This is a genomic window from Bradyrhizobium sp. HKCCYLRH1034 (genome assembly GCF_051168375.1).
Classification (GTDB): domain Bacteria; phylum Pseudomonadota; class Alphaproteobacteria; order Rhizobiales; family Xanthobacteraceae; genus Bradyrhizobium.
The window spans coordinates 282,787-340,457 of record NZ_JBNPUW010000003.1; the positions used below are offsets into that span (position 1 = coordinate 282,787).

Sequence of the window (57,671 nt, forward strand, 5' to 3'; positions counted from 1 at the left end):
GGCCCCGCTTGCAAGCGAAGCGCGCATCAGTCTCGCCAGTCGCCCTGTGCAGGAAAATCGCCAGGTCTATGCGCGCAGCAGCCGCTATCGGCGCTGAGCTTTTGGAGGACGACACCCTTCGACCCAACGTATGAGCCATCACGGGCTGCCGCCGAAAGCGGCCTTGACCCAGGCCGAGCCTGCACACTATCAGTTGCAGGCAACAGCCGCCAGTAGCTGGGAGGAAGGCTCGTGAAGACGTCACATATTCTCAAAGGTATTGTTTCATCATTGACCGCCGCCCTGCTGGCGACCGCCGCCCAGGCCGATGATCTGAAAATCGCTCTCATCTACGGCAAGACCGGCCCGCTCGAGGCCTATGCCAAGCAGACCGAAGCCGGTCTCCGCCTCGGCTTCGAATATGCCACCAAGGGCACCAACATGATCGACGGTCGCAAGATCGTCATCATCACCAAGGACGACCAGGGCAAGCCCGACCTGTCGAAGGCCGCGCTCTCCGAAGCCTATCAGGACGATGGCGCCGACATCGCGATCGGCACGACCTCCTCGGCCGCAGCGCTGGCCGATCTGCCGGTCGCCGAGGAGAACAAGAAGATCCTCATCGTCGAGCCTGCGGTCGCCGACCAGATCACGGGCGAGAAGTGGAACCGCTACATCTTCCGCACCGGCCGCAACTCCTCACAGGACGCGATCTCCAACGCGGTCGCGATCGGCAAGCCCGGCGTCACGGTCGCCACCCTTGCGCAGGACTATGCCTTCGGCCGCGACGGCGTCGCTGCCTTCAAGGAGGCGCTGGCCAAGACCGGCGCGACGCTGGGCGCCGAGGAATATGTGCCGACCAGCACCACCGACTTCACCGCCGTCGGCCAGCGCCTGTTCGACGCGCTGAAGGACAAGCCCGGCAAGAAGATCATCTGGGTGATCTGGGCCGGCGCCGGCGATCCACTGACGAAGCTGCAGGACATGGATCCGAAGCGCTACGGCATAGAGCTGTCGACCGGCGGCAACATCCTGCCGGCGCTTGCCGCCTACAAGCGTCTGCCCGGCATGGAAGGCGCCACCTACTACTATTATGACATTCCCAAGAACCCGGTGAACGACTGGCTGGTGGCCGAGCACCAGAAGCGCTTCAACGCGCCGCCGGACTTCTTCACCGCCGGCGGCTTCTCGGCCGCGATGGCCGTCGTCACCGCCGTAACCAAGGCCAAGTCGACCGACACCGAGAAGCTGATCGCGGCGATGGAGGGCATGGAGTTCGACACGCCGAAGGGCAAGATGATCTTCCGGAAAGAGGATCACCAGGCGCTGCAAAGCATGTATCACTTCCGCGTCAAGGTCGATCCGAACCTTGCCTGGGCCGTCAACGAGCCGGTGCGCGAGATCAAGATCGACGAGATGGCGGTGCCGATCCGCAACAAGCGGTGAGATAATGGATCGCGTGCCCGGCCCTCGCGCCGGGCACATTCTTACTGGCAGTGACAAGCTGGCGACATGGCCCTTACCCTCGAAACCCGCGACCTCACCATCCGTTTCGGCGGTCATGTCGCGGTCAACAGCGTCAGTTGCAGCTTCAGGCCCGGTGAGCTGACCGCCATCGTCGGCCCCAACGGCGCCGGCAAGACCACCTATTTCAACCTGATCTCCGGCCAGCTGACGGCCTCCTCGGGCTCCATCCTGTTCGACGGTCGCGACATCACCGGTCTCTCGGCGCCGCTGCGCACCCGCGCCGGCTTGGGACGCGCGTTCCAGCTCACCAACCTGTTTCCCAATCTCAGCGTCGAGGAGAACGTGCGGCTCGCTGTGCAGGCGCAGAGCGGCGTGCACTATGACCTGCTCCGCCCCTGGATGGCGCGGCGCGACCTGATTGCGCGCGCGGACGCGATCCTCGACCAGGTCGCGCTTGGCGGCCGCCGCAGCGTCACCGCGACGACGCTGTCGCATGGCGACCAGCGCAAGCTCGAAGTCGCGCTGATGATGGCGCTGGAGCCGAAGGTCTTCATGTTCGACGAGCCCACCGCCGGCATGAGCATCGACGAGGTGCCGGTCGTGCTCGACCTCATCGGCAGGCTCAAGCAGGACACGAGCAAGATCATCCTGCTGGTCGAGCACAAGATGGACGTCGTGCGCTCGCTCGCCGACCGCATCATCGTGCTGCACAACGGACAGCTGGTCGCCGACGGTCCGCCCGCGGAGGTCATCGCCTCGCCAATCGTGCAGGAAGCCTACCTTGGCGTGGCGCCGCGGAGCGCGGCATGAGCACGCTACTGAAGCTTGCGGGCGTCGAGACCTATATCGGACGCTATCACATTCTGCAGCGCGTCGACTTCGAGGTGCCCGAGGGCCAAACCACGATGCTGCTCGGCCGCAACGGCGCCGGCAAGACCACGACCTTGCGCACCATCATGGGCCTCTGGCAGGCCAGGAACGGCACCATCTCACTCGCCGGCGAGCCGATCGAGAGGTTGGCAACGCCCGACATCGCGCAGCGCGGCGTCGGCTACGTGCCCGAGAGCATGGCCGTGTTCTCCGACCTCACGGTCAAGGAGAACCTGATCCTGGCGGCGCGCAATGGGCCGCTCGACGATGCCCAGCTCGCCTGGATCTTCGGCTTCTTTCCCGCCTTGAAGAAGTTCTGGCTGTCGCGCGCCGGCAGCCTGTCCGGCGGCCAGAAGCAGATGCTGTCGATCGCCCGCGCGATCGTCGAGCCGCGCAAGCTGCTCCTCATCGACGAGCCCACCAAGGGCCTGGCGCCGGCGATCGTGGTGTCGCTGATCGAATGCCTCAAGGAGATCAAGCGCCGTGGCGCAACCATTCTCCTCGTTGAACAGAATTTCCACGCCGCGCGCGAGCTCGGCGACCAGGTGCTTGTGATGGACAACGGCACCATCGTCCATCGCGGCGAGATGGCCGCGCTCGCGGCCGACGTGCCGTTGCAGGAGCACCTGCTCGGCCTCAGCCTGGAGGCGCATCAATGAGCGAGATCGCTGCGACCGAGGCACTGCCGAAACCGAAGCGCGACATCGCGCCGCTGCTGCTGCCGGTCGTGCTGGCGCTCCTGATGATCCCGCTGGTCGGGTCAGCGAGCTCCTGGGTGACCCTGACGGTCGCGAGCCTCGCGATGGGCATGATGATCTTCATTATGGCCTCGGGCCTAACGCTCGTCTTCGGCCTGATGGACGTGCTCAATTTCGGCCACGGTGCCTTCATCGCCGTCGGCGCCTACGTTGCGACGCTGGTGCTGCTGCCACTGGCGGGCTGGGCCCAGTCCGACTCGCTGCTGACCAACCTTGCCGTCCTCGTTCCGGCGGCGCTGCTGTCGATGGGCGTGACCGGCGCACTCGGCCTCGTGGTCGAGCGCGTGCTGGTGCTGCCGGTCTACGGCCAGCACCTCAAGCAGATCCTGATGACCACCGGCGGACTCATCGTCGCCGAGCAGACGCTGTATGCGCTGTTCGGTCCGCAGATCATTCCCATGCCGCTGCCCACGGCGTTGCGCGGGTCTTTCATCATCGGCGACGTCGCGATCTCGAAATACCGGCTGCTGGCCATGCTCGTCGGCTTCGCGATCTTCGTCGCCATCGAGCTGGTGCTGAACCGGACCAAGATCGGCCTGTTGATCCGCGCCGGTGTCGAAAACCGCGAGATGGTCGAGGCGCTCGGCTATCGCATCCGCCGGCTGTTCCTCGGCGTGTTCATGACCGGCTCGGCGCTGGCCGGCCTCGGCGGCGTGATGTGGGGGCTGTATCGCGAGCAGGTGCATGCCTCGATCGGCGACGAGCTCACCGTGCTGGTGTTCATCGTCGTGATCATCGGCGGGCTCGGCTCGATCACCGGCTGCTTCATCGGCGCGGTCCTGGTTGCGATGGTCGCCAACTATGGCGGCTTCCTGGTGCCCAAGCTCGCCCTCGTCTCCAACATCCTGCTGATGGTCGCCGTGCTGATGTGGCGGCCGCGCGGTCTCTATGCGGTGACCAGCCGATGATGATCCTGTCCGGCGATCCGCCCCGCAGCCGCGCGCTGTCCATCCTGCTCACCGTCATCGTCGTGGCGCTGCTGGCGACGCCCTTCATCTTCCCCGGCGCCAAGGCGCTCAACGTCGCCGCCAAGATCTGCATCTTTGCCGCGCTGGTCGCCTCCTACGATCTGCTGCTCGGCTATACCGGCTCGGTGTCGTTCGCGCATACGATGTTCTACGGCATCGGCTCCTACGCGGTCGCGATCGCGCTCTATGGCCTCGGCCCCAACTGGACCTCGGTCGCGGTCGCCGTCGCGGCCGGGTTGCCGCTCGCTTTGCTGCTGGCGCTCGCGATCGGCCTGTTCTCGCTACGTGTCGAGGCGATCTTCTTTGCGATGATCACGCTCGCGGTCGCCTCGGCCTTCCTGGTGCTGGCATCGCAATTGTCCTGGCTGACCGGTGGCGAGGACGGCCGCAGCTTCCAGCTGCCCGAGCTGTTGCGCCCGGGCACCGTGTTCATCGGCAAGGACTGGTTCGGCTTCCCGATCAACGGCCGCATCCTGACCTATTACCTGGTGCTATCGGCCTGCGCGCTGATGATCCTGGCCCTGCTGCGCGTCGTCAACTCGCCGTTCGGCCGCGTGCTGCAGGCGATCCGCGAGAACCGCTTCCGCGCCGAGGCGCTCGGCTATCGCACGGTCTTTCATCTCACCTATGCCAACTGCATCGCAGCCATGATCGCGGCCTGCGCGGGGATGCTGAACGCACTCTGGCTGCGCTATGCCGGCCCCGACACGTCGCTCAGCTTCTCGATCATGCTCGACATCCTGCTGATGGTCGTGATCGGCGGCATGGGCACGATCTACGGCGCCATCATTGGGGCTGCCATCTTCATCCTGGCGCAGAATTATCTGCAGGCCCTGATGGGGATCGCTTCGACCGCGGCGGCGGACGCCGGACTGCCGCTGCTGCCCGGCCTGCTGCACCCCGACCGCTGGCTGCTGTGGCTCGGCCTCCTGTTCATCGCCAGCGTCTATTTCTTTCCGACCGGCGTCGTCGGCCGCCTTCGCAACAAGCCGGGCGCGGCGCGCTGAGCTGCAAGTACCCCCGAAATTCTGCGCGGCGGCGCCGGAGCAGCCTAGGCCGCACGGTATCCACATGCGGAAATTATCGTTTGCCGCGAAGTTTCGACGCGCGCTTAAGCGACGGCTAACCGCATTTCCTAACCGGACCGGCACCAGTGCCTTGTTATCAAGCGGGCTTGCAACAAGTCATTTCCTCCCGGGTCGATCAAGGCATGCAAGGCGCAGCAGACACGTCAGGGACCGGCGGTAGCGAGCCGGAATGGATTGGCACGTCCCTCTGGCGCGGTCCGGTGCCATGGCTGATCGCGTGCGGAGCGCTTCTGATCGCAGCCATCGTCATCGGGACGATCGTCATGGCCAGCGGTTTTCGGGCGCGTGCGATCGCCAACAACGAGCGCGAACTCGAAAACACCGTGCTGCTGTTGAGCCGGCATTTCGCGCAGCAGTTCGAAGACGCCGAGACCGCGGTGTCGCATGCGATCCGCCGCATGCAGCTCGAGTCGATCGGTTCGCCGGAGACGTTCCGGTCCGAGATGGCAAGACCCGAGATCAGCGAGATGCTGCGCTCTCAGGTCAGCGGCCTGTCCTATATGGGAGACCTCACGATCGTCGACGTCGACGGCAATTTCGTGAACTGGTCGTCCAGCGACCCACTGCCGCCCATCAACGTCGCGGACCGCTCCTACTTCAAGGACCTGCAATCGGCATCGCGGCCGGACAGCTTCGTGATCCTGCCGGTCATGAGCCGCGTCACCGGCGGCTGGGCGACCATCGTCGCGCATCGCCTGAACGGCGCCAACGGGGAATTCCTCGGCTTGCTGACCCGCCGGGTGGATCCGCACACCTACGAGACGTTCCTGGAATCGATGGCTCTCGGGAAGGGCTCGTCGATCATGCTGGTCCATTCCGACGGCGCCGTGCTGGCGCGCTACCCGCACGCCGAATCCCTGATGGGCGCCAGGATAGGGAACGACGAGTTGCTGAAGGGGGTCGCCGAGAGCGGCCTGCGCACGACCCTGCTCACGAGCTCCGTCGACAACCTGGAGAAGATCGCGTCGGCTTCCAGGATCGGGCGCTTCCCGCTCGTCATCTCGGCCAATAGGCCGGTCGACGATGCGCTCGCGGACTGGCGATCGCAGATGGTGCTGATCGTGGGTGCGGCGGTGCTTGCGATCGCGGTCATCGCCGTGACGTTCAGCCTGATGATCCGGCAGATCGTGCGACAGGGGCGTGCGGCAACGCGTCAGCTGGAGACCGAGAAGCAAAGGGTCGAGACTGCGCTGGACAACATGACGCAGGGGCTGATCTCGTTCGACGCGAACGCATGCGTCGTGATGTTCAATCAGCGCTTCATCGACCTGCTCGGCCTGTCCACGGACGTGATCAGGCCCGGCGCCCACCTCAGCGAGGTCATCGCGCACTGCAAGGCGCGCGGATCCTTCAACGGCGACGTGACCGACTTCTGCGCCGACATCATCGACAGAGCCGCGGCAGGCGGCACGTCGCAGATGATCGCGGAGGGCGGAGCCGGCCGCTTCTTCAACATCATCGACAAGCCGCTGGCCTCGGGCGGATGGGTCACGACGATCGAGGACATCAGCGAGCATCGCAGGCTCGAGCAGGAGCGCGACCGCAACTACGCATTCCTGCGCGAGATCATCGACCACATCCCGTCGCACATCATGGTCAAGGACGTCCGCGACCGGCGCTATGTACTGGTCAACCAGTCGACCGAGCAGCGCTTCGGCGTGCCGCGCGAGGAGATCGTCGGCAAGACGGCGTTCGACCTGCTGCCGCGACCGGTCGCGGAAAAGGTGACCGCGGACGACGACCGGGCTCTGGAGCAGTCGGACGGGCTGTTTCTCGCCGAACATCCCTGGCAGAGTCCGGGGCTGGGATTGCGTTACATCACGTCGCGGCGCATCGCCATCGCGGATGATGCGCAGCGGCCGCGCTATCTGATCAACGTGATCGAGGACACCACGGAGCGGCGGCTGGCCGACGAGAAGATCGCCCATCTCGCGCATTTCGACGCGTTGACCGAGCTGCCGAACCGCGTGCTGTTCCAGGAGCGCATCGACGAGGAGCTGGAACGCGCGCGCCACGGCACCTTCTTCGCGCTGCTCTATATCGATGTCGACGAGTTCAAGGGCATCAACGATTCGCTCGGCCATCATGTCGGCGACGAGCTGTTGAAGACGATCGCGCGGCGCATCGAGGGCTGTCTCGCGCCGGAGGATATGGTGGCCCGGCTCGGCGGCGACGAATTCGCGGTGCTGCTGACCACCGTTGCGGACCGGGACGAGGTCATCGTGGCCGTGAAGGAGATCCTCGACGCGATCCGCAAGCCCTATAAATGCCTGGGCCACCAATTGTCGACCGATGCCAGCATCGGCATCGCGCTGGCGCCCCATGACGGCGTCGAGCGCGACCAGCTGACCAAGAATGCCGACCTCGCAATGTATGCCGCCAAGGCCGGCGGCCGCCGCACTTTCCGTTTCTTCGAGCCCGCGATGGATGAAACCGCGCGCGCGCGGCTGCAGTTGCAGCAGGACCTGCGCCGGGCGATCACCGAAGGCCAGTTCGAGCTGCATTACCAGCCGCTGCTCGGCTTCAGCGAGAACGTCATGACCGGCTGCGAGGCGCTGTTGCGCTGGCGTCATCCGGAGCGAGGGATGGTGCCGCCGCTCGACTTCATTCCGCTCGCCGAGGACACCGGGCTCATCAACGAGATCGGCGACTGGGTGTTGCGCACCGCCTGCGCCGAGGCCGCGCATTGGCCCGCCGGCATCCGCATCGCCGTGAACGTCTCGCCGGTGCAGCTCAAATCGCCGACCCTGGCGCTGCGGATCGCAGGCGCGCTGTCGGCGGCCGGTCTTGCGCCCGAACGGCTCGAGGTCGAGATCACCGAGGCGGTGCTGATCAGCGACGACGACGTCGCGCTCGGCATCCTGCACCAGTTGCACGACATGGGCGTGCGTATCGCACTCGACGATTTCGGCACCGGCTATTCGTCGCTGAGTTATCTGAAGCGATTTCCGTTCGACAAGATCAAGATCGACCGCTGCTTCGTCAGCGACATCGGCGCCGGCAGCTCGTCGGCGATCGTCCAGGCGGTGGTGAGCATCGCCACCGCCAGCAACATGACGACCACGGCCGAGGGCGTCGAGACCGGGGCGCAGCAGACGGCGCTGCGCCAGCTCGGCTGCACGGAGATGCAGGGCTACCTGTTCAGCGCCCCGAAGCCGGCGGCCGAGCTGCGCAAGCTGTTCGGTCCAGAAGCGGCGGCAGGGAGCTTGCAGGCCGCCGGCTGAGCCGGCTTTGCGGCGCCGTCAACGCCTGGCCGCCCCGGCCGAGCCTGCGGCGCGAGGCCACGCAGATTTCGACGACCGGCCCGCTACCGGCCTTGGCGCCGCGTTCCTATATCCGGAGCGGCAACAACGGAGTTGGCAGGTCGTCATGCAGCCGGTTTCCATGCTTCTAAACATCCTCTGGATCCTGTGCGGCGGCGCCTACATGGCGTTCGGCTGGCTGGTCGCCGCGGTCGTCATGGCGATCACGATCGTCGGGCTGCCCTGGTCCCGCGCCGCATTCAACATCGCCGCCTATACGCTGCTGCCGTTCGGCTCGCGCGCCGTCCGCCGCGACCAGCTCACCGGCATGGAAGACGTCGGAACCGGCGTTCTCGGGCTGCTCGGCAACATCATCTGGTTCGTACTGGCCGGCTGGTGGCTGGCGCTCGGCCACCTCCTGACCGCAATCGTGCTCGCGGTAAGCATCGTCGGCCTGCCCTTCGCCTGGGCCCATCTGAAGCTCGCCGGGCTGGCGCTGTGGCCGATCGGCAAGACCATCGTGCCGGCGTAAGGCGGGTCGGCGGGAGCGGTCCGGCCGCGCACCCCGCCGAACTGCCCCCGCGCCTCGCGGCGCGAGCGGCCCGTCCGCCTGGTCCGGGGAGCATCCAAGGCCGTTGCCGTCGCCCAGGCAATCGGCTAAACGATTTGCCGTACGCACCCGTAGCTCAGCTGGATAGAGCGTTGCCCTCCGAAGGCAGATGTCAAGCTGATTTCCGGGAGCGTGAGACCAAAAAGAGACTTATATTTCAGAAACTTAAGAAATCGGCGCGGATCGCTTCACAGCCTCGAAGTTTCCGCGTAAGCACTGCGTAAGCAGCGCAGGCACCCGTAGCTCAGCTGGATAGAGCGTCGCCCTCCGAAGGCGAAGGCCACACGTTCGAATCGTGTCGGGTGCGCCACCCAATAGATAGCTCTCTCGCAAGCCGGCATGAGCTAGCGGCGCTTCCGCCAGCCGCTTGGTAGCAATTGCGTTCAGCGCGAAAGGCGCCATCTCGCGATTGCGTTTGGTCGTTACGAGCCAATTCATTTACTTGAATTGCGAACCTCCGCCCTGACGCCGTCGATTGAGGCGAGTGGGGCCCATAGATTTGGGGCTGGTTAAGCCTTGGGGCTCTTGAGCCTCACGCCCTCGCCTTTCTGATCGGCATCGAGAAATTCTACGCCGGCTTTGACCAAAGCGTCCTGAACAGCTTGCACGGTGCTGATCCGAGAATCCACAACACCGCCTTCCAGCCTCGCAACCGCGTTCAGCGACACGATCGCCTTGTCCGCGAGTTGCTGCTGGGACCAGCCAAGCAACGCTCTAGCAGCCCGAATTTGTCGAGAGGTGATCATGAGATCACCATCGACACCCCTAGCAAAAGCGCCACTATAAGGTTATAAATACACCTCTTAAGGGTATTATCTACCCGTCTCTGGATGAAATCTCATGTGGATAGCCTTGGGAGCTCCGAGCTGAGCCGTCTGCGCTAATTTTCGCTGCATGTCGTTGTCTATTGAGGATGTCTGAGGAATGAAGACCCCCTCGTCTCAACCGTCTTTTAAGTCTCAGGCCAGAGTTGCCTCTGGGCGCCGCGGCGCCGACAATCCCAACATAGCTTCTCGACGCGCGACTTCAGACCTCGCCAACTTAGGGTTCAAGGCCACCGACGACGATTCAGGTCTGATCGTATTGGGCAAGCAACTCGAAGAGGCTATTGCCAAGATACGAGCCTTATACGATCCAGCATCACCAGATCATCTCGAGCGAATTGAAACCATGCTCGCCAGTCTATTGCCCGTAGAACAGGCCATTATCGCCACGCCGGCACGAACTATAGCCGGTCTGGGCGTAAAAGCTCGCCATGCAGCCTACGTCATTTCCGAACATTGGGATGCGCCGATTGATCAGATCGACTGGGATGCCCGGGCCGTTCGTTCCTTAATTGAAGCGGTGTACGACGTGGCCTCGATGAACTCAAAGGAAAAGAGATAGTCGCGCCGTAGAGATGTTGCAGCTTTCATCTTCGATGGAGGGATTAGAGCGAATGAACATCGTGTCAATCATGGCCGCGATCCTCGAACAGGAATTGCGAGAACATGGCATCCGCGGACTGACCCAACGCGACCGTGAGACGATCGTCCACAGCATGATCGAACGCACTGCTGAACTCGAAATAGATATCAAGCAGCGTCATTTGGGATCACACCTTGATGATCAGACATGAGAAACTATTGAGGTGTTGCGGACCGCCAGCTTTCGAGAATGGAGGATAGGGAGAAAATTCTCCGGGCCGGCTCCATGGGCCTCGAAACCGGCAGTAAAACAACGTTTCCGGACAACCGCAGTGTTGCTTCAACTCAAGCAGAAAATCGGCTCGTTGAGTAACACTTCCCCCATCCCGATGCTCAGCAAGAGACCCGAACGCCTCTCCATCGTGGTATGATCGGGATCCTTCTGGTTCACGGAACTCGTCTTGGACGATCCGGGTCCGTGTGGGCGCGGCGTCAGTTGCTTGAGGAGCAGGTCGCAGCCACACCCATCGTCCCGCTCTACCACTACACGCGCGAAGGCAGCTTTCGGGGCATCCTTTCGAGTCAACAATTCTGGTGCTTCAGTCGCGAGCGGCAGTCCGATCCAAATAATTCAAGTATAGCCTCGGCATCGCCCGGGAGACGATCCGGAGGTCGGCAGGAGCGGAGATCCCATCGTTCGGCATTTCCGTGCCTGTCTGGACGATTTGCTCGAAGCCAACGAACTCTCGTGACGCTTCGAATTCTATCTCGCCAGCTTTAGTTGTCATCGTGACCACCCGAGGCGACCCGGCGACGTCGTCGCAAGGTGATCGCCAAGGCTGCGAAGATCACCAGTTTAGTGGACGACAAACCGGGGCTTGGTGCGAAGTGCCGGGCCGGCCCGCCTTCTCGTCGCGATTTCGCGTGAAGTTGTGGCGCAGCAACTGGTGTGAAACTGCCTCACGGCGAGCGCGAAGTGCGCGGCCTCATCATGAACGTGAGGGCCAATTTCGATGCTGACGCCGAGGATGAAGTCAGGGAGCTCCTTCGCATCCAGGGCTATCGGCTCGGCATTCCGACTCTTCGTTCAACAAGCGCCATTTGATCTTGGTCACTGGCGTGGAGAGCGCCCCATCCAATGCCGATTCTCGTCGGCGCCACGCCGTCCGGCAGTTTGCTCCCCTCACTTCCTGCGGTTCGCTTGACATGTGGTGATTTAGAACAACCCCAATATCCACTACTGGTATCAAAGCACCACAACGGCAACCGCGCGCCATCACTGACATATTAACTGACATTATTCTTGACATTACGGTCATCGCTGACGTATTTTTATGGCAAGAATCAAGTCGAGGTTTCTCGTCATGGATCTGCTAAGCCATAAGCGACCCCAGCTAAGAGTTGCGCTCAACAGCCGGTGCGGCAGAGCGTGCTTTTACTGCCGTCCTTCGGGTGAGGCGGTCGCCACTCATTCCGGCGTCGAGATTGCGCCGGATGACCTGGTTTTCTTCACCGGCGTCGCGGCCGAGTTCGGGATGCGCGACATCAAGTTTACTGGCGGCGACCCGGCCCTTTACTCGCACCTGACGCGGGTCGTCAGGGAAATCAAGCAGACGACGGCCGTCGAAACAATCGAGATCATTTCTCGACACCCCCGCATCGGACAACTTGCGCCGCAGTTGAAGGCGGCCGGAGCCGATCGATTCAACGTCAGCCTCGATACCCTCGACCGCGCACTGCACAAACGCATCTGCGGGGTCGACGACTTGGATCAGCTGATCGCCGCCGTCACGGACCTAGTGCGCACGGGCCTACCGCTCAAGGTGAACATGGTGGTGATGAATGGGATCAACGAGAACGAGATCTACGAACTGATCGCGTTTTGTCAGAAGAAGGGCGTCCACAGCCTGAAGCTTTTGGACGTTATCGGAGACCTCGACGGGAGTGAAGAGTTCAACAGCCGGCGCCTTCGACGCCAGACCGATGCCACCAGTCTGGCGCAACTCTACGCACCCTTGCCCGCCGTCGTGCAGTCGCTGAAGGACGAAGCGGTAAGTTGGGAGATCCAGCATCAGGGAGACCTTGGTCATCCAATGACCGTCCTCACGATGCCGGGAGGCCTGCGGGTGATCGTCAAGGATTCGACGGAGGGCGCTTGGTACGGAAACGTCTGCACGGGATGCAAATTTTATCCCTGCCACGACGCTCTCATGGCCCTACGGTTGACGGCCGATCTCAGAGCCCAAATCTGCCTGCTGCGTGAAGATATCGCGATCGATCTGGCGCCGCTGATCAGGACACGGAACGCGATCATGCTGAGAAACATGCTGAGCGGCATCTGTCGCACTTATGACAGCGCGAAGTTCGTCTCGAATGCAGCACCTCGCGCAACTGACGCAGTAGCATAGGGCCCAGTCATGATAAATACCAAGTCACTGCTGATCCTGGCGTACCCGAAGATCGATCACGAGAAGGACTACGTCTATTTCTGGATGCCGTTCTCGCTCCTCACCGTCGCGAAGGAATTGGTGGACCAGGGCCAGATAGACGTAATGATCTTCGACGGGAACCAGCGCTCTGCCGACGATTGGATGGGCCTGCTCCGCTCTGAGCGTGATCGCCTCCTTTTCATCGGCTTCAGCATCATGACGGGTGGCGGTCAGATCGGACATGCCCTCGATCTCGCTCGCCTCGCCCGCGTCCACTGCGGGAACGTGCCGCTCGTGTTCGGCGGCCCGCACGTCAGTGTGCTACCGGAGCAAACGATCGAGCACGAATTGGTCGACATCGCCATCGCGGGCCCCGGGCAGAACTCGATAGCGTCGCTGGTCGATGCCCTACAAGGCAGGAGGGATCTCGCGACTGTGCCGGGGTTGATCGCAAAGACCGCGTCGGGCGGACTCATTCGCGGCCCGGGCAATCCTCCGAAAACGGGAGTACTCGGTCAGTACCCTTGGCACCTTCTTGATGTGCAGTCGTATATCCGTGATGATCCAACCGTCGCGACGCGCACACTGAACTACGTGTCGTCTCAAGGGTGCGCCTACAGATGCCGTTTCTGTTACGAGCAGATGTACAATAGAAAATGGAGCGCTCAGGAGGCGGACGCCCTGATGTGCGACGTGGAGACTCTCGTCAAGCGATATCAGTTGAACGGGATGAAATTCTATGACGCTGATTGGTTCATCAACTTGCGGCGAGTCGACGAAATATGTCTGCGCCTTATGACGATGGATACTCCAATACGTTGGGCGGCATCGATCAATCCGAACGACGTTCTCCGAGCGCGCAAGCAGAGCCCGCAGCTACTCCATAACGTCGCGCGTAGCGGCTGCAGCAGGCTTCTGATGGGCGTCGAATCCGGTTCTGATCGCGTGCTTCGGGACATCGTAAAGAAGGATGTGACCCGTGACGCCATCATGAGCGTCGCCAAGGAAATTGCCGATCACGGCATACTCGGAAGCTACACCTTCATCGTCGGCTTTCCCGGAGAGACCGACGCCGAGGTAGACGAGACTTATCGGCTTTTGGACTGGCTTCGCACGCTCTCGCCGGTTCCGGAAACCCGTGTCCACTTGTTCGCACCTTACCCAGGCACGCCGTTGTTCGACGATGCCGTGAAGTCCGGATTTGAGCCTCCACGAACGCTCCAAGCGTGGTCGAACTACGACTACTACGACAATCAGACGCCGTGGACGTCCAAGTCTACAGTCGAGCGAGCCCGGTCGAATACTCACATGACCAAGCCTCGAGCCAGCGGGAAAGCCGCATAAGGCGAGGTCACGCCGAAGCAATATTGGAAACCGGAGGATAGATACGATGTTGTGGCCTACCGTTAAGGACTTCGGATCACGTCGAGTCACAGCAGGCCTCGTCACTCTTGGTGCACCGGAGGCAGCGAAGAATCCCGAGAACGTTGACAGAGCCATAGCGTGGTTGAAAGAGAAGCACGTGGATGTGCGGTGGGCACCGAATGCGTTGGGAGACGGCACGTTCCTGGCGGCTGCTCCGTCCTCCTTGGCGAACGATCTTCACACCATGCTCGGTGACCCGGCCATAGACCTGATTATCACGACGGGAGGCGGAACGAACGCCAACGGACTGCTCGAATTCCTGGATCCGCGGGCACTAGCATCGTCACCCAAGCCGATCATCGGGCTCTCGAATTCGACCGTGGTTCTGAATGCGCTTACCGCCGCCTCGAATGTGATGACGTTCCACGGGCCCGTGCTCGTTTGGAATTTCGGAAGCGAGGACGGAATTGACGAATATACCTTCGACCATCTCGTACGCGCGGTGGGTGGCCCTCCTCCCGTGGCAATCACTCCCGAGCCATCCTGGCGCTGGCTCAGATCGGGCGTAGCTACCGGCCCCACCTGGGGCGGCAATCTCTGGTCCTTTCAACAGTTGCTGGGTACGCGATACCTGCCACCGATGAAGGGAAGCGTCCTATTCATCGAGGAGTGCTTCACCGAATTGCACAACGTGGAGGCCATGCTTACCCATCTGAAGACTGCGAACGTGTTAACGGATCTAGCTGGCCTGATCGTCGGCGTACCGCTTGAGTGCACCGAGTCCGAGATGCCCGATGGTCGTGACTTCGACGACATCGTGGCCGGCGTGTGCGACGGCCTGGGCTTCCCGATCGTCGCGGGTGTCAATTTGGGTCATACGGACAGAAAGACCACTATTCCGATCGGAGCCGTAGCCCACCTGAATTCATCCGCCAATCGTCTCTCATTCGAGGTAACGTGATGAGCTGCACAGCCATCTCCAGCAAGGCGGCCGTCCGTAGAGCGAGGGCACTCGCCGCCCTTCGCCGCCGGCTTGACGACGAGGGATTCATCGAAATCACGACACCGCTTCTGCAGGTCGTGCGACCGTTCGGACCTGCACCCCGCCATTCCTTTCGAGTCGGCGATCAGGAATTCCACCTGCGGCAATCGATTGAGTTGCTCTTGCGGACAGCCCTCACTGCCACTCCGAGAGTCTACGATATCGGTTCCGCCATACGGTTCGAAGACGCCGGCCGCGGACCGAAAAGCGTGGTCGAGTTTACGCTGATGGAACTCTACGCCCAGAATTTGGAGTACGATCCGCTGATGACGTTGGCCGAGCAGTTGATCCGAGCTACGGTGAACGTTCCTCTTCCCGAAAGACGCCTAGTGAACGTGACGCAATGGTTTCACGAGGCCGGGATCGACTTCTCCGAAGATAGCGTAGCGACGTGCCGAAGAAAAATGCTTACGCTGCTTGGCGTCAAGGAAGATGATCGGCCATTTTGGCAGCTCATAAATTCATGCATCGAGACCTTCGTCGAGCCCAAATTGGAAGGCTTTACGTTTCTGCATGATTATCCGCTGCAGACTGTCTGCCTTGCACGTCGCTCCCCAGCGAGGAGGCACGTCATCGAGCGGTTCGAGGTCTTCATCAACGGAACCGAAGTCGGCCACGGCTTCGTTGATGAGACTAACCCGAACGACGTCCTGGCGCGTATGGAAGAGAACGGGCCGGAGTTTGTGGACCGCGCGTTTATTGATCGTTTATCTTCGGGCGAATTCCCCTCGAGCGGCGGCTTCGGAATCGGCATCGAGCGCCTACTTGCGATGACCGACGACAGTCATTCTGACGTTCGCCAGTTCTTGCACGAATACCAGCACGGCTGATCTGCGTAGGTGACGGTGCCATCTCCGGGCGATAGAGGGGAGTTTTCATGATCCGATTGATCGCGATTCTGGAGAGCTTCGGCGAGCCGATACCTTTGGCGATCGCCGACAAGCAGATGAAACGCTTCGATGCGCAACTGCAGCACGGAGAGACGATTACGGTGATCGAATGTCAACTCGACGAAGCTGATGTTGCTGGCGTCATCGAGTGGACGTCGACCCACCTGCTACCCGACCGCTATTACGCTCATCTGGTGATGCGCGACCGTCTCATCGTGATGTTCCGACACTGCGTCTTTCGGATCGACCGAGGAGACGCGCGCACCGCAGGCTTGTGCCGCGCTGTCGGAGAACGTATCGGGATTCCGCATCAAGAGATGCAGTTCGAACGCATGTTCGATCAAGATCATCCGGACCTAAGACATGAATGATGCTGTTCCAATCGCATGCGACGTACATACTCATACGGTCCATAGCGGGCATGCCTTCTCGACCGTTAACGAGCTTGCAAATGCTGCTGCGGAAGCCGGGCTGAACCTGATCGCGATCACCGATCACGGCCCGAGCATGGACGGAGCGGCACATGCGGGCTATTTCGACATGGTTGGTCGGCTGCCGGCGAACATATCCGGCGTACGCCTTCTGATGGGAATCGAAGCGAACATTATAACGAGCGACGGGGGTGTCGATCTGGATGCGGAGATGCTGAGTACGCAGCAAATCGTTTTGGCCGGCCTCCATGAAAGGACTCCCTTCGCCTGCGGGTCCGTCATCGAGAACACTCGTGCCATTCGGGCAGCGATGGAGAGCGGAACCGTTCACGTCATTACCCATCCTTATCGCCCAAGCTTCCCGGTCGATGTCGAAGAACTCGCGCGGACCGCGGGAGATACGGGCGTATGTCTGGAGATCAACGTATCGCTTCTCAGGCGAGCGATCCGGCCCGATCGAAGTCCGGCCAGGCTTGAAGTTTTGAATCAAACACGCCGCATGCTTGACGAGATGGTGCGAGTGGGAGCCTTCTGCACAGTGGCATCAGACGCGCACCATTCATCCGAGGTGTACGAATTTCCGACGAATTCGCGGGAGGTGATCGAAGCTTTGGACGTCCCCGTCTCGATGGTCGTAAACAGATCGCAGACCACGTTGTTCGCACACCTAAAGGCCATAGGATGAGCTTCGAGGCGCGAGGGTCAATTGTTCTGGGCGCGACGAGCGGCATCGGACAGCGCATCGCGCATCGATTAGCAAGGGCAGGAAGCGCCCTTCTTCTCACTTATTTCAGATCTGAGGATCGAGCGATCGAACTTGGAAAGAGCATCGATGGTCCCACAGAACTCATCCAAGCAGACGTGACGAAAAAGGATCAGCTCGAGACGGTCTTGTCGAGGGCGAAGGAGCACCTACCGGCGTTGGATCTCGTCGTGAATGTCGTAGGAGAGAGCCATGGGCTATCTCTGGAGCGCACAACTTACGAAAAGTGGCGAGAGACCATCGACCTCAACCTATATGGCACATTCCTTTCAGCCCAGATATTTGGCCTTCACATGAAGCAGTCCGGGGGCGGCGCGCTCGTCAATATTTCGTCAGTAGCAGGAATTAGGCCAAGTGCCCGTGGTCATGATTACGTGGCAGCAAAGGCAGGAATTTTCGGCCTCACCAGATCGCTCGCGTTGGAGCTGGCTCCCGAAGTGACGGTCAACTCGATCGCTCCGGGTTGGATTAGCACCGACCGGAGGCCGCGGTCGATGGAAGGACATGAAGAAATCCTGAGCCGCATCCCATTGTCGCGGTTCGGCACTCCCGACGACCTGGTCGATGCTGCCCTACTTCTAGGCAAACCTCGCGGATACATTACCGGTCAGACTATAATCATTGATGGCGGTTATACGCTGTAGAAGGAGCTGCAGAATTGCAGGATTCGCATCATGCACGCAATCGTACTTGTTCAGGGCTTGCGGCAAGGCAAGCTACCCGAAGCGTTGAGTAAGCTCGTCGAACGACACTACCGACACTTTCTCGGAGGAACTCATGGAACCGTGGACATTTGCCGTCTGAAGGTGGACCCTTCCATTGCGCCTTCGGTGGCGTTTGAGCTTTCGAGCGCGCTAATGCCGGCGGGGTACTACGCACGCATCAACGATGAGACTCGCATGTTTGTGTCGTTTCCAACTTCGGTCTCATACGTCTTGCGGTCCGATCCTCAAACGGCAATCGTCGCGCGCAAGGTTGGTCAGCTCTACGGCGTAAAAGGAGAGCACATGCGGTTTGAGGAAATGTTCGAATTGGATCATCCTGAGATGCACGACCTCATCGGTGGCGGAGGTAGCGCAGGATCGGACGATGATTGATAGACGTACTCAGCGTCAGTTCAAGTTGTTGGGCCTCTTGCGTTCGGAAGCTCTGGTGTCAGCGCGGGAATTGGCAGAGCGGTGTGAAGTCAACGTTCGAACAGTGTATCGGGACATCGAGGAACTCTTGCAAACCGGCCTTCCGATCGAAGGCGTGCCGGGACCGGACGGCGGGTATCGACTGATACCCGGCACCGCGGTCCCCGGGGCAATCTTCGAAGACGAGTCGTCCTTCAAGGCGTATGTGCTCAGATTCTCCGACGACACGACTGCTTCGAGTGGCGAGCCTCCGACTTGGACAAAGAACGCCGATTGGGCGAATCTGCTCCGCGCGGGCAAGCTTTACTTCGAAGGCGACGATCGAGTTTGGTCGGAGGTCCGCCGAGCAATTCTCGGTTCTGAAGCATTGATGATCGTTCGGCAACGCGCGGCTGGCGACGATAATGCACATGCCAAGGAAGAGGTTGTCGTTCCTCTCGGACTTGTTGCGCAAAGGGAGAATTGGTACTTGATTGCGCGTGACCTTAATAGCGAAGTATTCGCGGAGAGGATGGGAAACGTCGAGAACGCGCGGTTAGTCGGACTCTCGTTCCGTCCTTCAGAAGCGTTCGACATCGAAGCGTGGTGGAAAGCTCACTCAAAGGAATTTCCGAAGGGCCGCGGGCATGAGTTGGAGAAGCGATGAGTGCGGGCTTACTGGAAGTTTCCGGTCCATGACGTCGAATGACGAGCACCAGGACGCTGCGGTCGCTTGGGAGCATCCGGTCAGAACGTCTTCACGACTTGACGAGCTACTAGCGAGGCCTTGGCGCTTTGCGAGTGTCGTACCCAATCGGCGGGGACTCGATGGGCATGATGTGATGCCCGAATCTTGGACTAAGGAGGACTACGCGCTTGCTGCTCTGAGGCGCCCCAAGGTCCTCTTGCCTCCGATTTAAGTTGACGTTCAGTCGGAGGATTGCCCGGACGATCGGAGTAAGAACTGTTATCCGGCGGGAAATGCTTTCTGCGCGACGCACCGTAATCTTCATTATTCGCCCCAGCGTGGAAGAGCTTCGTCAGCATAGTATCACATCGCGCTGGTTTTGAGTCATTGAAACGTTGCCGTTTCCGAACGCGGGAGATCCAAAAAACTCCCACGAGGGTTATGATTGTTTCGATCCGGCACTCGAAGATCGCCCTCGCGCCTTCCGGGGAAGCAGCCGAAGCTGATCTCCGCGAGGGGGCGCGCGGCAATGCTCAAATTGAAGAAGCTGTGAAACTGTTAGGATTCTTCCGTGCACCCAACGAACGCCCCGTCGGCTCCCAAGCACAACCGGAGTATGGGCCGGATATTTGAACGCATTTGAACATGAGCCGGCGGCAAGGGGGATTCTCTTCATAACATCGGTGGGCCACGCTCGTCGGCCAATTATCAGGGGCAATAGCTACCAACTTGCGTCCATACGGCGGTCCCGAACCCGGTTGCTTCTATACGTTGGCAACATCTTGCTCGGATTTCCAACGCTGACAACGCTGATCACCGCGGCTGCCAGCCGATAAGGTCAAGTAGTCTCTGTCAATGAAAACTCTGAATGCAAGAGGGATGTCACTAGTTCTGGCGTATTGAAGCCATTACGTACAAGAATATCGGTGATGTCCCCGCCGCTAAAAAAGATGATCGGATGGCGGTCTTCGCGGACCTCTTCGTAGGCTTGGCGTGCGACCACCGAAGTGGTCACCAGAACTCCAAACTGCCGATGGCGAATTCTGGAGATCAAACGCGAAACTTCCCGAACTCCAACAGTATTCGGCGGAGTTCCGTCGAAGCCCGGTTGATAGCATTTCGCTTCGAGCGAAAACTCCGCGTAGACTGGATCGTCTGGAAGGCCGAGGAGATAGCGGCCGATCGCATCCCGCCCCCCATCGACGCTACCTCGCGTGATTGTGTCGACAATCACGCGCGGATCGTGCATCTGAAAGACCCTTGCTGCGAACGCCTCGAAAGCAATCGGTGCTCGCTCGAAATGTCTGAAGATTTCGCGCAAAATTGCAGTCTTGGTCGGAGTATCAGGTCGCTGCTCTTCTGTGCTTCTGATTAACGTGGTATTTTCCGAAGCCAAGGCCCTTGCGCGACCAGATTGCACCCAATCCTGCCATGCAGCGGGCGCCGAACCAACTGCACCTGCACTAGGTCCGACTGCTAACTCATGCAGCCACGAACGCGCGATAACAGGAGCGTCCAAGACTGAAAAAATTGCGCGATAATTCTGAAACCGTTGCCCTTCTGTCGTTTTCCATATAGCGACCAGATCGACTGTTGACGGCAAGCCGGCGAACCCGGGTACCGCCAATCCTTTGAACTGGACGGACCGACTGCTTACGGGAGTTGGATATCTTTTGAAGATGAAGAACGGCGGCACCATTTCCCGTACTGGCGGTGAGGCGTGCAAGAACTGGAATGCGCGCCGTAAAATTTCGTTACCGCCTCGCGGCGTCTCGTGCAGCTGGTGTCCTGGGATCTTGTTGTCGCCAAAGTAGATGAATTGCCCGGTGCTCAAGTCCAATGAGTCGGGCCAGTCTTTGTCCTCTCCGCTCGTGTAGAGGACAACGTACTTCTTGTCCGGACCTCGCCCGGCGGCCCGAAATCCCCCCTGGTTTCCAACTCCCTCAAGAATTTTAGAGATTGGATCGTCGGCTGCGTTTCCCAGCCTCCCGCCTTCATAGACGGCATCGATGACGAGGTCCGATGATGACAAGACGTTTGAACGAATGATCCGCACGAGAGGTTTCGCTTCCCAGATACACGGCTTAGCCCTACAGTTTTTAGCCGCTGCGGTCGATCGGCGAAACTCGCAACCCGTAGAACTGTACCCACTTTGTCAAGGCGTTCCGACAGGCTGGAGACTTGCCGAACAAGTGCGAACCGCCGGACAAATGTCCGGGTTTGAGTTCCAAAGCAAGCGGGGAAGGCCAGCAAATCAACGGTCCAAGAACTCGTTTCGGAAAAAAAGATGGCTGGTTGCCTTGCAAGGCCTTGCCGGCACCAAAAAAGGTGCTTGACGACGAACGGCTAACACAGCCGGCGCGGCTTCCAACAACATGAACGCTTTGACCGAAAGGGAGCGCGCAGGGGGGGACTTGCAAAAACTCTGAGTATGAAAGCGGTTTCGGCGGTACGACCTGTTTTCCCAGATGATTCGCCGAGCGGGCGTACCTCATTCTGGCGGAACGTGAAGCCGGCGCGCGAAGCGCCCTCGCAGCCGCCAACGGTCTTCCTATACTGATCAGCCGCTTCTGCCTTTGAACTGTACTTCGTCGGGGCAGGCGAAGGCGGAGGGCCGCACATCGGCATCGCTATTCAAATCTCGGTGCCGCGATCCAACCATCAGGTGCTTGACCGGGCGCCTCGTCCTCTCGACGGCAGCCCGGCGAAGAACGCAGCCACCGCCTCACGAAGCCTCACGCCGTCTCGGGTCTCGCATTCCCATACTGTGAGAACTTCGTATCCCAGATTGCTGAGAGCATGCCGGTGGATGATATCCCGCTCACGATTCCTGACGAGTTTCTCGGACCAGTATCTGGTATTGGACCGCGGCTTGGAGGCGAGCTGGCAGCCTTCATGAGAATGCCAGAAGCAGCCATGGACGAAAATCGCCCATCGGCGCGTCTTGTTCGCTAGATCGGGCTTGCCGGGCAAGTCCGCAACATGAACTCGAAAACGCAGACCGAGCGCATGGACAGCCGACCGCGTTCGAACCTCCGGCAGCGTGTTCTTCGATCTGATTCGCCCCATCATCTGAGAGCGCGTGAGCGGGGCCCGCAGGCGGCGCGGTGCGATCTTTTTGAGTCTTTGGGTGTGCCGGCCCATCAGGCAGACCCCTTCAATTCCAGCTCGGGTAGATCATCCTCGGAAAAAACGCAGGTGGATATGTCAGCGCGCAGCCGCCCGTCCCGCCGTACCTGCGCACGAACAATCCGAACGACCTCTCCCCGTCGGCAGGCCGTGAAGTCGCCATGAACCGATCTTCTCAGCGCCAGCGATAGGGGACCACCATCGCCATGCCTGCCGTCCAGCTGAAGCGTGATGGCATAGAGATCTCCGTCGACGCCCGGATCAATAGACTTGAGCGTTCCGCGTGCAGCCGGCTCTCGCAACTGAGGCGATGAGCCAGTCGCGCACCAGGACCAGAATGCCGGACAGATTGCCTGATATTGGCATTGTCCGCATGCAATTTCGCCAGGACTGGCTAGCTCGGGGCTGGTGCAGCCCCGCTCCAGCATTTGGTTCATCGCCCGCAGGCCGGCGACCGCCGCGTCAGCTTCCGATTCGCAGTCGCTCCTCGCTATATGCTGCTCAAGCACCTGGCCGGACGCCGACACAATCCGCGCGATAGCCGGCCACCCGGCTGTCTCACCGACGAGCACTGCGTAGAGCCTGAGCTGACGCCAGTATCCTTCGACAAGGCTTGCGGCTTCCAGCCATGCCGGATCGGGCAGCGCCGACTTGTATTCTGTCACGGATTGACGATCGAATTGATCAGGCCTTCCGACGAGCAGTCCGTTCCGTGCCGTCAGGAATTTCTCGGTCCTTCCTGTCCACAACACCAGCTCTGCCGGCCGCTCGCCTGCCCTGGCGGCGAACCGGCTCCGAACCGAGGATGCTATGGCACGCTGACGGACGAGGTAGTAACCCGGCCAGCGCTCTGGACTCGCAAACCGCTTGTCAAGCCGATGACCAGATGTGGCATCCAGCAGCTCCCTGATGGCGCCGTCCCAGACAGACTCAGCCTCGGCGTCACCTATGGGCCGCGCAGCCATGACGCGATGAAACGCCGTTCCAAGCCACGCACGAGGACTATGGAGTACCCAGGAGTCAGCCTCCTTCGACGTGGTCAGGGCGGCCCTCAACATACAGAGCCGCATGTGCGACCAGAGTGTTGGACTCGTCCTGGCGGCCGGCCTTATCGCTACCGTTGATCCGCCTGCCATCTATGCCGGCTTTCGCAGAGCTTCGAATACAGAAATGAAGCTCCACGATGGGTCAACCCGGAGCCCATGATTGCGCTCGGCGTCGTCCCACGCGGCGGCAACGTCAGGACCCGCGCCCGACCTGTCCGTAAGCCAGAGCGGATGCGTGACGATCATTGCCTCCGATCCGTTGCTCAGGCCAGGAAGACCCGCAAACGTCACGCGGCTAAAGCCAGGCCTGGCGGCAGCCAAAGTCCAAGCAGCGAGACCGGCCACCCGGGACCAACGAGGAGACGAAAGTGATATGGGGCTATTTGCATCTAGCGCGAGATCGGCCATGTCCATCGCGAGACGCCAGTCGAGGAGATTGTGATAGGCCAGATTGCTGTAGCTGCGCAGGCAGTCCGGGCATGACGTATCGCAGGCGTCCGCGTGCGACGCATCAATCATCCGGTCATAGAACTGCCAGTGCGAGTTCTGGACGATCATCTGCAGAAGCTGCTCGCTCACGGCGGGCTGCCCCAGATGCGTCGCGTAGCCCGCACCGTTTTCGAGAGTATCGCAAAGAAACACCTGGCCCACCACGGAGCCGAGCGCCGGATCTTCCTGGCTTCGAATGCCTGCCTTGAGTTCGTAGTCCTGGATGTCGAGATAGACAGCCGCGGCGCGTCGCAGCATGAAAGCGAGAGAATACAGTGCAGCCCGCCCTGCGGGTGAGCGCGGGTCCGCAGCGCGCCCGGGTCCATAGTCTCGCACGCCAAGCAGCATCATGTCGGTCTCGCTGATCGCCGCCAGCGCGCATGTCACCACAGGTGCCGCCGGCGCCATCGGCGTTCCCGGCCGCCGTCCAACGGACGCCGCGTGCTTTTCCTCTGCGGAGTTCGCTGCAGCGACATCAACCATTGCACCCAGGGCCCAGGGTTCGGCCGAGAGGTGAAACAGCCGCCCTGCGTTGTCATTGATCACATGCAGCCGTCCCTGGCCGGCACCGATATCAAAATTCCGGTGAACGCCGATGGCGAACGGCGGGCGGCCCACCTTCGGCCTCGCTGCGCGGGGGACAAAGTCAAACACGCCATCGTAATCGCGCGCCTTTGTGAAGTAGCTTACAAACCCCTTGGGCTGCCGCAGGTCCATCGCCTGGTAGTCGCGCTCCCCAGTCCCCGCAGGCGCCCCGCATACTGGGCACGCCGGGGCATTGGGTGCCGCGGTCTCGACATGCTGGCAGTTGCCGCACAGGCCTACCATTACCGACGGTCCTAACGGGTTCGGGTCCGCCACCGCGAAAGGCCCTTGCCGCGTGTAGTGCGCGACACCGATTGCCGTGTGGATGGTCCGCTCCTTCACGGTCTCGGCGCCTGGAGCAAACATGCTGACCGCCAGCTCGAGGTCGCGGTCAACCGTCTGGCGCGGCGGCCAGTTCTGCGGCTGCCGGTGGTAGAGAAGACGTGCACGCGTCGGGAAGCCAAACATCGGCAGAATGCCTTTGTTTGCGAGACGCTCGCTCAGCCCGTCCTGGACGAGGCTCTGGTCCTGAGCGGCATCCGTCACTTCGCGGATCAAGTCATTCATAATCCAATGCACTGCACTCGCCCGGTTCGAGGGCACGGCCCGCAGGCGCGTCTCGACCAGCAGGGCATCGCAAATCTGCTCGACGAGCGTTTGGTTTCGGCCGATCCACTGACCGACCACTCCTGCGACATCCCCGGGCGCAAAGCCCGCTGGAAGGTTGTCGGGCGGAAGGTTCCACGCCGCCGCCGTGCCGAACTCGCCATGCACGCTGTCGCCGGCGGTCCCGGCAAACAGACCCAGCTCTGAGAAGGCTACCCGCAGAACCTCCTTCGCAAGGACGCGCCGCAGGATCTGGAGCCGGTTCGTATCGACGTATGGTGGAGGCGGCGGGTCAGCGGTGATGCGCTCGGGCCGTTGAAAATAATAGTCGTCGTGGCTCCGGCCCCGGCAGAGGGTCAGCGCTAGCGACAAGGCAGCGCCTCGGCGGCCGGCGCGGCCTACGCGCTGCTGATAGTTAAAGCGCATGGGCGGCATGTTTGCCATCATCACGGCGAGCAGCGAGCCAATGTCGACACCGGCTTCCATCGTCGTGGTGACGCTCAGCAGATCTATGTTATCGGTGAGAGCGACCTCGTCACCGACCGTGATGTTCTGGAAGAGCCGCTGCCGGTCACGCGCGACAACTTTATCGGTCTGCCCCGTCATCTCCGCACAGTTGAGCCGGAAGATCGGACCGGCATCCAGCGCTAGCCAGCGATAGTAGTCGGCATCCTGTCCGGCATCGTCCACGCCGATTACTAGGGGAGCTCCGAGCGGTGTAAGACACCCGCTGCAGATGCCACCGCTCCGATGAAGATGGACTCGCGAACAGCGGCTGCACTGGTAGTAGTGCTCGCCGGGGTCCGCCACGAACAGGCCGCGAAACAGAAGGATGCCCTGGCTGAATACGCCGGAGCGAGTCAGCAGTGCAGTGACATCGCGCTCGAAATCGGCAGGCGGAATCGCATTCGCGTTGGCGACTGCCTCAAGGTAGTCGCGCGCGTACTTTGGAAGCTGACTGTCGTCCGCCGTTGCTCGATGCGTATCGATCCGCCGCCGCTTGCCCAGCATCCGGATGCAGCTGTCCGCCGCTTCCTGGTGAACCGCGCTTGGTGCGGGGAAGCTCAGCCGGTCCGCCGTCACGCATCCGAGCTTAAGCGATTCAAGATCGCGCCGGCCGCCTGAGAACAGAGATTCGGCGACGGCTTCTCGCGCGGCCGCCTGAATCCGGCTGCGATGATCCGCCTCTTCGGCGCTTAACGCCGCGCGGTAACTGGGCGGCACCAGCGCCCAATCGAAAAGATGCTGCCATTGCCCCTGGTTCTCATCCAGGTCAGTCCACATGACGCTCCGGTCCACGCCCCCTGGATTCATGCCAGCCGTGAGCAGTCTCCTGGCCGCATCCTCCTCAAGGTCGGTTGCTCTCGAAAGCCCCGATCTCGCATGGCCGAGCGTACGGTCAGCAAGCTGGCGCATCGTAAGCCCGCCCACTGCCGACGGCATTCCGGCCATCGCGGGATTCTGCGCGGCCATGATCGCCATGGCCTCGCTCTGACGGCCCGTAGCGAACACGCTGGCGAGCGCCGCATCTTCAGGTGTCAGCACCACGCCGCGAACCTGCTGCTCAAAAGCCAGGGCCGCCCTCGTGCTGTCATCCATTCCGGTGACCAGCGCCTGGCGCAGAGTGTCAAGCCAGTGGGACTTCGCAACGCCAACCGCGAGCTTCGCCGCGTCCTGCCGGCTATCCGAAAACAGAACGAGCTTCCGCCGGGGATCTTCCACGGGACGGCCGGACTCGACTTCGGGCGGGGCGATCTCGCGCAGCAGGGAGTCGGAGAGCACCTGGGCCACTTTCTGGAAACCCGTGCGCTGCGTACGGATGGGGGCGGAGCTGGCCATCCGGCTCCAGTCGGCCTCGCAATGCGGACATACCGATGGACGCTCGCCGCGGATACTTGGCGCCTGCGCTCTCGGTGGCACCGGGTTCTGATGCAGATCGGCGACATGGTACAGCCATCCGGTGGCATCGGCAGCGCGCCGGGCAACCTCTATTTCACCCGTCCTATGATCGTATCGCGCCATCCGCCACTGGCGCTGCACGCCCTCCTGGCGCCATGTAGCTCGCTGTGGCTGCCGGAGGCTTCCGTCCGCCAGCCGCGCCGGCCAATAGACAGCGAAGTTGTCATAGGTCCGATCATTCGCTGAATGGTCAGGCGCTTTCTCGATGTTCGGGTCGTCGGGCACAAGGGACCAGCTATTCGGATTGATCACCCGCCTGTAGCCGCCCAGAAAGATGTCGCCGCACGGCTCGCAATACAGCATCTCAAGGACGCGCGAGCCGCAGTCGCACGTCGTTGTCGGCCGGTCGAAGAGGCGTCCCACACGAATATCGGCTTCTGACCAGGTCGATCCCGTGCAAGCCGGATTCGTACAGGCCCACACACCTTGAACATTGCGGAAAAAGAGGTGAACTCGGGTCGGCAGCAGCGGCGTCCCGCCGTCGGCTTCGGCGGCTGAGATAGCCATTACCAGCGCCGCGGCGGCTTCGCGGGCGCCTGGCGCTGGCTCGTCCGGGAAGAGAGAGCCAGCCAGCGCCTCAATCGTCTGAGGGACGACTGTCGGGCTTTCATCTGATGCGTCATTGCAAGCGGCCCGTATCGCCTCGGGAGCGCCGGCGGCAGACAGGACGGTACCGAGCCGCACAGGCAAAGGGAGTGTGGCATCCGGGAGCTCTACCGCTGCCGCGGTCGCAAAGGCCCCGATTGCCGCTTCGAGGTTCGTGTCCGACTCTGAGATGGCGGCGGCCCCAAGGTCGGAGACCGGCTGCGCAAGTCCGGCCAGACGGGCGGATGAACCAGCCGGCAGAGGTTCGGCGCCGCCGCGTATAAGTGTGAAGGGGCGGGACCGGCCGAAGAACTGCCGGAGGTAGTCCTGCGCACGGGCGTCGTCATCGCCGAGCGAAGCGCTCGAGGCGAGGATGCGTAGCTGCGGATGGTCCGGATGGAGTCCCAGACGGTCGTAGAGGACCCTCAGGATATATCCGACTTCTGTACCCGGCGTTCCCCTGTATGTATGCAGTTCGTCGACAACCAGGTGGAAGATGTTGGCGGTGTCGGCGAGCCAGTTTCTGGTGGCGGCGAATATCTGATCCTCGATATCGCGCATCAGCATGATGTTCAGCATGCTGTAGTTTGTGATGAGGATATCCGGGGGCGCATCCTGCATGTCCCAGCGGCTCCACATTTCGCCGCCGTCGAACCTCGGGAAAAAGCGCTGCGCATCAGTTCCCGCTACACGCGTCGCAAGCGAGCTGAGACGTCGCAGCTCTGTCCTCAGTTCAGCTTCCGCGCCATCGCGCAGAGGGCTGCCCGCAATCGGGGTCCAGCCCGTGTAGCGGCCGAACCAGAATCTATGTCCTGGCCGGCGCCTGTTCAGCCAGCCACGCACCCGGTCGCTGTCGAGCGCCTGCCTAAGCCTCGACATCTGATCCTCCGCCAGTGCGTTCAGCGGATAGAGAACGAGCGCCCGGATAGCCGCCGGCCGGCCTCCGGCCTCGTGCGCCCGCTGGGAAATTCGCGGGTGATGGACGCGATTGGCGGATCCTGGCGGCGGCGACATGGACCACCAGTCGTTTCGGGGAGCTGGCGCCATTGCGCCCCAGCGGAGTGATTCACGCACAAGCGCCGCAAGCACAGGAAGATAGATCGACTCCGTCTTCCCCGAGCCCGTGCCGGTGAGAATGACCGTGTCCTCCTGGTCCACCACGCTTGCGCGCAGCATCGCCTCCTGGTGGCGATAAAGCTCGATCGGCCGCGCTCCCCGCGTCAGGAACAGCCCCTCCTCAGCCACGTCGGCGAGATCGGTGACCATCTGCGCCGACCATCCACTCGCGCCGGCGAGAACAGCCGTCGCAGCAGCTTGGATGTCATGTCCGCTCAGGACATATCCAGGCTGGGGCTCGATCAAGGGCTCGCGATAAAGGACGCCATCACGGTCGAGCAACTGGCGGCGCGCCTGGACGAGGTCTTCGAATCGCAGGTCAAACGGACTGTCGAAGTAACGAAGATAGCCGCTCTTCAGGCTGTTGAACGTATCGATTGGATTGCTCATTGCAGCCTCAGTCCGGTAAGCGCGAGGATAAGTCTCAGATGTTCTGGCTGGACGCCCGCGAAGCTAATCTGCATCGCCTCCCGGTCGAAATTTGGGAGATATCCGCTGCAGAGCACGAGACCGCGCGCCATTACTGTCGGCGGATAGAGTTGTGCGGGAAGCGATAGCACGCCGGTCTCGCGCGACCAGCGGGCCGCCTTGCACTTGGCCGCTGCGGCAAGCCGGCCGGCGCGATCGTCGATCAGCGATGCTGAGCCGGACCCGCTCTTGAGCAGGCTGACCCAATCCCAGTCACGCTTGATACGGAAGAACCCCTTGGTGGCGGCTGTTGCCTCCGAAAGCGTGGATACCACCCAGCGCATACGCGATTTCGAAAAGCGGCGGACCAAGTCGACCTTTCCTTCCACCATTGGAAATGGCGTGCGCGGCCACTCGCGGATCGACGGCGAGCACGCAAGCAGGTGCAATCCCGCTTCCCTCTGAAATGGCAGGCCAGCGACCTCAGCCAGATCGACTAGGGCATCGCGGGACGGAGCCGTGACCGTAACTACTGCTGGACCCACCTTCTGCTGAAGGACACTGATCTGGCCACCCGATGCATCGCTTGCCTTGCCAAGACTCTCAAGAAGCGCTGGCGTTCGGGCGCCGCAAAGTACCGCTGACGGCCCCACATTGCTGGGCAGCCCTGCTAGCACGGGAGGCGCGACCCGCCAGCCATCCGTCCGCGTTATTTCCGCATGACCAAGGCTCACAAGATCGCTGAGAACACGGCGCACCGGTACGCCGCCAGTGAGATCAATGCCAAGATCGGCGATCTTGCCCGACCGCCGGAACGACATCCAATAAAGAGCCGCATCTGTCATGCGCCTGCCCTCCAATATCGCCGGGCTCGCGTCCGGGCTCGGCGCCAGGCTTCCTGCCCTGCCGGGCTGTCAGTACTAAACGGCAGCCTTCGAGACGCCGCGCTGCGAATCACGGCCACCCAAGACGGGTCGATTGCTCGGGTGAGTCGCTCCCCTGATGGCGGGGCGAGCCAGTCGACGCGCCCTTGAATTCGCCTCGGCCCCGAGGACGAAATCAGGAAGGCAGGCACCTCGCGAAGGAGCCCAACCGCGACGGGTGCGTCAGGCCTCACGCGAAGCATCGCGACGCCGCGCCGGAGACCGAGCGCAATCACGCTCGACATAGCCTCGGCCGCCACGACGTGCTCGCCGGCAGGACCCGAAACCCTGGCGCCGCATATTTGCGTGCGCGCCCAAGGCGAATCGTTCGGCACTGGAAAGCGGCCGGAGTGCGCATCCCAGGATTCCCAGCCGCCTTCCGTCCATGGATCCCCTAGGATGCGGTACTTCAGCGAGGGCCCAGGGACGACATCGACAAGGTGATCTCCCGGCCTATCCCAGCCTTCAGCCCGCCAGCACCCATCGTCATTCACCTCGGCGGGCCTTCCATCGATGGTGACCTCCGCGCCGGCAGGAAAAGGCTGGATCTCGATCCTCGGCGGACTGCCTTGGGCAAAGGAGCCTGAACGTACTGGAAGGCCGCCGGACAGCCGGATTTCCGCTCCGACACCGGGATCAAGTGTGGTGAGGTAAGGATCGAGAGGCATCGACGCCGCATGCGAGGGCCGGTATCCCGACAGCACAGCCCATCCCTCGGGCACGCCCGTCCAGCGGTCGTGAGAAACAAGCTGGGACGACCCACAGGCCGCTGCTGCCGACCGCACTGGCTCCGCATCCTCTTGCGCGCAGACGACCGCACTGGTCGAGTTCAAGGTTGCGGAGCCGACCGATATCAGCCCTTGCTCGTTCACCTGCTCGCTGAAGATGTGGATGCGACGGCTGCTCCGGAGCCACTGATAGCCCTCTCGCGAATCCAGCCTAACTTCCCCCGATAGCAGACTCGGGGTCCAGTCAAGATCGACATCGTCGTAACGGTCTTCCCCATATGCTCCGATCTCCGTCCCGGCGCCGAGAAGCAGAGTGATGCTGTCGGGATAGCCAGCGGGCCGCACCAGCACTGCGGAGATGCTGACCGTCCGCCGAACGGGATGGATGATCAGGCGAAGCCTCGCCTCTGCCGGCGTGCGCAGCACTGCTGACGGCGCGGGCGAGGCTTCGCCCGGCGCAACGGCAACCTTCGGATGCGCCGGCCTTCGCTGCCCCCGCCTGTCACGATGCTTAGCTGGTTTGGACGGGCGTGGCCTGGATGCAGGCACAATCTCGGCAGGCGCTTCTTGCGCTGATTCCCAAGGCTGTTCCGCGCCGGTACCAGAGAGCGCCGCTAAGTCGCTCTCGATCGGTTCGGCCGTCAGGTCATCAACGCCGGCAGCGGAGTCCGGTTGCTGCTCAAAAGCGAGGCCACAACAATGCTGTGTCAGCCCTTCAGCGGTCGGCCCTACATCACGTTCCGCACAAACCCCGCTCAGACTATCCGACGTGACGGCCGCTGCACTGCCCACGTCGCCGTTCGCGACCGCCACATCGCCGTCGTTTTGCGTGAGCGGCAATTCTTCCGGCTGCGGCGACAAAGGAGCTCCGCAAGAATCCTGACGCTTCCTGGCGGACGGCTCAACACCAGCGGATTCATCCGGCGCTGCCGCGGGTTGCTTATACTCGTCAACCGCGGTTGCGAGGTCGGGCAATTTCTCCTGCCCGCCTTCAAGCGTCACGGCGTCATCAGTCTCGCTAAGTACGGCAAGCTCGCTTTCCGACTCTAAGCTGGCCAGGATTTCCGCGGCTCTCGAGTCTGTTTCTGCCGTAGCGACGCGTCCGGTCGCGTACGTACCCTCGGCCCCGTACAGAATCGCGGGCACTTGAGCATCTTCGGACTTCAGTTCTGAAGATTGCGCGGCGGCTGCCGGATTTGCCGCAAGCGGTAGCGCAAAGCGCTCCTCGCTATTGCCCGCGTCGCGCTCCCTTGCCGGCGGCACGCTTTCTGGCTCGGTGTGGCCGCCTAAGCCGCCTCGACCCGCGGTTCCAGCCGGCTCTGGGCTTGCGCGCTTTTCATCACGACCGGCCGACGGTGGCTCGGTCACGTGCCTCGCAGAATGCGCGGTCGCAAGAATGGCCTGCGATCGCACTCGGCTGCGGCCGAACACGATCCGCAGGCCTAGCGCAATCGCGCCAATGCCCCTGCTCAGAAACAGAATGAGAGCTGCCCCCGGCATCACTAGCTATCCAGTCAGAGCTAGCAGGCCTTCAGCCGCGCGTGCGACGGAGAGTCCCAATAGTGGAGGCACCGCGTTGCCCACCTGCTTGAGCTGCTGCCATTCGCTACCATGAAAAACAAAGCCGTCGTGGAACGACTGCAGGCGGGCCGCCTCGCGAACCGTAATCCAGCGGTCGTACGTGGGATGAATCCACTCCGACAGATCCCGATGCATCTGCGCCAGTATTGTGTAAGATGGCTTGTCAGGATCGAGCCTTCGCCATTTATGACCCCGCGTGCCGTTCCAGAGCTCCTTCGGAAGCGAATCTCCCCGTGCGCCAGGCTTGATCGCTTTTAAAATGGCCTTGCGGCGCTCCTGGATGCCCTTTGTGTGGTGATTGAAGAGCTCGTCTTTGTCCAGGCGGCTGCGCTTTTGCTTCGACGATAGAAGCGGCTGGTCACAGTCGAGCCGCATCAGCTTCTGGTACTGAGACAGCGCGCCCTTTTTTGCGTGTGGATATGGCAGGACGCCATCGTCCGCGGCCACGCCGGCCGGTAAGTCGGAGAGCGCTTCGCGGACGGTGACTGACTTATCCGCTTTCTGCTTTTCGATCAGCGCTGCCGCCGCTTCAGCAAAGTCGCCGTCGAAGTCCAAATCGTCCCGGACTCCGAAGATGAAAACGCGTCGACGGTCCTGCGGCACCCCAAACTCAGACGCGAGCACCGGGACTATCGCTGTTCGCCGGTAGCCTGCGGAAGCAAAGGCGGACAAGATCTTCGTCCTGAAGTGCCCGTTCTTCATCGCCACCATGTTTGGGACGTTTTCCATCACGAATGTCCGCGCGCGGACCGTCTGGCAGATGCGTACAAATTCCTTGTAGAGTGCGTTGCGTGGATCCGTGAGATCGCGGGGGCCAATTTGGCTGAACCCCTGGCACGGAGGCCCGCCGTACACAACATCGACTGGCTTGGCGCCGATCGCCTCGCGGTGACCGCGTGCCTTTAAGAAGCCCGCGATGTCTCCCTCGTGGAGCTTCACTTCAGGGAAATTTGCCGCGTGCGTCTGGCAGGCCTGTGCATCCGATTCCACGGCCGCCACGACCTTCCAGCCCGCCATTCGGGCGCCCTCGCAGAATCCACCGGCGCCGCAGAAGAGCGAGATCGCCCTTGTCGTCACGATCTATCGCCTTTTTCTTGGACGCGGCCGGGGGACGGCCGCGCCTTGCTCTCTGCAGACATGTTTCTCGCCCGGTTCGGCTAATAATCGAATGCAGATGACCGGCCTCAGGTTTATGCCATGTGCCTAGCGCCCGTTTGGTCGGGTCGGCAACAGCTCTCTTGCGCGAGTCACGGTCATAATACACTTATCGGATGAATGCTCAAGTAGACCTAGAAAACGTATCAGAAACGCCCCAGCAGGTGAGGGAATTGACGCCGCGCTCGATCAACACAGCGATCATTCGCAATCGCGAAGCTGCAGCAACGACGACCAATTTGGCGACAAGGTTTGGATGAAGCACCGGTGTCGTCGCTGGACTACGATAATCCCGATAATTTCTAATAACGACGGGGAATGCGTCCCACTGCGGCCGAGCCTGTAGTCTCCGGGGCGCCCCCAACTATATGGTCACGGGACGATTTGCTATTGTCGCGGATCAACGGCGGTCCGCCGGACCAGGCCATCAGCTTGATTATGAGTCCCCGGACCCGCCTCTAACGATTGCTTCCCCTCTACAGTCCACAGCGCCCGTACCTCTTCGGCTTGTTCGCTTTGAAGCTTGTCAGCGATCCAGAGCAGCGCGCCGTAGATGATGGTGCGATCATCGCCAGTCAGTTCCACTATACGGGCCTTGACGATGAGGCCACCCAGTTCAATCAGATGCCGCGTGCGCTTGCGGCGCTCGACCTGCCAGGTGCGCATGTCATGTCGTGCCCTTGCGACTTGATGCCGGTTGCGCGCCGCTCGGTTGCGCAGGAGTGCCGTCCATGTTGCGGTCAGATGCTGGCGCAGTCCGCCGTGCCCGGCTTTGAAAGAACGCGGCCCCGCGCCTGGCCCATGCCTCCCTCTTTCCGGTATCTTTCGTCTCGGTCAGCACAATCAGTGCACCCGCCAGTTCATCGGCGCTGAGGCTATCTGCCCCGGTGGCGATGACCAGTTCACCTAGCTGGCGCACTTTGCGGGTTTTCAGCTCGCGGGCCTTGTCGTCCAGTGCCTTCAGTTCGGCATCAAAGTCTCGTGGTTTGCGCATTTTCGTCTCCATGAGAGTTGATGGAGAAATGATAGCTGGGCAAGAGGCGGGATGCTGTAATGTCATCAGGACGCCCTGGGACGCCGTAATCCCTCCCGAGATTTTTTCGAGGGAGGGCGCGCTTATACGTCGTTCCGACGTGCGCTTCGCTGTGTCAGTGATTGGCCCGCGATGGCGATCTATCATCTTCATGTCAAGGTCATTGGTCGGAAGGCAGGGAGCAGCGCGGTTGCTGCGGCGGCTTACCGCTCGGCTTCGCGGCTGCGCGACGAGCGGCTCGGCCGTGAGCAGGATTTTTCCGGAAAGCGCGGAGTCGTTCATTCCGAGGTGATGCAGCCGGAGAGTTCGCCGGAAGTCTGGAGCGACCGGGAGCGGCTGTGGAATGCTGTCGAAGCGGTAGAAGTCCGGAAAGATGCCCAGCTGGCCCGCGAGGTCGAGTTCGCCCTACCGCGCGAGCTGAGCGAGGCGCAGGGCATTGAGCTGGCCCGGGACTTCGTTCGCGGTGAGTTCGTGCGGCTCGGCATGATTGCCGACCTCAATGTGCATTGGGACAGGGCCGAGGATGGGCTGCCCAAGCCCCATGCCCACGTCATGCTGACCATGCGCGCAGTCGACGAGAACGGCTTCGGCAGAAAGGTTCGAGACTGGAATCGCACCGAGATGGTCGAGCGCTGGCGGCGGCGCTGGGCCGAGCTCGCCAATGAGCGCCTGGCCGAGCTCGACATCGACGCGCGGATCGACCATCGGAGTCTGGAAAACCAGGGCATCGCGCTTGAGCCGCAAAGCCAGATCGGCGCACCGGCGAAACGGATCGAGGTTCGGGGCCTCGCAGGCGAAGGGTCTGAGGCCGACCGGGCCGAGATGCACCGGGAGATCGCGCGCGGCAATGGCGCCCGGATCATCGCCGATCCTGCGCTTGGACTGGATGCCATCACGCATCAGCAATCGACCTTCACACGACGCGACATTGCAAAGTTCGCCCACCGGCACAGTGACGGGCTCGACCAGTTCAACCAGGTGGTGGGCGCTATGCAGGGAGCGCCCGATCTGGTCGAACTCGGCAAGAACGCTCGCGGCGAGGACCGGTTCACCACCCGCGGAATGATCGAGGCGGAACAGTGCCTGCACCGGGCCGCTGAACGGATGGCGGAACGGGAGCGCCATGAGGTGCCCGACGCGGATCGCAAGGCCGCTTTGGCGCGTGCGGAAGCGCGCGGCCTGGTGCTTTCGGGTGAGCAGGCAGAGGCACTCGCGCATGTCACCGTGGGACGCGATCTCAGCGTCGTCGTCGGCCATGCCGGAACGGGGAAGAGCGCGATGCTCGGGGTGGCGCGGGAGGCCTGGGAAGCGGCGGGCTTCGAGGTCCGTGGCGTGGCGCTGTCCGGCATTGCGGCCGAAAACCTCGAAGGCGGATCGGGCATTGCGTCACGCACGATTGCCAGCCTGGAGCATGGCTGGGAACAGGGCCGCGACGGGCTCACGACCCGCGATGTGCTTGTCATCGACGAGGCCGGCATGGTCGGCACGCGCCAGCTCGAGCGCGTGCTGTCCCATGCGGCCGAGGCTGGAGCCAAGGTGGTGCTGGTCGGAGATCCGCAGCAACTGCAGGCGATCGAAGCCGGTGCGGCGTTCCGGTCGATCCATGAGCGTCACGGCGGCGCCGAAATCGGCGACGTGCGCCGTCAGCGCCAGGACTGGCAGCGCGACGCTACGCACGATCTGGCGACCGGCAAAGTGGGACAGGCGCTTGGAGCTTACCGCACCCACGGCATGGTGCATGAGGCCCAAACCCGCGAGCAGGCGCGCGGCGATCTGATTGAGCGCTGGGATCGCGATCGGCAGGCGTTGCCGGACCAGAGCCGGATCATTCTCACCCACACCAATGACGAGGTTCGCGCGCTGAACGAGGCGGCGCGCGAGCGGATGCGGGCAGCGGGCGATCTGGGCGATGAGGTGGGGGTGACGGTCGAGCGCGGTGCGAGATCGTTCGCCAGCGGAGACCGCGTGATGTTCCTGCAGAACGAGCGCGGCCTTGGCGTGAAGAACGGCACGCTCGGGACCATCGAGCAGGTCAGCGCGCAATCCATGATCGTGCGGACCGACGATTGCCGATCCGTGCGCTTCGACCTCAAGGATTACAATCGGATCGACCACGGCTATGCGGCGACAATCCACAAGGCGCAAGGCATGACCGTCGACCGCGTCCATGTGCTGGCGACGCCCGGGATGGATGCCCACAGCGGCTATGTTGCGCTGTCGCGGCATCGCGTCGGCGTGGATCTGCATTATGGCCGGGACGACTTTGCCGATCAGGACCGGCTGGTCCGCACCCTGTCTCGCGATCGCGCCAAGGACATGGCCTCGGATTACCAGCGTGCCAATCCGGTACAGAGCTTCGCCGAGAGGCGCGGGATCACCTTCCGCGAGCGCGTGGCCGAGATCCTGCGCAATGTGGTGCCTGAGAAGGTCCGCAACATGTTCGACGGCACCCGCTCTCCTGGAGAAGTGCCCGGCCCGGATCGCGGACGGTGGCCGGAGCGCGAAACGCCGGAAAGGGAAAGGAGCGGTCCGCAGGCCGGGCTGCGCGACATCGGGGCGCCGGGAGGGAAGGTCGCGGAAGATCCGGAAAAAGAATTGCGTCGCTTGCGGACCCGAGCGCTCATGCGCCACGCCCGCGCCGTGGATGCAATCTTCACAGCGCAGGAGACGGGCGGCGAAGCCGACCCTGCGCAGGTGAAAGAATTACAGAAGGCCCGCCAGGCCTTCGAGGCCGTGCGGCCCTATGGCTCCCGAGATGCTGAGGCCGCCTACAAGAAGAACCCGGAACTGGCCCGCGAGGCGGCTCAAGCTCAAGTCAACCGTGCCATCCGCGCGCTCCAGCTCGAAACCGAGCTGCGGACCGATCCGAGCCGGCGCGCCGATCGCTTCGTGGAGGACTGGCAGAAGCTCGACCACGCCAGCTTGCGCCAGTATCAGGCGGGAGACATCTCCGGCTATAGGGCCACGCGCTCAGCGATGGGCGACATGGCGAGAGGCCTCGAACGCGATCCGCAACTGGAAGCCATCCTCGCCAACCGCAAGCGGGAGCTCGGCATCGCGTTCGAATCAGGCCGCCGGCTCGGCCAGGAATTGGCTTTCGTCCACGGAATCGATCTGGGCCGCGGCCGCAGCCTCGAAATTTGACAATCCTATTTTCCGCCGCCTCTACGCCACGCAACGAAGAGTCGAGAAATCCTCTTGTGCGCCTGCAATAGCTTGACCTGTCTGGTCTCAGAAGCCGTCAGATAAAGCCAGGAGGAGGTAGCGCGGCCATGCGCGAACCAGACCGTATCATCCGTTTGAAAACCGTCCTCGCCAGGACCGGGCTGTCCCGGTCAACTATCTACCGCAAGATCGCCGAGGGCACGTTCCCCGCTCAGCTCAAAATTAGCACCAGCGGGACCGGCTGGCATGAATCCCAAGTCAACCGCTGGATCGCAGATCCGGTCGGATGGCGTCCGAAAGGCGAGTTCGATGAAGTTCGATGATCTGTTGGGGGGCGGAAGCGACGTTGCTACTCATCCGCGAAGGTTCCTTACGAACCGACTAAGAACGCCGAATTGCGAGCCGTTCGGCTGGAGCGGACGGAGTATCTCCGGTTTCCCCTGCCCGCAAACAATGCCGGCCGATACGGATCGAGAATTGGGCGGCGATCTGAGCGACGGAAACAACCGAGGTATCGAAGCAGGCGATGGCGAACGTGACCTACCAGAAGACAGGTCCGAGGGGGTGACGATCATGTTCTCGGAACTAGACGCGTATCTCAAGGACCCGGACAAGCTGGAGAGGCAAAACTGGCTGTCGTGAACAGGGTCGTTTCCTGAAGCCGCAAACCGTCTTAGGCGGGTCGATCCGCACTATCGTCGCCGTCTGCGGACGACAGCGCTCAGTCTGAGTCAAAAAATTCATTGCATTTGGACAATCCGTCAATCTAAGCTTGTGAAGTAGTTAATCGCGGAAAACTTGGGAAAAGCATTTTTTTCGACGGAGTTCGCGCTCCGGCTTCGGCCGCGGTTGGAGCGACCTATTAGGTGCGGCGCAACCGAACCTCCTCGCGACTATCACCTTACCGTCGAGCGGCCATTGTTCGACCGGATAGTCGTTGCGACGAGTGAAATTTACTTTTGAATACGGACGAATATTGGTCGCCAAGGCGCGATCGCATGTAGCGGATTTTAGCAAATGGGTGGTTCTGCGGAAGGTAAAGTTCAGCTGTTGGTCAAGGCCGCCGGCGAGTTTTCGCCCAAGCCACTGAAGCTCGGTCTGAAATCGGAGGTCAGATTCAGATCCCGACCGCTGTTCAAGAGCATCGCGCCCAGCGCTCTCGGGGCCGCCGCTCAACCGACATGGCATGTGGTGGAGACCGACCTGCCAGCCTCAGGCGTCAATCAGTGGGACCTGTGTCATGCGATGAGGCACGAAGGTCAATCGCTCGCCGCGGGAGGAATCGAGATCATCGAGCCCGATCTCGAGCAGCGGTGGCCGATCGGTCCGACAGCGCGAATGCAGACCGACTTCGCCATCCGGGAGGGGGATCCGCATGCCCAGGACCCGTCTTTTCCCCACGAGAAGGACAATTTCTGGTTCCGCGACGAGGTACATAGTCAGCTCGAGGCTTTGGGCAAGATCGCCGACCCGGGGCCCGGGAAGCGCGTCCGAATCGCACATCTCGATACCGGATTCGATCCCGACCATTCGACCAAGCCGACCTTCCTAAGCCTGCGCGAACAGCGCAACTTCGTCGACGAGGAGTTTCCCGACGACGCGACCGATCGCTCCGACGGCGTCTTCAACAACTTCAGTCACGGTACGGGCACGCTGAGCATCCTTGCGGGTAGCGCAGTCGCCGGCCGTCAATTCGGCTGCTCGCCGACGGCGGAAATCATCCCCATCCGCGTCGCAAATCGCGTCGTGCTGTTCAGAAACAGCGCGATCGCGGAGGCGCTCGACTACGTGCACGGGCTTTGCCGCAAGAAGGAAACGTTCGTCCATGTCGTGACGATGAGCATGGGAGGACTGCCATCGGCGGCTTGGGCCGAAGCCATCAATGCACTCTACGAAGCGGGCGTGTTCGTGGTGACTGCGGCCGGCAACAATTACGCGAACCTGCCGTCGCATTTCATCGTCTATCCCGCCCGTTTTAATAGGGTTGTAGCGGCGTGTGGGAGCATGGCGGACGGAAAACCCTACGCCGACCTTCCTCCGACGCAGATGGCAGGTGACTACGGGCCCCTCAAGAAGATGGAAACCGCCTTGTCGGCATATACTCCGAACATCCCATGGGCGCGCTTTGGAGAAGCCAACGTCGTCGACTTCGACGGTGCCGGAACCTCCGCTGCGACACCACAAATCGCGGGCGCCGCCGCCCTCTGGATCCAGTACAATCGGGCGGCTTACGAAGCCCTGGCAAAGCCCTGGCAACGCGTCGAGGCAATTCGAACCGCGCTGTTCGACACCGCGGACAAGAACGCGGCCCCGAAGGACCATTTCGGTCGCGGAAAGCTCAAGGCAAAGGACGCGGTCGAGGCGCCGGCGGCGACCGAACTGCGCATGCTGCCGCCGGATGACGCAAGCGGTGCCTTCCTCGATATCCTGCTCGGGCGTGGCGCCGCACCCGCCGACCCGATGGTTCGTCTGGAGCTTGCTCAGATTCTGCAGGCAAGCGGTCTGGAAACCAGACTGGATGGAGGTGCCAACGCGTCGAGCATCGCTGGCCAAGTCCTCGCGATGCCTTCGATCTCGTCGCCGCTCCGCGCCGCATTGTCGCATGTACAGCGGCCACCGGCGCCGGCTGCGGAGATGTCTCAGCAGAAGGTCAGACCCGCGGAGGCCCTCAACGTCAAGCTTGCGATGGCGCCGGAGATCGCTGAGCCCGCGTTCCGCAAGCTCCGGGTCTTTGCCTACGATCCTTCGCCCCAGACGGATCCCCAACTGTTCGGCATCAATCAAGCGACCGTCTATGTTCCATGGGAAAGCGGCCTTCTGCCCGGTCCGGTCGGCGAGTATCTGGAAGTCGTCGACGTGGATCCGGCCAGCCAGTGCTGCTATGCGCCCGTTGATCTGAACCATCCGCATCTTCTCGCTAACGACGGGCATTCGCCGTCGGAGGCCAATCCGCAATTCCACCAGCAGATGGTTTACGCGGTCGCGATGAGGACGATCGCCCGGTTCGAACGGGCGCTCGGCCGCAAGGCGCTGTGGGCGCCGCGCTACTTCCGGGATCACAACGGGAATTTCGTCGACAGCTCGTACGTCCAGCGCCTGCGCATATACCCGCACGCGATCCGCGAGCGTAACGCCTACTACAGCAGCCAGCGGATGGCGCTCCTCTTCGGGTACTTCGGAGCCAACAGCAGCTACGCCGGGAACGCGCTTCCCGGTTCGCAGATCTTCTGCTCGGTCTCCCACGACATCGTCGCTCACGAGACCACCCACGCTCTCCTGGACGGTCTTCATCCTCGATTTCAGGAAGCGACCAATCCGGATGTCTTAGCGTTTCACGAGGCTTTCGCGGATATCGTCGCCCTCTTCCTGCATTTCTCGATGCCGGAATCTCTGCTCCAGCAAGTCAAGCACACGAGAGGCGATCTCTTTCAGGAAAGCCTTCTCGGTCAGCTTGCTGTGCAATTCGGGGAATCCAGCGGCATGCACGGCGCTCTGCGCAGTGCGATCGGAGGCAAGGACGAAAAGGGCGAGTGGCAACAGGCGCCGGTCACTCGGCTCGACTATGAGAACGCCAAGAATGACGGAGACCCGCACGCGCTCGGATCAATCCTGGTATCCGCGGTCTTCGCGGCGTTCATCACGATCTACAAGGGCCGCAGCGCCGATCTGATGCGGTTGGCTACCAACGGAACCGGCATTCTGCCCGCAGGAGAAATCTCGCAGGATCTGGCCGTGCGCCTGGCCAACGAGGCATCCACCGTCGCAAACCAGGTTTTGAACATCTGCATCAGGGCCCTGGACTATGTTCCGCCCGTCGATATCACGTTCGGTGAGTACTTGAGAGCGCTCGTTACGGCGGATCGGGACCTGGTGCCCAACGACGACCGCGGCTATCGCGTCGCCTTCATCGCCGCCTTCCGCGACCGGGGCGTTTTTCCGACGGACGTTCGACATCTCGCCGAAGACAGTCTGGTATGGTTGCCGCCTCCGATCGGGGCGGATTGGGCGAACGAGTTCGCCTCGCTCGTCGAGACGCTGAAACTGGACTGGAATCTGAACTCCGACCGGCGGAAGGCCTATGAGACCTCGCAGGAGAACCAATGGAAGGTGCGCGAGTGGATCCTCAAGCCGGAAAGGAAGCCATTTCTCGATGCGCTGGGATTCGAGCCACAGGCCGCGAAGACGCAAATCGGCACGATGACCGGGGAGATGCGGCCGATCGAGGTACATTCCGTTCGGCCGACACGCCGCACGGCACCCGATGGGTCGAGCCATTCCTGGCTGGTCGTCGAGATCACGCAAACCTTCCGATGCATGCCGGATGGAGAACGGTATCGTGGAGGATGCAGCCTGATCGTCGATCTGAATACCAACAGACCGAGGTACTTCATCCGCAAGCGCCTGCGCGGAGGAAACGGGGCGCTTCTTCAACAGGCGGCCCGCATCGCGGCGGCCACACGGGCCGCCGAACGTGGCGAGATCTATATCTCTCCGGGTGACGCTTCCGCGAGCCACGAAGCGTTCGCACTCCTTCACAGGGAATGAGGTGGAGTCGCATCCATGGCCAAGAAAACGAGGACGGCAAAAGCCTCTGTCGCAAAGAAGGTGCGGGCAAAAGCTTCGGTGTCGAAATCGGCCAGAAAGGCGCGTGCGCCGCGTCGGAAGGCCCAGTCGAATGCCGATCGTGCAACGGCCGCTCGTTCTGGTGCGACCGTCCGTGTCTATCGGCAGGGGCTTGGCGACTGCATTTTCGTGAGCTTGCGCAGACAGGACGGGACCGACTTTCGTCTGATGATCGATTGCGGGGTGGCTGTGGCGACGCAAAACGCCGCCGACAAGATGAAGGAGGTCATGGAGGACATCGCCGAGACCGTTAAGCCCGACAAGATCGATGTCTTGGCCATCACCCACGAGCATTGGGACCACGTATCCGGTTTTCAGCAGGCGTCGGACGTCTTCGAGCGCCTCCCCGTCGACGAAGTCTGGCTCGCATGGACCGAGGATGCCACCGACGAGCTCGCCAAGAAGCTCAAAGAGGACCATCAGAGGGCCTTCGCGCTCCTTTCGCGCAGCGCCGCCGTGCGGGCGATGTCCGGAGACGCTGGCGGCGCCGGGTCTTTGCTGAACATCGCAGGCATGCTGGGAGCCGCCGGGGAAAAAACCAAGGCCGCCTTGGACGTCGTCAAGCGGAAGGTGGACGATTCCAAAACGCGCTACCTGCGCCCCGACGTGACCGAACCGATCGTCGTTTCAGGGACCGGCGCGACCATCTACGTCTTAGGACCGCCGCATGACGAGAAGGCGATCAAGCACTTCAACCCGTCCAAGCGCAATCCTGAAGTCTACGAGCTTGCCCTGGACGGGACCGGGCTGCTGGCGGCGGGCGTCTACACCGCCCTCGCCGAACTTACGGACGTCCGGCCATTCGCGGATTCTTCGAGCATTCCGCTGGAGGCGGCGCGCTCGATGCCCTTCTTTCAGCACCATTATTGGGGCACTCCGGGGGACGCCTCGGAATGGCGGCGGATCGACGGCGACTGGCTGGGCGGCACCGACGAATTCGCCCTGATGCTTCAGTCCGCGACGAACAACACGAGCCTGGTCCTCGCGATCGAACTGCAAGGCGGAGACGTCATGCTGTTCGCCGGAGATGCGCAGGTCGGCAACTGGCTTTCTTGGAAGTCGCTGTCCTGGAGGCACCCCGACGGGCGCACGGTCACCGGTCCCGACCTGCTCGCCCGGACCGTGTTCTACAAAGTCGGTCACCACGGAAGCCACAATGCGACCCTGCGGCAGCAGGGGCTCGAGCTCATGAAGCGGCTCAAAACGGCGGTCATCCCAGTCGACGAGGTCGTAGCTAAAAAGATGAGTTGGGGAGCGATGCCGCTGGCGGGCCTTGTCAAAGCCCTCGACGATCGAACGTCGGGGGGAACTTTCAGGACAGATGACGAGGGACTAACCACGAATGTCGGGCCGAAGCCAACGCTCTACCTCGAGTTCGAAATATGAGCTCTAGGCTGCAATCCCTCCAGTCCGCCATAGCGTCGTCGTCCTTTGAACTACCCGGACGATTGCCACCCGACAGGCGAGCTTTCTCTGCAAGACTTAGACGGTACCTGTGCGTCGTTTCAAGATCGCGCTCGAACTACGACTGGAGGTGCCATCCTATCAGCCATCTCGTAGCTCAAATTCGCTAGCTTAGTCAGTCCGGAAGCAGCAAGGTGAGCTGCAGCAACAACGACAACGTTAGCCCTCGACAATCGCGACCGATTCGCTACGCTTGGACGAAGCGGCGCGGAGACGCTTCGGAAATGATTGCAATTGATTTCCTGGCAACGATACGTAGATGGAGTCGAGCATGCCGCTGCGGCGAAAGCGGCCGCAATCAAGTTTTGCGCCGCCCCTTCGGTCGGCTTCGATCTACTCGATAGCGGTGGGAAACCCGACGATCTTGCGGCCTTGTTACGCCATGCGGATGCCGCCATCCAAAGCCCGGATCGCTATTTCGAGCCCGACTTGCCGGTCGAATTCACGCAAGACCGCGACAGCCTAACGTTCAAAAGCCCGATCGCGAGCGGAGTTGCCAATGATATCGTGCGAGCTCGGTTGTACGAAGCACGCCACCGCGAGCGCGCCGTCGTCATGTTGCATCACTGGAACGCCGAGCTCGAGTCCTACCGCGCGTTCGCTCGCGTGCTGGCGGTATCCGGCATCTCCTGCCTGCAACTGAGTCTTCCCTACCATCATGAGCGCCAAACCCCCAACGTCGGCTTTGCCCGCGAGTTGGTCTGCGAAAATCTCGGGCTCACGATCCGAAGCAACCGGCAGGCAATCCTCGAGGCGCGTACCTGCCTCACCTGGCTCGAACAGCAAGGATTCCGCCGGCTTGGCATCATTGGTGTGAGCGTCGGATCCTCGATCGGCTCAATCGTGGCAGCGCTGGACTCTCGCGTATCGGCTGCTGTCCTGATCCTGATGGCTGATGATTTCGCCGAGGTGGTCTGGACCGGTTCGGCCACGGCCCACGTCAAGTCGAGCCTCGAACGACGCTTTACATTTGAGGACGTACGGACCGCGTGGGCGGTCATCAGCCCGGCAACCTACGCAAAACGGCTCAGCCGACGGCTTAATAGCGCATTGATTATATCAGGCCGGCACGACGCGGTGTTTATTCCGCAATCGACCCGTCGCTACGTGGAAAGGCTGTCGACACACGGGCTGAACCCGGCTTGGATCCGCTTCGGCTGCGGACATTATACGCTGCGGCTATTCCCATATTCAGTGCTGACCGTCATGAATACGATCACCTTTTTGCGGCGGCAGCTCTAACTTGCCGGCGCGCGGCGTTCCCTCATTCTGTGGTTGCAGCGCTCTGTCTCGGGATCATAACATCCAGCCGCAATTGAAGGGTGCGAGCGCCATATGCCTAAACGGGGGAAATCATGGGAGGTGATCCTGGTATCGCGCCGCCTGCAGGTGCAGGTCGCAAGAGTGAGCGTCGAGCGATCGATGCAACCTTTATCCTAGCTCTGATTTTCGGGCTGCGCGCTCGCGGCATCGCTTCGGGTCCGGACGAGGCGGCCGCGGCGGCCGCTCTATCGAAGCTGCAAGCAGAGTGGGCCCGCGACGAGCTTGCTGCGGTGCTTTTGCCGATTTTCGCGCGCCGCCCCGGCGAGGCTGGGGAGTTCGTCGAAGTGTTCCGGCGTTTGTTCGACGACCAGCCCGCGTCGGTTCTCACGACTACGACTACGACTACGCTTCCGACTACGCCTACGGCGACGCCGCGACACGACCCTCCACCCCGACGACGCCTGCTCCACGAATTGCGGACGCGGACAACTGAGGCGTTGCAGCGGACCAGCGGAAGCCTGTCGCGGCTCGGATCCTATCGTAAGCAGGCTCTCGTGGTCGCCGGCGTCGCGATCATGGTCTGGATCTTTGTGAATCTCGATTACGGGTCGCAGCTACCGCATTGCGCGCTTCCGAGCGCTTGCGGACCGGAGGACCATATCAGTGCGCCGCTAGTGTGGCTCTACGCTGCCGCCTCCGCGACCTTCGTGGTAGCTCTCGCCCTGATCGCGTGGAGCGCCTACGCGAGCCGGACACACGTGGCGCGCGGGCCGCGGCGCGGTCCCCTGTCCGGGTCGAGGGGGCAGGTCGCGGGCGATGGCTCGGTGTTCCGGGTCGGATCGATCGGCGGACGGGCGGATCCCTTCATCGGGCCCGCGCTCGCCATCGAGATCGCGGAGATCATTGGTTACCGCGCGGGCGAGCCGGACCCGAGTCGCCTCGACGCGCGGCGCACTATCGCAGCCCGCCTCCGAGGCGACGACCCATCAAGGATTCATTTCGTCCCGCGTCGCGAGTTGCCGACAGTCCTTCTGCTGCTCGATTCCTCGTCGGAAGCGCGCTTCTGGAATACCCTGCCAACCGAATTTGCCGACACCCTCGTAGCACGCGGCGTCGCACTCGATCGCGTTGACTTTCCGGGATCGTTCTTTCTGCGTCGCGGTGCGCAATGGCTTGCGCGGCCGGAACTCGAACTGGTCGACTCCGCGATCGCCGCGCCAGGGTGGACCATCACTATCGTGTTCGCCGAGGCGCATCGCTTGTCCGAGCGCGACATCGTCGTGCTACGACGCATGCTCGAGAACGGTCCACTGCTGTTCCTCGAGCTGCGCGATCCCGCGCTATGGGACGAAAGGCAGCTTGCGCTGCAAGACTCCGGCGCGATCGTCGTGCCGGCGACCGGCCCGCACCTGCGCGACGGGCTTGCGCAGCTGTTCGCGCCCGACCGGATCGCTGCTGTCCCGATTGCGTTTCCGAAATCGGAGCGGGCCGGCGCCGAGACGCTGGCGCAACGCCTCGGAGACGCACTCGACTGGGCGGCGGAATGCGCGTTGATACAGCCTGTATCTTTCAGCCTTGCCGAGCGACTGCGGTTACGCGAACGGCATACGAAGCTCACGCCGCACAAGCTCGCATTCTCACGCTTGACCGCGCTGCCGGGCGGCTTTCTCGGGCCCGAAGGTCTGCGCCTCGAGGCCGGAACGCGCCGCGCATTGCTCGAACATTTCGGCCGGCGTTCGCCGGAGCAGCGCAAGGAGGTGCTCGACCTTGTGTGCGCGGCGATCGCGCTCGCGCCAGCAAAGGGGGCGACCGCCAAGGCGCTCAAGCGCTACATTGAGGCTCAGTCGCTGCTGTTCGACGCCACTCCGGACCACGCGCTTCGCGAGATCAACGCGCTGAAGGAGGAGGGCCTGATCGACCCCGATCCGATCAACGATCTGATCGGACGGCTTCGGCCGCCGGAATATCCGGGTCTCGCGTATCCGGGTGGAACCCTTGAGCCGTCCCTTGCTGCTGAGCCGATCCGCTTACCGGCTGAACCATTCAGCGCTGGCGCGCGCCTGCAAATCGCGGGGTTCGACGGCGGCTACGAGACCGAACGCCAACGGATCGTGCCGGCGGAGTGGACGGTCGCGACCCCGGAAGTTCGTTTGCGTCTGCCCACGATCGACCGCTCCATACCCGTAGCCGCATTCCTGTCGAGCGGTAATGAAATACTGTACGAGGGCGAGGTTCGTGAGAGCGAGTCGGTCCTGCTCCTGCTTAACTCAGCGAACGCGACGCGGGAGCGCATCGCCCTGTCGGTGCCCGGCGGCGTTCGACGCATCGCGGTCGCTGAAACGGCTGCGGTCGCGGCGGTATGGATTGGCAGCAATGCACTGCGCTTGCTCCGGCTCCCTGAAACGTCGGGCAGCGGCGAACGGCCAGCTCCGCTCAAGGTCGATCTGGGCAGTTGGGCAGGCGACTTCACCAACGTGACGACCGCTCCGCTGTTCGTACTCGACCCTGGCGGCAGCACCCTCGCGTTACGCGGTCCATCAGGACAGCATCTTCGCCTGCTCGACACCGAGAGCGGCAGCCTCCGGACCGATGATGTTCTACTTGAAAGCTTCATCGAAAGCCTCGTTGTCATTGACGGCAATCGCGTGATTGCCGGCATGCGCGACGGACGGGTGTTGAGCGTCGGCATCGGCGGGACCTCGGAAAGGTTCTCCCGGATCGCAAGTTTCGACGGCGTTCCGACAAGCCTCGACGTGATGCGCGCCGCGGAAAATTCCTATGCGCTGCTCGTCGGACTGGACAACGGGCGGATCATCATCATCGCGAACGACAGCGGGAGCCCGAAAGAGTCGCCCCCCGTCGAGATCGCACGCGTCAACCTGAAGCCGGCCACGATCAGCGTGTGCCTTCCGGTCGAGGACCGTGCGGCGGCGCGCATCGAACCGATCGACAACACGGCAGAAACCAAGAATAGCGGCATCTCATTCGAGGGCGTCTGCATCGCTGTACTCGGCAGCGGCGGGGAGTTCGACGTCATTGGTCTGCCGCTCACCCCCTCCGGGCGCGTACTAACGCGCCAGTCCGACATTGTCGGGCGTCCGGGCACTGTCCGGTTATTCTCTTCCATGTCGCTACTGCACCAATCTATCGGACCCGCGATCGACGGCTCGCGCGTGATTGCCTCGGCAAGCGGCGGCCGGAGACTCGCGGCGATCAGCGGCGGCCGTCTCGTGATCAGGCCTCTCACCTACGCGCTCAAGAAGCCCGCCGAAATGTCGAAAGCCGAGGCTGAGCCCGAACCCGATGCCCAACAATCGGTGTCGGCATGATCCGGCGTACCATCTATCTGCGCCGTGCCAATGACGGCAGCATCGAGCGGTGCTCAGTGGCGACTACGACCGACGGTGCGCCGCGCAGCCGACAGGAGGTCTACCTCAACGGCCCTTGGGAGGCCACCGGCCTCGCCCGCGACACCGCCTATGAAAAAGGGGCGACATTCGCCACACTGTTCGACCAATGGGCCATCATCGATGAACTCGAGGAGATCGAAGACAAGATTACGCTCACCACACAACGTGCCATCGGTCGCCGGCTTTATCGCGCGCTGTTCGGGACCAAGCGTAGCATCGGCGACCGCTGGATCCACCTCGTCCCGCTGCTCGCGCCCGCGCAGCCCGCCGGCGCCCCGGACGCAGACAGCGATTTTGTCGATTTGGTGTACCGTCTGCCCTGGAGCTTCGTTACCACCGCCGACGATGATCGGGCCAACTTCCTGTCGCGCACGCGGTCCGGCGCCGGATCAATCACGGTCGACGCTTGGCCGGACCGTGGTGCGACCGCGCCGTTCGAGACGAAGCTGCCGCCCTATCCGGTCATCCTGCTGGTCATTCCGCTGAATGCGAAAGGAAAGGAAGAGACGTTTGGGAAGGACCACCTAAAGGTCATCCAGACTGCACTCGGGCCGTACTACGAAAAACCGGGGCTGCAAAGTCATGTAGTCCATGCCCGCACGTTCGAGGAGTTCACGACTAAACTGGAAACCGCGCGCCCCCACATCGTCTACTTCTACGGCCACGCAAAGCCATCCGGGAACTCGACCGTATTCTGGTTCGACCACGGAAAGATCATGCGGCACGTCGATGCAGGCGAGATTTGCGCTGCTGTACAGAACCTGCGGGACATCACACGTTTTGCGCCAATCGTTTGGGTGAATGCGTGCCAGAGCGCCGCCGCCGAGCGCAACAGCTTTTTCCGTCTGCTGTCGCCAATGTCCGCGACCGTGCTTGCCACACGAACCCTTGCAGCCGTCGCCGACAGCAGGGCGATCGCCGAAAAGGCCCTGCCCGCGGTGGTGATCGGCGGGCATGCACCTCATGCCGCGATCCGCGACGTGCTGTCGACGTCGCCGCCCCCCATGCTGGCCGGACGCTGGGCCACCACCGTGATCTCGGTGCAGTACGAAATGTGGTCGGCGCTCGGCACCGAAGAACGGCAAGTTCCTGACCTCGAATCCGCTGGCGACTTTCCAATGCGCGTCGACCGCACGCATGCGCTGGCCAGCATCGCGGACCGACTCGGGCCACGCCTTCGGCTCTCGCCGAAGGCGCCGCACGTGGTGGTGTGGAAGGGCCCACCCGAGCAGAGCCTGGACGTGTTCACGCAGCGCTTTATTGACCATCTGGCGGAGACGTTTCCGGACTGGAGCACAGTCGAGCTACGCGTCGGTCTCCAGCTTGACCCGAGGCCGGCAAGCGAGTCGGAGAAGGACGACCTCGTCAGCATCCTGATCGCTCTTCTCGGCCGTCCGCTCGATCCGGAAGACGTTACGAACGTTAACCACAAGCGCATCCGCGACGAGGCGATCCGGCTCAGCAAGCCGCGGACGGTTCTGCTGTTTGTGCACGGCCCATTCACGCGTGCCAATATCGCTGCGATCAACGAATATCTCAAGACCTGGAGCAGTCTGCACACCGCGATCGATACACAGGGCGGCAATGTCCACGTCGTGCTCGGCTTCGCGTTCAACGAAGAAAACACCGTAGCCGAGGGGCCCACGCTCGCCGGCGAGGGATTCATCACCGAGCTGCTCGGGCCGGTGGCGCCGCGCGAAATCGCAGCGCATCTGGCGCAGTTCCGACTATTCTACAGCTACGCACCGGACGAGATCGACGCAAGGGCGAATGAGTTGGCGCAGGAAGCCAGCGGAATGTTCCGGCTTATCCACGCCAGGCTCGAAAAGCGCGCGCAGATGATCCGATGGTCGCGACGAGGCACAAAACAGGGAGAACAGAATGGCTGAGTTTGACCTGATAAAGGAAGGTGCGTTCGATCGCGACGACGCGCTGAAGCGGCGGACCGAACGCGTCACTTCCTTCGCACGTCCCTATCGGGAGTTCGCGAAGAACTACCAGGCGACGGGCCCGCTGCTCGCGGCCGTGAACGTCGCTCTATCGCTCGGACGTCCGCTCCTTCTCACCGGCGAGCCGGGGAGCGGCAAGACCCTCGCGGCCTGGTGGATCGCGCACCGCCTCCAGCTAACCGACCATGTCCACGAGTTCAACGTCAAATCCGACTCGCGCGCACGAGACGTCTGCTACGAGTTCGATGCGGTCTCGTGGTACCGTAAATCCCAACTCGCCAAGGATGACGCCGGGGAGGTCCCAAAAGACGAATTTCTTCGGCCGGGTCCGCTTGGAAAGGCGTTCGGCTGGCGCGGGCCTCCGCCTACGCTGCCGAGCGTCGTGCTAATCGACGAGATCGATAAGGCGCCCCGCGATTTTCCCAATGATCTCCTGCTCGAACTGGACCAAATGCGGTTCACTATCCAGGAGATAGACACGGCCGTCATCTGTCCGGCCAACGTACGACCCATCATCGTCATCACATCGAACGCGGAGCGCCGGCTACCCGACCCGTTCCTGCGGCGTTGCGTCGTTCATCGCATCGAGATCGATCTGAGCGTGTCGAAGCGGATACTGACCGCGCGCCTAAAGGAGTTCAACGTGCCCAATACCCCGCTGATCGACGCCGCGGCGGCGTTTTGGGTTGATCTCGGACCCAAGCCGCTCGTCCGCAAGCCGACCATCGACGAATTCTGGCGATGGCTCGCACTCGCTGCCCAGCATGGCGGCAAGCCGGCGGAGGCGATCGCCGATGCCCTGAAAACACCCGGCGAGGCTACGCGCGCGCTGCCCTTCATCGAAACGCTGTTCTCGTCGCCTGCAGACCTGAAAGTCGCGACCGGAGGAGCCTGATGCAAGCGGGATCCATACTCGCGCCGTTGCGTTCCTTCGCATGGATGGAATGGGTCTTCGTCGGTTTGGCGTGGCTCACTTTGACTTACTTCTTCTTCAACCTTCTCGACCATGTTGACGGCGGCGCACCTCTCGATCTAATGCCGGTACTCGCCGGCGCGGGTGCGATCCCAGCGCTGTGGTGGGCCTTCCGCATCGGGCATCGGGTTGAGAAAGCGGTCGAGCGTCTGAGCGAAGGCGCCGGCGTAACGGTTCGCTCGAACGAGACCTGGTCAGCCTTTCGTGCCGACTTCCGCCGAACGATGCAGACGTGGACGAGGCGCACAGCAATTTCCATTGCCATCATCATGGTCCCGATCTTCTTTTCTATCGCCCACAGCCAGGGCTTCGACTGGACCTTCGACGCCGACACCTGGAAGCAGATTGTCCTTGGCATGGTCATGCCCGGCACCGGGCTGCTCATCGGGTCGACCCTCGGACGGCTGATCGGATACGGCCATCTCGGCCAAGTCATGGAGCGGCACAACATCCGGATCGTCAGCCTTGCTACGCCCGCCGCCCGCGAAGCGATGCGCAGCCTCGAAGGGGTTTTCTGGTTCGCGGTGTTCACCAGCATGGCGCTGTGCCACTGGTTCGCCGCTTGGTGGATCGTGTGGCATTTCGGCCTGGATACGACGACGACCGGACGGTCGCTGGACCTGCCGGACTATCGCAGCCTTTATCAATGGTCGTTTCTCGGGCTATGGCTCGTCTCGCTTACGATTTTCGTGTTCGCCGCACGCTTGCCCGTACGGTCGTTCCACCGCCGGCTCGATGCGATCTACGGCGGCGCCGGTGCGCGGGACGCGCTCGAGCAGCAATTGAAGGAAGCCGGAGAGGATCTGCGCGCGCTCGACCCAGGTAACCCGCGTGTGGGCGACGAACGCCGTGGGCTCGAGACCTTCATTATTGACCTTGAGGCACGTCGATTTCGTTCGCCGCTGCTGAACCCCACCTTGATGGACGCCTTGATCGGCTGGAACGTGATCCTGATCGTCGTGCCGTTGCTGTTAGGAACGAGAATCCCATTCGCATTCTAGCGAGAGGCACGCCAATGTTTCGTATCACCATGCTTCCCGCCGCGGACGGCGACTGTTTTCTGGTCGAGACCGCGAGTGCTGCGGGCACGCACCGCCTGCTGATCGACGGCGGCCGGACCGCGACGGCCCGCCATTACCTGCGCCCGCTGATCGCCGGTCTTGCGCCTCGTCCTGGTCCGACCATCGATCTCATGGTGCTCACCCACGTAGACGCGGATCATATCGAGGGATTGCTCGACTTGGTGGGTGCGGACGACGCGCCGACGATACGAGAACTCTGGTTCAACGAGATGCGCCACCTCAAGCTCGCCAAGGACCTGCGCCCGGCTCCGCGCGCCGGAAAACCGATACCTACGCTCAATGTCCCGCAAGGAATAAGCTTTGCCAAGCTCGTTCACGACCGCGGCTATGGCTGGAACACAACCTTGCGCAATGGCCCGGTGATGATCGACGGGGGGACCGGGAAGCTACCGTCTTTTTGCCTCTCCTCAGGTGCTGTGTTGACCCTGCTCGGTCCCCCGCGCGAGAAGCTTGCCGCCTTCGCTCAGGATTGGTCAAAGGCGATCCTCAATTTCAATCAGACCCCGGAAGTCGTGCTTACCAAACGGGTCATTCCGGTGCCGACGGTTCAGAATGTCGAGGCGCTGGCGCGCGACCGCGACGTAGCCGACACCAAGAAACCCAACGGCACCAGTATCTCGTTCGTGCTGGAACACGAGCACCGGCGCGTCATGTTCAGCGCCGACGGACATCCAGACGATCTCGCGAGCGCTTTGCGGCGTTTTCAGCCGCAAGACCAGCGCATCCGCTTCGATGCTATCAAGGTGCCGCATCACGGGAGCGCGGCGAACAACACCTCGCAACTCATCGATCTCCTCGACTCGCCGCTATGGCTGATCTCGTCCAACGGAGCTGTACATCGTCACCCTGACCCAGAGGCGATCGCCAGGATCGTACTGGCAGAATCGCGGGGCAAGAAACTTGTATTCAATTATGCGACGCAGTACAATAAAGTTTGGGCGCGGGACGAGCTGCACGCCCGCTTCGGCTACAAGGTCGAGTTCGCTCCCAGTGGTGAAGCCAAGGTGATTGATCTAGTGTAAATATAAGCTCTCAATGCACTGATTGCGAATGAAGTTAATCGATCTGAAGCAATAAAATCCTGATTTTATGAACCAGGAGGCGATCTTCATCGCATTCGATGACTACGCCCTTCTGACAAGTTGAACTGATGGTGGCTCTGCGGCTATCTCCGAGTGCAGTCCGTGTACCTATTCGGACCTCTAGACGACAAGACGCTGAACGTCCTCAGCGCGCGCGAGCCGCTCATCGATTGCATCCGCAAGAAATCGCGCTAGCGCCGCTTCGCGAGAATTGCGATCCAACGCATAAGTCGTCTGCTTGAACTTAATGCCATCCAACAGACCACGGATGTATCCGGAAATGTTGTCTGCTGCCATAATGAGCGCGGTGTCTAGCGAATGGATGTACTTGCTAGTCACAGATCCTTTCGAATGACCGACCAGAGCCGCAATGGTCACTTCAGTAAACCCGAGATCGTTGGCGACGCTGGCGAAGCTATGACGCAAGACATGCGGGGTTACATCCGGAAGTGACGATTTTCTAAAAAGCTGCTCCCAATGATTTGGGAAACTGCCGAAGGCGTTGTCATCCCCAGAACCGGGGAAGACATAGGATCCGACCTTCTGCTTTCGACGAGCTTCCATGAACTCGACCACAGGGAGTCCGATTGGACGGATAGAGGCGCCCTCTTTGCTGTCTGCCAACCGCAGACAACTTGTTTCGGTGTCGACCTCCGACCATTTGAGATTGATAATCTCGCTGCGGCGGCAGCCGGTAAGCGCGATCTGGCGAATGATGTCGACGGTGGTTGCGTATTTCTCGTCATGGCCGGCTGCCCGCAACATTTCCCCGAGCGTTCGATACTCCGCTTCGGTGAGGCGACGCGTGCGCATATTGTCTTTCGGCTTGCGAATGCCGTGAGCAGGATTGCTCTCGATAATGCCAGCTTCAACCGCATAGGTGAGTATACCGCCGAGGAGGCCTACAGTCCGCGTTGCCGTGCCAGCACCGCCGCGGACATTGGCCTTTCCACGGAGCTTTTTGGTTTTGACGCTGACGCGGGTTTTGCCGGCCATGATGTCCTTGAGGACCTTGTTGATATCGGCTTTGACGAGGTCCTTGACGCGACGAGTGCCGATCAGCGGCACGATATGGCGATTGATCCGACCCGTGTCCGTCACCATTGTCGTCGCCTTCTTCGGGCGTCCGCCCTTACCAAGAAGAAGGCCCGCTTCGAAGTCTCTGAGGTACAACTCGCAGAGCTCTTTGACAGTCACAGCCTTGTGGTCGAGCTGCCGCTCTTCGGCAGGGTTATCACCCTGCGCCACCCTCCCCAGTTGGATCTTAGCTTCCTTTCTCGCGAGCTCCGGCGTCCAAACGCCATGGACACCTATCGTATAGCGGCGGGAACGACCAGCCGAGCGATATTGAATCAGATAGCTGCGCTTGCCCGACTTGAATACGCGTAGGCCAAAGCCGGGCAGTTCATCGTCCCAGATGACGTAGTCTTTGCCCTGGGCTTCGGCGCTGTCGACGACGCGTTTGGTGAGCTTGGTCACAGGATTTCTCCCGTCCGAAGCCCTTCTCCCGCGTAAGCACCACGTAAGCAGTTGGAAGGAAATCGGGGCGTATCATAGGATACGGCTCGCCGGGCCGAATTCCAATTTTGCAGTGCGATTTCAGTACGATAGCGAAACATCGGATGCCCTGGCGCTGTTTTGCGTAGGGCAAGTTAAAAAGCTCCGAAGGCAAAGGTCACACGTTCGAATCGTGTCGGGTGCGCCAGTCCTGGCTTGGTCCCGTGACGCGGTTGGACAGCCTGCTGGCTTTTGCCTCGCCTGCGCATCGGTCCGCAGCGCATTCTCTCCCGGCCCTGCTCAATATCCCCGGCGAGCATTCTGATCGTCGCGTGCCACCGTCGCAGCAGCCCTAGCTAGCTGGTCCAATCGGGTTGCTGGTATGAGGACGACCTCGCCGAAGCGGTGCGTTCCTATTTTCCGGTTACGCACAACGTTGCCGATGGCGCGGGTGGCGCTCCGCTTGCCGGGCTTTTGCAAGAGCGCGCCCGCTTGGCCGGAAAGAAGGTCGGGGTGATTTTGTCGGGCGGCAATATCGATGCGTCGGGATCGTGTCCCATTGCGTGGTGTAGCTAGCGGTGGGGCAGCGCGTTCGCCGGGGAGAGCTGGGCAGGTCAGCTGGCGATCGCCGGAAGGCTGACGGTGGGATCATCGCTCAACGGCGCGATTGTTTCCAGTGTCATGTAGCGGGCGTGCTGGACGGCCCATTCATCGTTTTGCTCAAGCAGGATCGCGCTGATGAGGCGGACGATGGCGTCTTCATTGGGGAAGATGCCGACAACCTCGGTCCGGCGCTTCATCTCGCCGTTGAGGCGCTCGATCGGATTGGTCGAGTGCAGCTTGGTCCGGTGCTGCGGTGGGAACGTCATATGGGCCAGCACATCGGTTTCGGCCTCGTCGAGGAAGCCAGCAAGCTTGGGCAGTTTGGGGCGGAGTTGATCGGCGACCGTCCGCCACTGCGCTCGTGCAGCCTCGGCATCGTCCTGGGCAAAGGCGGTGGCGATGAAGGCGGAGACCACGCGCCGGCCGCTCATGCCGGCATGCGCCAGCGCGTTGCGCATGAAGTGCACGCGGCACCGCTGCCAGCTGGCGTTGAGCACCTTGGCGACGGTGGCCTTGATACCTTCATGGGCGTCGGACACGACCAGCTTGACACCGCGCAGGCCGCGGCGGGCGAGCTTGCGCAGGAAAGCGGTCCAGAACGTCTCGGCTTCAAAGGGACCGATGTCCATCCCGAGCACCTCGCGTCGGCCATCGCTATTGACGCCGACCGCAACAATCACCGCGACCGACACGATGCGCCCGTTCTGACGCACCTTCACGTAGGTGGCGTCGATCCACAGATACGGCCAGTCGCCTTCGATCGGACGGGCGAGGAACGCCTTCACCTTGTCGTCGATCTCCGCGCAGAGCCGGCTCACTTGGCTCTTCGAAATACCGGTCATGCCCATGGCCTGCACCAGATCGTCCACCGAACGGGTCGAGACGCCCTGCACATAGGCTTCCCGAACCACGGCGGTGAGCGCCCTCTCGGCCATCCGGCGCGGCTCCAGGAAGCCGGGGAAGTAGGAGCACTTGCGCAGCTTGGGGATGCGAAGCTCGACCGTGCCGGCACGAGTCTCCCAGGTCCGGTCGCGATGGCCGTTGCGCTGGGCCAGGCGCTCGGGGGTCTTATCCACGAGCGTGCGCAGGTTCATCATTTCGTCGGTCATCGGTGGTTCCTCGGTTGCGTTGGCGTGTCGCAACCCGATCCTACCGGAGAACTGCCGGTGACCACCGCAAAGCCGCCCGCCCGCTACGGCGCTATCGGAGGCGCGCGTCCGAGCGGCTTTGCTCTACCGAGCTACACCACCACCGGGGACACGACCACGCGCCCCAGCCCATCGCTCAATCGCCGGGTGGTCAAATATGGCATAATGGTCAATCAAACTGCACTTTAGTGAGGCTTACATCTGCGGATTGTTCGCGGCGCCTAACGCCGGTCTCGGCCAGGGCGCCGGCGTCCTGCGAGACGCTCAGCACCCTGCCGTAGACAAGGCCGTAATGGGTGAAGTTGAAGGTGTCGATCTTTATCTCGGCCGCCTCGCCGAAATTGACGAAGCCGAAGTCCCAATGAGATCATGGCTGCGGAATAGCCGTGCGTCTCATGGAGCGTGTACCTGTCGGCGAGGAGGACGGCTTGGCGCTGGCTGGCTCATGATCGCTCCGTGGAATTACTGGCTGGCCCCGCAGAGAGCTCCACTTCAACGTCCCATTAAGCATGAAGCGCTTAGGTCGTTGGGCTGAAAGAAGTGCGCGCGCCTCGGACAACACCGTTGGCTCGCGGAGTGACATGAGTCGAAGCGGCATATGGCGAAGCCTGTCAGCTCCCTTCTATGTGCCGCAGCCAGTATCGGGGCGCTGATGTACTCCTCGTCCGCGCTATCCCAGATCGCAGCTCCCAGTCAGGTGACTCCGCCGAGCCTGCGACCTCAATTCCCGGCGGGCGAGCAGCCGTTGCGACTACCGGGGCCGTTGGAAACGGCCGTGCCGCCCGGCAACGCAGCCATGGCCGTCGTGGTCGGCGAGGCGCAGCTCGATGGCGCGTTTCCCGAGCTTCGCACGCTCACCGACCCCCTGATCGCTCGCGTCAAGGGCCAACGTGTCAGCGTTGCCCAGATCTATGCGCTCGCGACCAACCTCGAAGGCCTCTATTCGCGCGCCGGCTAT

Annotated in this window: 44 protein-coding genes and 1 tRNA gene (2 of these 45 only partly in view); 33 read left to right on the forward strand and 12 right to left on the reverse strand. The window is 62.0% G+C overall.

Translation table 11 applies throughout. The features are described 5' to 3' along the window. The 9 genes from ACQR0W_RS08390 to ACQR0W_RS08430 all read left to right on the forward strand — a co-directional run. Positions 1–97: the end of a putative bifunctional diguanylate cyclase/phosphodiesterase gene (locus ACQR0W_RS08390; RefSeq protein ID WP_315825571.1), read on the forward strand. 1,682 nt of this gene lie to the left of the window's left edge; only the last 97 of its 1,779 coding nucleotides appear in the window; the start codon falls outside the window, past its left edge; it ends in the stop codon at positions 95–97. A gap of 134 nt (positions 98–231) precedes the next feature. Then, complete coding sequence (locus ACQR0W_RS08395; protein WP_315715117.1) at positions 232–1,425, forward strand: substrate-binding domain-containing protein; 1,194 nt, start codon at positions 232–234, stop codon at positions 1,423–1,425. A 66-nt stretch (positions 1,426–1,491) separates the two neighbouring features. After that, positions 1,492–2,256 carry an ABC transporter ATP-binding protein gene (locus ACQR0W_RS08400; RefSeq protein ID WP_315751883.1) on the forward strand — a complete coding sequence of 255 codons (765 nt, stop codon included), beginning with the start codon at positions 1,492–1,494 and terminating at the stop codon, positions 2,254–2,256. Further along, positions 2,253–2,975 carry an ABC transporter ATP-binding protein gene (locus ACQR0W_RS08405; RefSeq protein ID WP_315825573.1) on the forward strand — a complete coding sequence of 241 codons (723 nt, stop codon included), beginning with the start codon at positions 2,253–2,255 and terminating at the stop codon, positions 2,973–2,975. The genes ACQR0W_RS08400 and ACQR0W_RS08405 overlap by 4 nt, the downstream gene beginning before the upstream one ends. Next, entirely contained in the window at positions 2,972–3,982 is a 1,011-nt protein-coding gene (locus ACQR0W_RS08410; protein WP_316186598.1) for a branched-chain amino acid ABC transporter permease, read from the forward strand. The genes ACQR0W_RS08405 and ACQR0W_RS08410 overlap by 4 nt, the downstream gene beginning before the upstream one ends. Beyond that, positions 3,979–5,049 carry a branched-chain amino acid ABC transporter permease gene (locus tag ACQR0W_RS08415; protein ID WP_316186597.1) on the forward strand — a complete coding sequence of 357 codons (1,071 nt, stop codon included), beginning with the start codon at positions 3,979–3,981 and terminating at the stop codon, positions 5,047–5,049. The genes ACQR0W_RS08410 and ACQR0W_RS08415 overlap by 4 nt, the downstream gene beginning before the upstream one ends. A gap of 203 nt (positions 5,050–5,252) precedes the next feature. After that, positions 5,253–8,354 (forward strand): bifunctional diguanylate cyclase/phosphodiesterase, encoded by a 3,102-nt coding sequence (locus tag ACQR0W_RS08420; RefSeq protein WP_316186596.1) that lies wholly within the window; start codon positions 5,253–5,255, stop codon positions 8,352–8,354. A 145-nt stretch (positions 8,355–8,499) separates the two neighbouring features. Next, entirely contained in the window at positions 8,500–8,904 is a 405-nt protein-coding gene (locus ACQR0W_RS08425; protein WP_315715111.1) for a YccF domain-containing protein, read from the forward strand. A gap of 311 nt (positions 8,905–9,215) precedes the next feature. Then, a tRNA-Arg gene (locus tag ACQR0W_RS08430) sits at positions 9,216–9,292 on the forward strand. Between the two features lie 199 nt (positions 9,293–9,491). Here the strand turns inward: ACQR0W_RS08430 and ACQR0W_RS08435 are convergent. Beyond that, positions 9,492–9,728 carry a helix-turn-helix domain-containing protein gene (locus tag ACQR0W_RS08435; RefSeq protein WP_434840661.1) on the reverse strand — a complete coding sequence of 79 codons (237 nt, stop codon included), beginning with the start codon at positions 9,726–9,728 and terminating at the stop codon, positions 9,492–9,494. 178 nt (positions 9,729–9,906) lie between these two features. On the opposite strand from ACQR0W_RS08435, the gene ACQR0W_RS08440 reads away from it, so the two are divergent. From ACQR0W_RS08440 to ACQR0W_RS08495, 12 genes are all read left to right on the forward strand, one after another. Continuing rightward, entirely contained in the window at positions 9,907–10,368 is a 462-nt protein-coding gene (locus tag ACQR0W_RS08440) for a hypothetical protein (protein WP_434840660.1), read from the forward strand. 52 nt (positions 10,369–10,420) lie between these two features. Next, positions 10,421–10,600 (forward strand): hypothetical protein, encoded by a 180-nt coding sequence (locus tag ACQR0W_RS08445; protein ID WP_434840659.1) that lies wholly within the window; start codon positions 10,421–10,423, stop codon positions 10,598–10,600. 1,152 nt (positions 10,601–11,752) lie between these two features. Then, positions 11,753–12,796, forward strand: a complete 1,044-nt coding sequence (locus ACQR0W_RS08450) for a radical SAM protein (protein ID WP_434840658.1) — start codon at positions 11,753–11,755, stop codon at positions 12,794–12,796. A gap of 9 nt (positions 12,797–12,805) precedes the next feature. Continuing rightward, positions 12,806–14,161, forward strand: a complete 1,356-nt coding sequence (locus ACQR0W_RS08455) for a B12-binding domain-containing radical SAM protein (RefSeq protein ID WP_434840657.1) — start codon at positions 12,806–12,808, stop codon at positions 14,159–14,161. Between the two features lie 46 nt (positions 14,162–14,207). Further along, positions 14,208–15,143: a S66 peptidase family protein gene (locus ACQR0W_RS08460; RefSeq protein WP_434840656.1), complete on the forward strand. Its 936-nt coding sequence runs from the start codon at positions 14,208–14,210 to the stop codon at positions 15,141–15,143. After that, positions 15,143–16,054, forward strand: a complete 912-nt coding sequence (locus ACQR0W_RS08465) for an amino acid--tRNA ligase-related protein (RefSeq protein ID WP_434840655.1) — start codon at positions 15,143–15,145, stop codon at positions 16,052–16,054. The genes ACQR0W_RS08460 and ACQR0W_RS08465 overlap by 1 nt, the downstream gene beginning before the upstream one ends. Before the next feature lie 47 nt (positions 16,055–16,101). Further along, positions 16,102–16,485, forward strand: a complete 384-nt coding sequence (locus tag ACQR0W_RS08470; protein ID WP_434840654.1) for a hypothetical protein — start codon at positions 16,102–16,104, stop codon at positions 16,483–16,485. Further along, positions 16,478–17,230: a PHP domain-containing protein gene (locus tag ACQR0W_RS08475; protein WP_434840653.1), complete on the forward strand. Its 753-nt coding sequence runs from the start codon at positions 16,478–16,480 to the stop codon at positions 17,228–17,230. Before ACQR0W_RS08470 ends, ACQR0W_RS08475 begins: the two co-directional genes overlap by 8 nt. Continuing rightward, positions 17,227–17,952 carry an SDR family NAD(P)-dependent oxidoreductase gene (locus ACQR0W_RS08480; RefSeq protein WP_434840652.1) on the forward strand — a complete coding sequence of 242 codons (726 nt, stop codon included), beginning with the start codon at positions 17,227–17,229 and terminating at the stop codon, positions 17,950–17,952. Before ACQR0W_RS08475 ends, ACQR0W_RS08480 begins: the two co-directional genes overlap by 4 nt. A gap of 30 nt (positions 17,953–17,982) precedes the next feature. Beyond that, positions 17,983–18,405: a hypothetical protein gene (locus ACQR0W_RS08485; RefSeq protein WP_434840651.1), complete on the forward strand. Its 423-nt coding sequence runs from the start codon at positions 17,983–17,985 to the stop codon at positions 18,403–18,405. Further along, the gene (locus ACQR0W_RS08490) at positions 18,398–19,090 is read left to right on the forward strand and encodes a helix-turn-helix transcriptional regulator (RefSeq protein WP_434840650.1); all 693 of its coding nucleotides are present in this window, start codon (positions 18,398–18,400) and stop codon (positions 19,088–19,090) included. The genes ACQR0W_RS08485 and ACQR0W_RS08490 overlap by 8 nt, the downstream gene beginning before the upstream one ends. Positions 19,091–19,552: 462 nt before the next feature. Continuing rightward, positions 19,553–19,744, forward strand: coding sequence for a hypothetical protein (locus tag ACQR0W_RS08495; RefSeq protein WP_434840649.1), 192 nt, complete (start codon positions 19,553–19,555; stop codon positions 19,742–19,744). A 205-nt stretch (positions 19,745–19,949) separates the two neighbouring features. Here ACQR0W_RS08495 and ACQR0W_RS08500 read toward each other — a convergent pair whose 3' ends face one another. The 9 genes from ACQR0W_RS08500 to ACQR0W_RS08540 all read right to left on the reverse strand — a co-directional run bounded on the left by ACQR0W_RS08500 (position 19,950) and on the right by ACQR0W_RS08540 (position 34,415). Continuing rightward, a complete protein-coding gene (locus ACQR0W_RS08500; protein ID WP_434840648.1) occupies positions 19,950–21,167 on the reverse strand; it encodes a restriction endonuclease in 1,218 nt (405 codons plus the stop codon). A 605-nt stretch (positions 21,168–21,772) separates the two neighbouring features. Then, entirely contained in the window at positions 21,773–22,255 is a 483-nt protein-coding gene (locus ACQR0W_RS08505; protein ID WP_434840647.1) for a very short patch repair endonuclease, read from the reverse strand. Then, positions 22,255–23,376 (reverse strand): PD-(D/E)XK nuclease family protein, encoded by a 1,122-nt coding sequence (locus ACQR0W_RS08510; protein ID WP_434840646.1) that lies wholly within the window; start codon positions 23,374–23,376, stop codon positions 22,255–22,257. Before ACQR0W_RS08510 ends, ACQR0W_RS08505 begins: the two co-directional genes overlap by 1 nt. Beyond that, on the reverse strand, positions 23,377–29,016 hold the full coding sequence (locus ACQR0W_RS08515) for a DEAD/DEAH box helicase (RefSeq protein ID WP_434840645.1): 5,640 nt from the start codon (positions 29,014–29,016) through the stop codon (positions 23,377–23,379). Beyond that, positions 29,013–29,879, reverse strand: coding sequence for a hypothetical protein (locus tag ACQR0W_RS08520; protein ID WP_434840644.1), 867 nt, complete (start codon positions 29,877–29,879; stop codon positions 29,013–29,015). The genes ACQR0W_RS08515 and ACQR0W_RS08520 overlap by 4 nt, the downstream gene beginning before the upstream one ends. Beyond that, positions 29,876–32,185 (reverse strand): hypothetical protein, encoded by a 2,310-nt coding sequence (locus tag ACQR0W_RS08525; protein WP_434840643.1) that lies wholly within the window; start codon positions 32,183–32,185, stop codon positions 29,876–29,878. Before ACQR0W_RS08525 ends, ACQR0W_RS08520 begins: the two co-directional genes overlap by 4 nt. Before the next feature lie 6 nt (positions 32,186–32,191). Then, complete coding sequence (locus ACQR0W_RS08530; RefSeq protein ID WP_434840642.1) at positions 32,192–33,343, reverse strand: DNA cytosine methyltransferase; 1,152 nt, start codon at positions 33,341–33,343, stop codon at positions 32,192–32,194. Between the two features lie 465 nt (positions 33,344–33,808). Next, on the reverse strand, positions 33,809–34,087 hold the full coding sequence (locus ACQR0W_RS08535; protein WP_434840641.1) for a conjugal transfer protein TraD: 279 nt from the start codon (positions 34,085–34,087) through the stop codon (positions 33,809–33,811). 1 nt (position 34,088) lies between these two features. Beyond that, on the reverse strand, positions 34,089–34,415 hold the full coding sequence (locus tag ACQR0W_RS08540) for a conjugal transfer protein TraD (RefSeq protein WP_434840640.1): 327 nt from the start codon (positions 34,413–34,415) through the stop codon (positions 34,089–34,091). Positions 34,416–34,586: 171 nt separating this feature from the next. On the opposite strand from ACQR0W_RS08540, the gene traA reads away from it, so the two are divergent. From traA to ACQR0W_RS08595, 11 genes are all read left to right on the forward strand, one after another. Beyond that, complete coding sequence (gene traA, locus ACQR0W_RS08545) at positions 34,587–37,598, forward strand: Ti-type conjugative transfer relaxase TraA (protein WP_434840639.1); 3,012 nt, start codon at positions 34,587–34,589, stop codon at positions 37,596–37,598. 128 nt (positions 37,599–37,726) lie between these two features. Continuing rightward, the gene (locus ACQR0W_RS08550) at positions 37,727–37,942 is read left to right on the forward strand and encodes a helix-turn-helix transcriptional regulator (protein ID WP_434840638.1); all 216 of its coding nucleotides are present in this window, start codon (positions 37,727–37,729) and stop codon (positions 37,940–37,942) included. Then, positions 37,929–38,261, forward strand: coding sequence for a hypothetical protein (locus tag ACQR0W_RS08555; protein ID WP_434840637.1), 333 nt, complete (start codon positions 37,929–37,931; stop codon positions 38,259–38,261). Before ACQR0W_RS08550 ends, ACQR0W_RS08555 begins: the two co-directional genes overlap by 14 nt. Before the next feature lie 375 nt (positions 38,262–38,636). Next, complete coding sequence (locus ACQR0W_RS08560; RefSeq protein WP_434840636.1) at positions 38,637–42,164, forward strand: S8 family serine peptidase; 3,528 nt, start codon at positions 38,637–38,639, stop codon at positions 42,162–42,164. Positions 42,165–42,179: 15 nt separating this feature from the next. After that, positions 42,180–43,628 (forward strand): MBL fold metallo-hydrolase, encoded by a 1,449-nt coding sequence (locus ACQR0W_RS08565; protein WP_434840635.1) that lies wholly within the window; start codon positions 42,180–42,182, stop codon positions 43,626–43,628. A gap of 306 nt (positions 43,629–43,934) precedes the next feature. After that, positions 43,935–44,948 (forward strand): alpha/beta hydrolase family protein, encoded by a 1,014-nt coding sequence (locus ACQR0W_RS08570; RefSeq protein ID WP_434840634.1) that lies wholly within the window; start codon positions 43,935–43,937, stop codon positions 44,946–44,948. Positions 44,949–45,061: 113 nt separating this feature from the next. Further along, the gene (locus ACQR0W_RS08575) at positions 45,062–48,298 is read left to right on the forward strand and encodes a hypothetical protein (protein ID WP_434840633.1); all 3,237 of its coding nucleotides are present in this window, start codon (positions 45,062–45,064) and stop codon (positions 48,296–48,298) included. After that, on the forward strand, positions 48,295–50,268 hold the full coding sequence (locus tag ACQR0W_RS08580) for a hypothetical protein (RefSeq protein ID WP_434840632.1): 1,974 nt from the start codon (positions 48,295–48,297) through the stop codon (positions 50,266–50,268). The genes ACQR0W_RS08575 and ACQR0W_RS08580 overlap by 4 nt, the downstream gene beginning before the upstream one ends. Further along, the gene (locus ACQR0W_RS08585) at positions 50,261–51,223 is read left to right on the forward strand and encodes an AAA family ATPase (protein WP_434840631.1); all 963 of its coding nucleotides are present in this window, start codon (positions 50,261–50,263) and stop codon (positions 51,221–51,223) included. Before ACQR0W_RS08580 ends, ACQR0W_RS08585 begins: the two co-directional genes overlap by 8 nt. Continuing rightward, entirely contained in the window at positions 51,223–52,302 is a 1,080-nt protein-coding gene (locus ACQR0W_RS08590; protein WP_434840630.1) for a hypothetical protein, read from the forward strand. Before ACQR0W_RS08585 ends, ACQR0W_RS08590 begins: the two co-directional genes overlap by 1 nt. A 14-nt stretch (positions 52,303–52,316) precedes the next feature. Then, a complete protein-coding gene (locus ACQR0W_RS08595) occupies positions 52,317–53,405 on the forward strand; it encodes an MBL fold metallo-hydrolase (protein ID WP_434840629.1) in 1,089 nt (362 codons plus the stop codon). 180 nt (positions 53,406–53,585) lie between these two features. Here the strand turns inward: ACQR0W_RS08595 and ACQR0W_RS08600 are convergent, their stop codons facing one another. Both ACQR0W_RS08600 and ACQR0W_RS08605 read right to left on the reverse strand, forming a co-directional pair. Beyond that, positions 53,586–54,944 (reverse strand): tyrosine-type recombinase/integrase, encoded by a 1,359-nt coding sequence (locus tag ACQR0W_RS08600; protein WP_434840628.1) that lies wholly within the window; start codon positions 54,942–54,944, stop codon positions 53,586–53,588. Between the two features lie 632 nt (positions 54,945–55,576). Further along, positions 55,577–56,674: an IS256 family transposase gene (locus ACQR0W_RS08605; RefSeq protein ID WP_316166305.1), complete on the reverse strand. Its 1,098-nt coding sequence runs from the start codon at positions 56,672–56,674 to the stop codon at positions 55,577–55,579. Positions 56,675–57,488: 814 nt separating this feature from the next. Here ACQR0W_RS08605 and ACQR0W_RS08610 point away from each other — a divergent pair. Beyond that, a protein-coding gene (locus ACQR0W_RS08610; RefSeq protein ID WP_316166307.1) for a ShlB/FhaC/HecB family hemolysin secretion/activation protein crosses the window boundary here: on the forward strand, positions 57,489–57,671 show its 5' end (the start). It continues 1,365 nt past the right edge of the window; the window shows 183 of its 1,548 coding nt (coding positions 1–183); its start codon is at positions 57,489–57,491; the stop codon falls past the right edge of the window.

Excerpts from the sequence above, each read along its gene's own strand:
- ACQR0W_RS08400 (WP_315751883.1), top strand. The coding sequence starts at position 1,492 with ATGGCCCTTACCCTCGAAACCCGCGACCTCACCATCCGTTTCGGCGGT.
- ACQR0W_RS08405 (WP_315825573.1), top strand. The coding sequence starts at position 2,253 with ATGAGCACGCTACTGAAGCTTGCGGGCGTCGAGACCTATATCGGACGC.
- ACQR0W_RS08410 (WP_316186598.1), top strand. The coding sequence starts at position 2,972 with ATGAGCGAGATCGCTGCGACCGAGGCACTGCCGAAACCGAAGCGCGAC.
- ACQR0W_RS08415 (WP_316186597.1), top strand. The coding sequence starts at position 3,979 with ATGATGATCCTGTCCGGCGATCCGCCCCGCAGCCGCGCGCTGTCCATC.
- ACQR0W_RS08420 (WP_316186596.1), top strand. The coding sequence starts at position 5,253 with ATGCAAGGCGCAGCAGACACGTCAGGGACCGGCGGTAGCGAGCCGGAA.
- ACQR0W_RS08425 (WP_315715111.1), top strand. The coding sequence starts at position 8,500 with ATGCAGCCGGTTTCCATGCTTCTAAACATCCTCTGGATCCTGTGCGGC.
- ACQR0W_RS08435 (WP_434840661.1), bottom strand. The coding sequence starts at position 9,728 with ATGATCACCTCTCGACAAATTCGGGCTGCTAGAGCGTTGCTTGGCTGG.
- ACQR0W_RS08440 (WP_434840660.1), top strand. The coding sequence starts at position 9,907 with ATGAAGACCCCCTCGTCTCAACCGTCTTTTAAGTCTCAGGCCAGAGTT.
- ACQR0W_RS08445 (WP_434840659.1), top strand. The coding sequence starts at position 10,421 with ATGAACATCGTGTCAATCATGGCCGCGATCCTCGAACAGGAATTGCGA.
- ACQR0W_RS08450 (WP_434840658.1), top strand. The coding sequence starts at position 11,753 with ATGGATCTGCTAAGCCATAAGCGACCCCAGCTAAGAGTTGCGCTCAAC.
- ACQR0W_RS08455 (WP_434840657.1), top strand. The coding sequence starts at position 12,806 with ATGATAAATACCAAGTCACTGCTGATCCTGGCGTACCCGAAGATCGAT.
- ACQR0W_RS08460 (WP_434840656.1), top strand. The coding sequence starts at position 14,208 with ATGTTGTGGCCTACCGTTAAGGACTTCGGATCACGTCGAGTCACAGCA.
- ACQR0W_RS08465 (WP_434840655.1), top strand. The coding sequence starts at position 15,143 with ATGAGCTGCACAGCCATCTCCAGCAAGGCGGCCGTCCGTAGAGCGAGG.
- ACQR0W_RS08470 (WP_434840654.1), top strand. The coding sequence starts at position 16,102 with ATGATCCGATTGATCGCGATTCTGGAGAGCTTCGGCGAGCCGATACCT.
- ACQR0W_RS08475 (WP_434840653.1), top strand. The coding sequence starts at position 16,478 with ATGAATGATGCTGTTCCAATCGCATGCGACGTACATACTCATACGGTC.
- ACQR0W_RS08480 (WP_434840652.1), top strand. The coding sequence starts at position 17,227 with ATGAGCTTCGAGGCGCGAGGGTCAATTGTTCTGGGCGCGACGAGCGGC.
- ACQR0W_RS08485 (WP_434840651.1), top strand. The coding sequence starts at position 17,983 with ATGCACGCAATCGTACTTGTTCAGGGCTTGCGGCAAGGCAAGCTACCC.
- ACQR0W_RS08490 (WP_434840650.1), top strand. The coding sequence starts at position 18,398 with ATGATTGATAGACGTACTCAGCGTCAGTTCAAGTTGTTGGGCCTCTTG.
- ACQR0W_RS08495 (WP_434840649.1), top strand. The coding sequence starts at position 19,553 with ATGATTGTTTCGATCCGGCACTCGAAGATCGCCCTCGCGCCTTCCGGG.
- ACQR0W_RS08505 (WP_434840647.1), bottom strand. The coding sequence starts at position 22,255 with ATGGGCCGGCACACCCAAAGACTCAAAAAGATCGCACCGCGCCGCCTG.
- ACQR0W_RS08510 (WP_434840646.1), bottom strand. The coding sequence starts at position 23,376 with ATGGCAGGCGGATCAACGGTAGCGATAAGGCCGGCCGCCAGGACGAGT.
- ACQR0W_RS08515 (WP_434840645.1), bottom strand. The coding sequence starts at position 29,016 with ATGAGCAATCCAATCGATACGTTCAACAGCCTGAAGAGCGGCTATCTT.
- ACQR0W_RS08520 (WP_434840644.1), bottom strand. The coding sequence starts at position 29,879 with ATGACAGATGCGGCTCTTTATTGGATGTCGTTCCGGCGGTCGGGCAAG.
- ACQR0W_RS08525 (WP_434840643.1), bottom strand. The coding sequence starts at position 32,185 with ATGCCGGGGGCAGCTCTCATTCTGTTTCTGAGCAGGGGCATTGGCGCG.
- ACQR0W_RS08535 (WP_434840641.1), bottom strand. The coding sequence starts at position 34,087 with ATGCGCACCTGGCAGGTCGAGCGCCGCAAGCGCACGCGGCATCTGATT.
- ACQR0W_RS08540 (WP_434840640.1), bottom strand. The coding sequence starts at position 34,415 with ATGCGCAAACCACGAGACTTTGATGCCGAACTGAAGGCACTGGACGAC.
- traA (WP_434840639.1), top strand. The coding sequence starts at position 34,587 with ATGGCGATCTATCATCTTCATGTCAAGGTCATTGGTCGGAAGGCAGGG.
- ACQR0W_RS08550 (WP_434840638.1), top strand. The coding sequence starts at position 37,727 with ATGCGCGAACCAGACCGTATCATCCGTTTGAAAACCGTCCTCGCCAGG.
- ACQR0W_RS08555 (WP_434840637.1), top strand. The coding sequence starts at position 37,929 with ATGAAGTTCGATGATCTGTTGGGGGGCGGAAGCGACGTTGCTACTCAT.
- ACQR0W_RS08560 (WP_434840636.1), top strand. The coding sequence starts at position 38,637 with ATGGGTGGTTCTGCGGAAGGTAAAGTTCAGCTGTTGGTCAAGGCCGCC.
- ACQR0W_RS08565 (WP_434840635.1), top strand. The coding sequence starts at position 42,180 with ATGGCCAAGAAAACGAGGACGGCAAAAGCCTCTGTCGCAAAGAAGGTG.
- ACQR0W_RS08575 (WP_434840633.1), top strand. The coding sequence starts at position 45,062 with ATGGGAGGTGATCCTGGTATCGCGCCGCCTGCAGGTGCAGGTCGCAAG.
- ACQR0W_RS08580 (WP_434840632.1), top strand. The coding sequence starts at position 48,295 with ATGATCCGGCGTACCATCTATCTGCGCCGTGCCAATGACGGCAGCATC.
- ACQR0W_RS08585 (WP_434840631.1), top strand. The coding sequence starts at position 50,261 with ATGGCTGAGTTTGACCTGATAAAGGAAGGTGCGTTCGATCGCGACGAC.
- ACQR0W_RS08590 (WP_434840630.1), top strand. The coding sequence starts at position 51,223 with ATGCAAGCGGGATCCATACTCGCGCCGTTGCGTTCCTTCGCATGGATG.
- ACQR0W_RS08595 (WP_434840629.1), top strand. The coding sequence starts at position 52,317 with ATGTTTCGTATCACCATGCTTCCCGCCGCGGACGGCGACTGTTTTCTG.
- ACQR0W_RS08605 (WP_316166305.1), bottom strand. The coding sequence starts at position 56,674 with ATGACCGACGAAATGATGAACCTGCGCACGCTCGTGGATAAGACCCCC.